General features: G+C 59.9%; 50 protein-coding genes (1 of these 50 only partly in view). 26 read left to right on the top strand and 24 right to left on the bottom strand.

Annotation, left to right across the window (positions count from 1 at the left end):
- Positions 1 to 65 precede the first annotated feature (65 nt).
- From mexE to AC0IXS_RS26575, 5 genes are all read left to right on the top strand, one after another.
- A complete protein-coding gene (gene mexE / locus AC0IXS_RS26595; protein WP_057408949.1) occupies positions 66 to 1,307 on the top strand; it encodes a multidrug efflux RND transporter periplasmic adaptor subunit MexE in 1,242 nt (413 codons plus the stop codon).
- A 12-nt stretch (positions 1,308 to 1,319) separates the two neighbouring features.
- Positions 1,320 to 4,511 (top strand): efflux RND transporter permease subunit, encoded by a 3,192-nt coding sequence (locus AC0IXS_RS26590; protein ID WP_137203117.1) that lies wholly within the window; start codon positions 1,320 to 1,322, stop codon positions 4,509 to 4,511.
- Positions 4,511 to 5,908 carry an efflux transporter outer membrane subunit gene (locus AC0IXS_RS26585; protein WP_137203115.1) on the top strand — a complete coding sequence of 466 codons (1,398 nt, stop codon included), beginning with the start codon at positions 4,511 to 4,513 and terminating at the stop codon, positions 5,906 to 5,908. The genes AC0IXS_RS26590 and AC0IXS_RS26585 overlap by 1 nt, the downstream gene beginning before the upstream one ends.
- A 134-nt stretch (positions 5,909 to 6,042) precedes the next feature.
- Entirely contained in the window at positions 6,043 to 7,128 is a 1,086-nt protein-coding gene (locus AC0IXS_RS26580; RefSeq protein ID WP_057408951.1) for a tetratricopeptide repeat protein, read from the top strand.
- 483 nt (positions 7,129 to 7,611) lie between these two features.
- The gene (locus AC0IXS_RS26575) at positions 7,612 to 7,974 is read left to right on the top strand and encodes a histone-like nucleoid-structuring protein, MvaT/MvaU family (RefSeq protein ID WP_029244583.1); all 363 of its coding nucleotides are present in this window, start codon (positions 7,612 to 7,614) and stop codon (positions 7,972 to 7,974) included.
- Between the two features lie 486 nt (positions 7,975 to 8,460).
- Here AC0IXS_RS26575 and AC0IXS_RS26570 read toward each other — a convergent pair whose 3' ends face one another.
- Complete coding sequence (locus AC0IXS_RS26570; RefSeq protein ID WP_057408983.1) at positions 8,461 to 9,012, bottom strand: DUF4946 domain-containing protein; 552 nt, start codon at positions 9,010 to 9,012, stop codon at positions 8,461 to 8,463.
- Positions 9,013 to 9,166: 154 nt separating this feature from the next.
- Here AC0IXS_RS26570 and gloA point away from each other — a divergent pair, with 154 nt between their 5' ends.
- The gene (gene gloA, locus AC0IXS_RS26565) at positions 9,167 to 9,688 is read left to right on the top strand and encodes a lactoylglutathione lyase (RefSeq protein ID WP_057408952.1); all 522 of its coding nucleotides are present in this window, start codon (positions 9,167 to 9,169) and stop codon (positions 9,686 to 9,688) included.
- 64 nt (positions 9,689 to 9,752) lie between these two features.
- Here gloA and ahpF read toward each other — a convergent pair whose 3' ends face one another.
- The 3 genes from ahpF to AC0IXS_RS26550 form a co-directional block, all read right to left on the bottom strand.
- Entirely contained in the window at positions 9,753 to 11,315 is a 1,563-nt protein-coding gene (gene ahpF, locus AC0IXS_RS26560) for an alkyl hydroperoxide reductase subunit F (RefSeq protein WP_057408953.1), read from the bottom strand.
- 132 nt (positions 11,316 to 11,447) lie between these two features.
- Positions 11,448 to 12,011 (bottom strand): alkyl hydroperoxide reductase subunit C, encoded by a 564-nt coding sequence (gene ahpC, locus AC0IXS_RS26555; RefSeq protein WP_004879663.1) that lies wholly within the window; start codon positions 12,009 to 12,011, stop codon positions 11,448 to 11,450.
- A 101-nt stretch (positions 12,012 to 12,112) separates the two neighbouring features.
- Positions 12,113 to 13,072: a site-specific integrase gene (locus tag AC0IXS_RS26550; protein ID WP_471826116.1), complete on the bottom strand. Its 960-nt coding sequence runs from the start codon at positions 13,070 to 13,072 to the stop codon at positions 12,113 to 12,115.
- Positions 13,073 to 13,248: 176 nt separating this feature from the next.
- Between AC0IXS_RS26550 and AC0IXS_RS26545 the strand changes: the two genes are divergently transcribed.
- Positions 13,249 to 14,256, top strand: a complete 1,008-nt coding sequence (locus AC0IXS_RS26545; protein WP_471826115.1) for a DNA-binding protein — start codon at positions 13,249 to 13,251, stop codon at positions 14,254 to 14,256.
- Between the two features lie 15 nt (positions 14,257 to 14,271).
- Here the strand turns inward: AC0IXS_RS26545 and AC0IXS_RS26540 are convergent, their stop codons facing one another.
- The 3 genes from AC0IXS_RS26540 to galU form a co-directional block, all read right to left on the bottom strand.
- On the bottom strand, positions 14,272 to 15,573 hold the full coding sequence (locus AC0IXS_RS26540; RefSeq protein WP_471826113.1) for a hybrid sensor histidine kinase/response regulator: 1,302 nt from the start codon (positions 15,571 to 15,573) through the stop codon (positions 14,272 to 14,274).
- A 66-nt stretch (positions 15,574 to 15,639) separates the two neighbouring features.
- Positions 15,640 to 16,998: a glutathione-disulfide reductase gene (gene gorA, locus AC0IXS_RS26535; RefSeq protein ID WP_057408957.1), complete on the bottom strand. Its 1,359-nt coding sequence runs from the start codon at positions 16,996 to 16,998 to the stop codon at positions 15,640 to 15,642.
- A 105-nt stretch (positions 16,999 to 17,103) separates the two neighbouring features.
- Positions 17,104 to 17,943, bottom strand: coding sequence for a UTP--glucose-1-phosphate uridylyltransferase GalU (galU, locus tag AC0IXS_RS26530; protein ID WP_004879673.1), 840 nt, complete (start codon positions 17,941 to 17,943; stop codon positions 17,104 to 17,106).
- Positions 17,944 to 18,398: 455 nt separating this feature from the next.
- Between galU and AC0IXS_RS26525 the strand changes: the two genes are divergently transcribed.
- A complete protein-coding gene (locus tag AC0IXS_RS26525; RefSeq protein WP_004879674.1) occupies positions 18,399 to 18,680 on the top strand; it encodes a hypothetical protein in 282 nt (93 codons plus the stop codon).
- Positions 18,681 to 18,728: 48 nt separating this feature from the next.
- On the opposite strand, the gene AC0IXS_RS26520 is transcribed toward AC0IXS_RS26525, so the two are convergent.
- Positions 18,729 to 19,079, bottom strand: coding sequence for a hypothetical protein (locus AC0IXS_RS26520; protein ID WP_025993688.1), 351 nt, complete (start codon positions 19,077 to 19,079; stop codon positions 18,729 to 18,731).
- Positions 19,080 to 19,248: 169 nt separating this feature from the next.
- Between AC0IXS_RS26520 and AC0IXS_RS26515 the strand changes: the two genes are divergently transcribed.
- Genes AC0IXS_RS26515 through alkB form a run of 3 tightly spaced genes read left to right on the top strand, consistent with a single transcriptional unit; the run spans position 19,249 to position 20,459 of the window.
- Entirely contained in the window at positions 19,249 to 19,554 is a 306-nt protein-coding gene (locus AC0IXS_RS26515; protein WP_449117189.1) for a DUF1883 domain-containing protein, read from the top strand.
- A gap of 22 nt (positions 19,555 to 19,576) precedes the next feature.
- Positions 19,577 to 19,756, top strand: coding sequence for a hypothetical protein (locus AC0IXS_RS26510; RefSeq protein WP_025993687.1), 180 nt, complete (start codon positions 19,577 to 19,579; stop codon positions 19,754 to 19,756).
- A gap of 25 nt (positions 19,757 to 19,781) precedes the next feature.
- Positions 19,782 to 20,459, top strand: coding sequence for a DNA oxidative demethylase AlkB (gene alkB / locus AC0IXS_RS26505; protein ID WP_057408959.1), 678 nt, complete (start codon positions 19,782 to 19,784; stop codon positions 20,457 to 20,459).
- 17 nt (positions 20,460 to 20,476) lie between these two features.
- Here alkB and AC0IXS_RS26500 read toward each other — a convergent pair whose 3' ends face one another.
- The 4 genes from AC0IXS_RS26500 to gnd all read right to left on the bottom strand — a co-directional run bounded on the left by AC0IXS_RS26500 (position 20,477) and on the right by gnd (position 25,774).
- Positions 20,477 to 22,297: a glycoside hydrolase family 15 protein gene (locus AC0IXS_RS26500; RefSeq protein ID WP_122689980.1), complete on the bottom strand. Its 1,821-nt coding sequence runs from the start codon at positions 22,295 to 22,297 to the stop codon at positions 20,477 to 20,479.
- A 147-nt stretch (positions 22,298 to 22,444) separates the two neighbouring features.
- Positions 22,445 to 23,275, bottom strand: a complete 831-nt coding sequence (locus AC0IXS_RS26495) for an HAD family hydrolase (protein WP_163014836.1) — start codon at positions 23,273 to 23,275, stop codon at positions 22,445 to 22,447.
- Positions 23,268 to 24,800, bottom strand: a complete 1,533-nt coding sequence (gene zwf, locus AC0IXS_RS26490) for a glucose-6-phosphate dehydrogenase (protein ID WP_449123987.1) — start codon at positions 24,798 to 24,800, stop codon at positions 23,268 to 23,270. Before zwf ends, AC0IXS_RS26495 begins: the two co-directional genes overlap by 8 nt.
- Positions 24,800 to 25,774: a phosphogluconate dehydrogenase (NAD(+)-dependent, decarboxylating) gene (gnd, locus tag AC0IXS_RS26485; protein ID WP_029244568.1), complete on the bottom strand. Its 975-nt coding sequence runs from the start codon at positions 25,772 to 25,774 to the stop codon at positions 24,800 to 24,802. The genes zwf and gnd overlap by 1 nt, the downstream gene beginning before the upstream one ends.
- A gap of 311 nt (positions 25,775 to 26,085) precedes the next feature.
- Here gnd and AC0IXS_RS26480 point away from each other — a divergent pair, with 311 nt between their 5' ends.
- Positions 26,086 to 26,259, top strand: a complete 174-nt coding sequence (locus AC0IXS_RS26480; RefSeq protein ID WP_004879692.1) for a DUF6026 family protein — start codon at positions 26,086 to 26,088, stop codon at positions 26,257 to 26,259.
- Between the two features lie 259 nt (positions 26,260 to 26,518).
- Here AC0IXS_RS26480 and AC0IXS_RS26475 read toward each other — a convergent pair whose 3' ends face one another.
- The gene (locus AC0IXS_RS26475) at positions 26,519 to 27,010 is read right to left on the bottom strand and encodes a GNAT family N-acetyltransferase (RefSeq protein WP_057408963.1); all 492 of its coding nucleotides are present in this window, start codon (positions 27,008 to 27,010) and stop codon (positions 26,519 to 26,521) included.
- Positions 27,011 to 27,604: 594 nt separating this feature from the next.
- On the opposite strand from AC0IXS_RS26475, the gene glgA reads away from it, so the two are divergent.
- The 10 genes from glgA (at position 27,605) to AC0IXS_RS26425 (ending at position 41,677) form a co-directional block, all read left to right on the top strand.
- Positions 27,605 to 29,197 carry a glycogen synthase GlgA gene (glgA, locus tag AC0IXS_RS26470; RefSeq protein WP_004879695.1) on the top strand — a complete coding sequence of 531 codons (1,593 nt, stop codon included), beginning with the start codon at positions 27,605 to 27,607 and terminating at the stop codon, positions 29,195 to 29,197.
- Positions 29,198 to 29,215: 18 nt separating this feature from the next.
- Positions 29,216 to 31,033 carry a malto-oligosyltrehalose trehalohydrolase gene (gene treZ / locus AC0IXS_RS26465; RefSeq protein WP_471826108.1) on the top strand — a complete coding sequence of 606 codons (1,818 nt, stop codon included), beginning with the start codon at positions 29,216 to 29,218 and terminating at the stop codon, positions 31,031 to 31,033.
- On the top strand, positions 31,023 to 33,101 hold the full coding sequence (malQ, locus tag AC0IXS_RS26460) for a 4-alpha-glucanotransferase (RefSeq protein ID WP_057408965.1): 2,079 nt from the start codon (positions 31,023 to 31,025) through the stop codon (positions 33,099 to 33,101). The genes treZ and malQ overlap by 11 nt, the downstream gene beginning before the upstream one ends.
- The gene (locus AC0IXS_RS26455; protein WP_137203104.1) at positions 33,098 to 35,881 is read left to right on the top strand and encodes a malto-oligosyltrehalose synthase; all 2,784 of its coding nucleotides are present in this window, start codon (positions 33,098 to 33,100) and stop codon (positions 35,879 to 35,881) included. Before malQ ends, AC0IXS_RS26455 begins: the two co-directional genes overlap by 4 nt.
- 17 nt (positions 35,882 to 35,898) lie before the next feature.
- The gene (locus AC0IXS_RS26450; protein ID WP_004879703.1) at positions 35,899 to 36,291 is read left to right on the top strand and encodes a DUF2934 domain-containing protein; all 393 of its coding nucleotides are present in this window, start codon (positions 35,899 to 35,901) and stop codon (positions 36,289 to 36,291) included.
- 157 nt (positions 36,292 to 36,448) lie between these two features.
- Positions 36,449 to 38,632, top strand: coding sequence for a glycogen debranching protein GlgX (gene glgX / locus AC0IXS_RS26445; RefSeq protein ID WP_191954417.1), 2,184 nt, complete (start codon positions 36,449 to 36,451; stop codon positions 38,630 to 38,632).
- Complete coding sequence (locus AC0IXS_RS26440) at positions 38,629 to 39,666, top strand: acyl-CoA dehydrogenase (protein WP_471826105.1); 1,038 nt, start codon at positions 38,629 to 38,631, stop codon at positions 39,664 to 39,666. The genes glgX and AC0IXS_RS26440 overlap by 4 nt, the downstream gene beginning before the upstream one ends.
- A complete protein-coding gene (locus AC0IXS_RS26435) occupies positions 39,659 to 40,432 on the top strand; it encodes a PIG-L deacetylase family protein (RefSeq protein WP_057408969.1) in 774 nt (257 codons plus the stop codon). The genes AC0IXS_RS26440 and AC0IXS_RS26435 overlap by 8 nt, the downstream gene beginning before the upstream one ends.
- Positions 40,429 to 41,052, top strand: a complete 624-nt coding sequence (locus tag AC0IXS_RS26430) for an SAM-dependent methyltransferase (protein WP_057408970.1) — start codon at positions 40,429 to 40,431, stop codon at positions 41,050 to 41,052. The genes AC0IXS_RS26435 and AC0IXS_RS26430 overlap by 4 nt, the downstream gene beginning before the upstream one ends.
- A complete protein-coding gene (locus AC0IXS_RS26425; protein WP_471826103.1) occupies positions 41,024 to 41,677 on the top strand; it encodes a glycosyltransferase family 2 protein in 654 nt (217 codons plus the stop codon). Before AC0IXS_RS26430 ends, AC0IXS_RS26425 begins: the two co-directional genes overlap by 29 nt.
- Positions 41,678 to 41,716: 39 nt before the next feature.
- On the opposite strand, the gene AC0IXS_RS26420 is transcribed toward AC0IXS_RS26425, so the two are convergent.
- The 4 genes from AC0IXS_RS26420 to pcaD all read right to left on the bottom strand — a co-directional run bounded on the left by AC0IXS_RS26420 (position 41,717) and on the right by pcaD (position 45,600).
- On the bottom strand, positions 41,717 to 42,787 hold the full coding sequence (locus tag AC0IXS_RS26420) for an alpha/beta hydrolase family protein (RefSeq protein WP_471826101.1): 1,071 nt from the start codon (positions 42,785 to 42,787) through the stop codon (positions 41,717 to 41,719).
- A gap of 338 nt (positions 42,788 to 43,125) precedes the next feature.
- On the bottom strand, positions 43,126 to 43,734 hold the full coding sequence (locus AC0IXS_RS26415; RefSeq protein WP_057408972.1) for an FMN-dependent NADH-azoreductase: 609 nt from the start codon (positions 43,732 to 43,734) through the stop codon (positions 43,126 to 43,128).
- Between the two features lie 72 nt (positions 43,735 to 43,806).
- Positions 43,807 to 44,766, bottom strand: a complete 960-nt coding sequence (locus AC0IXS_RS26410; RefSeq protein ID WP_122689973.1) for a LysR substrate-binding domain-containing protein — start codon at positions 44,764 to 44,766, stop codon at positions 43,807 to 43,809.
- A gap of 39 nt (positions 44,767 to 44,805) precedes the next feature.
- The gene (gene pcaD / locus AC0IXS_RS26405) at positions 44,806 to 45,600 is read right to left on the bottom strand and encodes a 3-oxoadipate enol-lactonase (protein ID WP_191957451.1); all 795 of its coding nucleotides are present in this window, start codon (positions 45,598 to 45,600) and stop codon (positions 44,806 to 44,808) included.
- A gap of 126 nt (positions 45,601 to 45,726) precedes the next feature.
- Here pcaD and AC0IXS_RS26400 point away from each other — a divergent pair, with 126 nt between their 5' ends.
- Positions 45,727 to 46,071, top strand: a complete 345-nt coding sequence (locus AC0IXS_RS26400) for an MmcQ/YjbR family DNA-binding protein (RefSeq protein WP_057408975.1) — start codon at positions 45,727 to 45,729, stop codon at positions 46,069 to 46,071.
- Here AC0IXS_RS26400 and AC0IXS_RS26395 read toward each other — a convergent pair.
- On the bottom strand, positions 46,066 to 46,506 hold the full coding sequence (locus AC0IXS_RS26395) for a DUF1294 domain-containing protein (protein ID WP_057408976.1): 441 nt from the start codon (positions 46,504 to 46,506) through the stop codon (positions 46,066 to 46,068). The two genes, AC0IXS_RS26400 and AC0IXS_RS26395, sit on opposite strands and share 6 nt — an antisense overlap.
- On the bottom strand, positions 46,503 to 47,333 hold the full coding sequence (locus AC0IXS_RS26390) for an undecaprenyl-diphosphate phosphatase (protein WP_057408977.1): 831 nt from the start codon (positions 47,331 to 47,333) through the stop codon (positions 46,503 to 46,505). The genes AC0IXS_RS26395 and AC0IXS_RS26390 overlap by 4 nt, the downstream gene beginning before the upstream one ends.
- 241 nt (positions 47,334 to 47,574) lie before the next feature.
- On the opposite strand from AC0IXS_RS26390, the gene pnuC reads away from it, so the two are divergent.
- The gene (gene pnuC, locus AC0IXS_RS26385; protein ID WP_122668229.1) at positions 47,575 to 48,138 is read left to right on the top strand and encodes a nicotinamide riboside transporter PnuC; all 564 of its coding nucleotides are present in this window, start codon (positions 47,575 to 47,577) and stop codon (positions 48,136 to 48,138) included.
- Positions 48,135 to 48,713, top strand: coding sequence for an AAA family ATPase (locus AC0IXS_RS26380; protein WP_122668228.1), 579 nt, complete (start codon positions 48,135 to 48,137; stop codon positions 48,711 to 48,713). The genes pnuC and AC0IXS_RS26380 overlap by 4 nt, the downstream gene beginning before the upstream one ends.
- On the opposite strand, the gene AC0IXS_RS26375 is transcribed toward AC0IXS_RS26380, so the two are convergent.
- Entirely contained in the window at positions 48,657 to 49,982 is a 1,326-nt protein-coding gene (locus tag AC0IXS_RS26375) for a sigma-54 dependent transcriptional regulator (protein WP_025993662.1), read from the bottom strand. The genes AC0IXS_RS26380 and AC0IXS_RS26375 overlap by 57 nt on opposite strands.
- Before the next feature lie 309 nt (positions 49,983 to 50,291).
- Here AC0IXS_RS26375 and AC0IXS_RS26370 point away from each other — a divergent pair, with 309 nt between their 5' ends.
- On the top strand, positions 50,292 to 50,558 hold the full coding sequence (locus tag AC0IXS_RS26370) for a hypothetical protein (protein WP_004879734.1): 267 nt from the start codon (positions 50,292 to 50,294) through the stop codon (positions 50,556 to 50,558).
- Between the two features lie 592 nt (positions 50,559 to 51,150).
- Here AC0IXS_RS26370 and AC0IXS_RS26365 read toward each other — a convergent pair.
- The 4 genes from AC0IXS_RS26365 to cobW all read right to left on the bottom strand — a co-directional run.
- A complete protein-coding gene (locus AC0IXS_RS26365; protein WP_235806215.1) occupies positions 51,151 to 51,696 on the bottom strand; it encodes a vWA domain-containing protein in 546 nt (181 codons plus the stop codon).
- Positions 51,697 to 51,818: 122 nt separating this feature from the next.
- On the bottom strand, positions 51,819 to 52,853 hold the full coding sequence (locus AC0IXS_RS26360; RefSeq protein ID WP_057407995.1) for a magnesium chelatase ATPase subunit I: 1,035 nt from the start codon (positions 52,851 to 52,853) through the stop codon (positions 51,819 to 51,821).
- The gene (gene cobN, locus AC0IXS_RS26355) at positions 52,853 to 56,617 is read right to left on the bottom strand and encodes a cobaltochelatase subunit CobN (protein ID WP_122668227.1); all 3,765 of its coding nucleotides are present in this window, start codon (positions 56,615 to 56,617) and stop codon (positions 52,853 to 52,855) included. Before cobN ends, AC0IXS_RS26360 begins: the two co-directional genes overlap by 1 nt.
- 3 nt (positions 56,618 to 56,620) lie before the next feature.
- Positions 56,621 to 57,200 carry the 3' portion of a cobalamin biosynthesis protein CobW gene (gene cobW / locus AC0IXS_RS26350; protein ID WP_057409016.1) on the bottom strand. Its footprint extends 482 nt past the window's final position, so only the last 580 of its 1,062 coding nucleotides appear in the window; its start codon lies beyond the right edge, outside the window; the stop codon is at positions 56,621 to 56,623.

Here is a 57,200-nt window from a genome sequence, read left to right as displayed (position 1 = left end):
GATTCGTTAATAACACCCTGCGCGCAACAGAATCCGCCCATCCTTTACTTTCGGCGGAACTTCCCATGCCCCAGACACTCGCTCATCTGCGCTATCCCCTCACTGCCCTCGCACTGGTCGTGATCAGCGCCTGTGGTCGCGCACCTGAGGCCACTCAGGCCCCCGCAGCCGCCAAGGTCAGCGTCGCCAAGGTCCTGGAACAACCCGTCAACGAGTGGGACGAGTTCACCGGCCGCCTCGAAGCACCGGAAACCGTCGAAGTTCGTCCGCGCGTCTCCGGCCAGATTGATCAGGTGGCGTTCACCGATGGTTCGCTGGTCAAGAAAGGCGACCTGCTGTTCCAGATCGACCCGCGCCCGTTCCAGTCTGAAGTACGCCGCCTCGAAGCCCAGCTGCAGCAAGCGCGGGCCGTGGCCGTACGCAGCGACAACGAAGCCCAGCGCGGCGAGCGTTTGCGCACCAACAATGCCATTTCCGCCGAACTGGCAGACTCGCGCACCACCTCCGCGCAGGAAGCCAAGGCCGGCGTCGCCGCGATTCAGGCGCAACTGGACCTGGCTCGCCTGAACCTCAGCTTCACCCGTGTGACCGCACCTATTACCGGCCGCGTCAGCCGTGCCGAGATCACCGCCGGCAACATCGTGACGGCCGATGTCACACCGCTGACCAGCGTGGTGTCCACCGACAAGGTCTACGCCTACTTCGACGCCGATGAGCGCGTATTCCTCAAGTACACCGAACTCGCCCGCAAGGGTCAGCGCGGCCAGACCACCCCGGTTTACCTGGGCCTGTCCAACGAGAACGGCAACCCGCACCTGGGTCAGATGAACTTCGTCGACAACCAGGTCAACCCACGCACCGGCACCATTCGTGGCCGCGCGGTGTTCGACAATAGCGATGGCAGCTTCACCCCAGGCCTGTATGCACGTCTCAAACTGGTCGGCAGTGGCACCTACTCTGCCGTGCTGATCAACGATGAAGCCGTCGGCACCGACCTGGGCAAGAAGTTCGTGCTGGTGATGGACAAGGACAACAAGCCGGCCTATCGCCCGGTCGAACTGGGTCCGAAAATCGAAGGCCTGCGCATCGTGCGCAACGGTCTGGGCAAGGACGACACCATCGTCGTCAAAGGCTTGCAGCGTGTACGTCCCGGCCAGCCTGTGGACCCTGAAGTTACGCCGATGGCCAGTGCCGACACCCTCGCCCTGCTCCTCAAGCAACGTCAGGCCCTTGAAGCCAGCAACCCGCAACAGTCGGCGCCCAATGCGACCGCCAAACTCGCCAGCGCCACTGCGCCTCGCGGCTAAGGGACTCGTTCGATGAACTTCTCAAAATTCTTTATCTCGCGGCCGATCTTCGCCGCCGTGTTGTCACTGCTGATCCTGATCGCCGGTGCCATCTCGCTGTTCCAGTTGCCGATCAGTGAATACCCGGAAGTCGTGCCACCTACCGTCGTGGTACGGGCCAACTTCCCGGGCGCCAACCCCAAGGTGATCGGCGAAACCGTGGCCTCGCCACTGGAGCAGGCCATCACCGGCGTCGAGAACATGCTGTACATGTCGTCGCAGGCCACTGCCGACGGCAAGCTGACCCTGACCATCACCTTCGCGCTGGGCACCGACCTGGACAACGCCCAGGTGCAGGTGCAGAACCGTGTGACGCGTACCGAGCCCAAGCTGCCTGAAGAGGTGACGCGGATCGGTATCACGGTGGACAAGGCCTCGCCCGACCTGACCATGGTCGTGCACTTGACCTCGCCGGATAAACGCTACGACATGCTGTACCTGTCCAACTATGCCGTCCTGAACATCAAGGATGAGCTGGCGCGACTGGGCGGCGTGGGCGACGTGCAGCTGTTCGGCATGGGCGATTACTCGCTGCGGGTCTGGCTCGATCCGAACAAGACCGCTTCACGCAACCTGACCGCAACCGACGTGGTCAACGCGATCCGCGAACAGAACCGTCAGGTAGCTGCCGGCCAGCTGGGCGCGCCGCCCTCACCCAATGCCACCAGTTTCCAGATGTCGATCAACACCCAGGGCCGCCTGGTCACCGAGGAAGAGTTCGAGAACGTGGTGATCCGCGCCGGTGCCGATGGTGAAATCACGCGCCTGAAGGACGTTGCCCGTATCGAACTGGGTTCAAACCAATACGCCCTGCGCTCGCTGCTGAATAACCAGCCTGCCGTGGCATTGCCGATCTTCCAGCGTCCGGGCTCCAACGCAATCGACATCTCCAACGATGTGCGGGCCAAGATGGCCGAGCTGAAAAAAGGCTTCCCCGAGGGGATGGACTACAGCATCGTCTATGACCCGACCATCTTCGTGCGCGGCTCCATCGAGGCGGTGATCCACACCCTGTTCGAAGCACTGATTCTGGTGGTGCTGGTGGTGATCCTGTTCCTGCAGACCTGGCGCGCCTCGATCATTCCGCTGGTCGCGGTGCCGGTCTCGCTGATCGGTACATTCGCCGTGATGCACCTGTTCGGCTTCTCGCTCAACGCGCTGTCATTGTTCGGGCTGGTACTGGCGATCGGTATCGTGGTGGACGACGCCATCGTGGTGGTGGAGAACGTCGAACGTAACATCGAGCTGGGGCTCGAACCGGTCGCAGCAACGCACAAAGCCATGGCCGAAGTAACCGGGCCGATCATCGCCACGGCACTGGTGCTCTGTGCGGTGTTCGTACCTGCCGCGTTCATTTCCGGGCTGACCGGGCAGTTTTATAAACAGTTCGCGCTGACCATCGCCATCTCGACCGTGATCTCGGCGTTCAACTCGCTGACCCTGTCGCCAGCGCTGGCTGCGGTGCTGCTCAAGGCTCACGATGCGCCGAAGGACCGCTTCTCGCGCTTCCTCGACAGGATGCTGGGTGGCTGGCTGTTCCGTCCGTTCAACCGCTTCTTCGAGAAAGCCAGCCATGGCTATGTCGGCACGGTTGCACGTGTGATTCGCAGCAGCGGCATCGCCCTGCTGGTGTACGCAGGCCTGATGGTGCTGACCTGGATGGGTTTCTCCAGCACACCCACCGGTTTCGTGCCCAGCCAGGACAAGCAATACCTGGTCGCCTTCGCCCAGTTGCCGGATGCGGCCAGCCTGGACCGGACCGAAGAAGTCATCAAGCGCATGTCTGACCTGGCCCTGAAACAGCCGGGCGTGGAAAACGCGATTGCTTTCCCGGGCCTGTCGATCAACGGCTTCACCAACAGCCCGAACAACGGTGTGGTGTTCGTCGCACTCAAGCCTTTTGAAGAGCGTACAGACCCGAGCCAGTCGGCCAATGCCATCGCCGGTGCCTTGAACGGCCAGTTCGCGTCGATTCAGGAAGCCTACATGGCGATCTTCCCGCCACCTCCGGTGCAGGGTCTGGGTACCATCGGCGGCTTCCGCCTGCAGATCGAAGACCGGGGCAATCTGGGCTACGACGAGCTGTACAAGGAAACCCAGAACATCATCGCCAAGAGCCGCAGCGTGCCTGAGCTGGCCGGTCTGTTCACCAGCTACACCGTGAACGTACCGCAGGTCGATGCGTCCATCGACCGCGAAAAGGCCAAGACCCACGGCGTGGCGATCAGCGACATCTTCGACACCCTGCAGGTCTACCTGGGCTCGCTGTATGCCAACGACTTCAACCGCTTCGGTCGCACCTATCAGGTCAACGTTCAGGCTGAACAACAGTTCCGTCAGGATGCCGACCAGATCGGTCAGCTCAAGGTGCGCAACAACCTGGGTGAAATGATCCCGCTGGCGACCTTCGTCAAGGTCACCGACACCGCAGGTCCCGACCGCGTGATGCACTACAACGGCTTCATCACGGCCGAGATCAACGGCGCTGCCGGACCGGGCTACAGCTCCGGCCAGGCCCAAGCAGCTGTCGAAAAGCTGCTGAAGGAAGAGCTTCCCAATGGCATGGTCTACGAATGGACCGACCTGACCTATCAGCAGATTCTGTCGGGCAATACCGCGCTGTTCGTCTTCCCGCTCTGCGTACTGCTGGCGTTCCTGGTACTGGCCGCCCAATACGAAAGCTGGAGCCTGCCGCTGGCGGTGATCCTGATCGTGCCAATGACGCTGCTGTCGGCAATTGCCGGGGTAATGATTGCCGGTAGCGACAACAACATCTTCACCCAGATCGGCCTGATCGTACTGGTGGGACTTGCTTGCAAGAACGCGATCCTGATCGTCGAGTTCGCCAAGGACAAACAGGAAGAAGGCATGAGCCCGCTGGATGCGGTGCTGGAAGCCTGCCGCCTGCGTCTGCGCCCGATCCTGATGACCTCGTTCGCCTTCATCATGGGTGTCGTACCGCTGGTGCTGTCCAGTGGCGCCGGTGCCGAAATGCGTCATGCCATGGGTGTAGCGGTGTTCTCCGGGATGCTCGGCGTCACCTTCTTCGGCCTGCTGCTGACCCCCGTGTTCTATGTGCTGATCCGTAACTTCGTCGAGCGCCGGGAGGCCCGCAAGGCCGCACGGGCGCAGAAACTGCAAACATTGCCTGCGGAGATGCATTGATGAGCGCGCTTAAACTCTTCGTTCCGAGCCTGCTGGTTCTGGCGCTGGCGGCCTGTGCCGTCGGCCCGGACTACAAGGCGCCTGAGACCGCACCGGCGAAACTCGCCGCTGCCGCCCAGGGCAACTACGACCGTACCAAGGCCGATGCCTTGTGGTGGAAGCAGTTCGACGATCCGACCCTCGACAAACTGGTGACTCAATCACTCAATGGCAACCGGGATCTGCGCGTCGCGTTTGCCCGCCTGAAAGCGGCACGCGCCATTCGTGACGACGTGGCCAACGATGCCATGCCGGTGGTGACCAGCCGTGCCAGCAGCGATCTGGGCAAGGGTCAGCAGCCTGGCGTGACTGACCGACGGGTCAACACCGAGCGTTATGACCTGGGTCTGGACATGGCCTGGGAGCTGGACCTGTTCGGACGTATTCAGCGCCAACTGGAAGCCAGCGACGCCGACGAAGCGGCCGCACAGGCCAACCTCTATCAACTGCAAGTCACGCTGATCGCCGAGGTGGTCGACGCTTACGGGCAGTTGCGTGGCGCACAGTTACGCGAAGCCATTGCACGGGACAACCTGAAAAACCAGCAGGATTCTCAGGGTGTCACCACGCAGTTGCGTGACGCTGGTGTCGGCAATGAACTGGATGTGGTGCGCGCCGATGCACGACTCGCTGCCGTTGAAGCGACAGTGCCGCAACTGCAGGCCGAACAGAATCGTCAGCGCAACCGCATCGCCACCCTGCTGGGTGAGCGACCGGATACCCTGAGCGTGGACCTGAGCCCGACCAAATTGCCAGCCATCGCCAAGGCGCTGCCGATTGGCGATCCGACCCAGGTACTGCGCAATCGTCCGGATGTGCTGGCTGCGGAACGCCAACTGGCGGCCTCGACCGCACGCATCGGCGTGGCAACCGCTGACCTGTTCCCTCGGGTCAGCCTGAGCGGATTCCTCGGTTTTACCGCAGGACGCGGCTCGCAAATCGGCTCGTCAGCGGCCAAAGCCTGGACGCTCGGTCCAAGCATCACCTGGGCAGCCTTTGATCTGGGCAGTGTTCGGGCGCAGATCCGCAGCGCCAATGCCGATGCCGAAGGAGCGCTGGCCAACTACGAGCAGCAGGTTCTACTTGCACTGGAAGAGTCGGAAAATGCGTTCAGCGATTACGACAAGCGCCAGCAGCGACTGCTGTCCTTGATCCGCCAGAGCGAATCCAGCCGTGCCGCAGCCCGTCTGGCCAACGTTCAGTACCGTGAAGGAACGGCTGATTTCCTCGTTCTGCTGGACGCCGAGCGCGAACGTCTGGCTGCTGAAGATTCCCAGGCTCAGGCCGAGATCGAGCTGTATCGCGGGATCGTCGCCATCTACAAGGCATTGGGTGGTGGATGGCAGCCTCAGGCCTGACCGCCAAATCCGGGCCTGCCATGCCCCGCCTCTTTCAGAGGCGGGGCATTTTTTTGCACGTTCGAGTACCCTCGCCGTTTGACACTGACCAGCGACTCCACGAAGCTGCAAGCCGCCAAGCAATGGATATCGGTATGCCCGGCTCATCTCCCCAATCCGTCAATCGCCGTCGCTGGATCAGCGGCGTGATCGCTGTACTCGCCGCATTGCTGGTCGCCGCGCTGTTCTGGGGATGGCGCAATGTGCCCACGCAAAGCACGCCTGCCAATCTGGCCCACACCTACACACAGGCACTGAAGCAGGCACATGAGGGTAAGCCTGGCGCGGCGCGGGTGCTGTATCAGCAACTGGCGCGTACAGACCTTTCCGATGCGCACCGGGTCAGCCTCCTCACCGAACTGAGTAATTACCCTAGTCCGCAAGCCCTGAAGCTGATTGACGCCAGCCTCAAGGACGAGTCGGTCGAGGTACGCCAGGCGGCCATCGCCACCAGCGTCAAGCTGGTATCCAGCAGCCAGCGCAGTCTGTTGCTGGGTCCGATGCTGGACGACAAGGAGCAATCGGTCAGATTCAGCGCGACCAGCGCGCTGCTGGGCCTGTCACCCGACGACCTGGGGCTGTATTTCGCCGTGCTGCAGCAGAGCGCCGAGGCATTCCAGGAAGCCCTCGAAAGCCAGCCCGCAACCGTGGACAACCAGTTACAACTCGCCAGGCTCTACCTGCAGACCGGCGATCTCGAACCTGCACTCAAAGCCTTGCAACGTGCCACTGCTCTGGATCCCCAGAACATCGAGGCTGCGCTGGCCCACATCGAGCTGCTGGACAAGAAAGGCCAGGCCGAGAAAGCGCGCAGCCTGTTCGCCGGACTGCTGGAGCACCATCCCGACTCGGCGCTGCTGCAACATGCGCTGGGCATGTGGCTGGTAGACCATGGGCAAAGTGAGTTCGCGTTGCTCAGCCTGGCCAAGGCGTCGGAGCTTGCACCACAGAACAACGACTACCGCTACGACCTGGCTGTCGCTCTGCACGACCTGGATCAGCTTGAAGCGGCGCAGAAACAACTGGTGCAGATCGTCCAGAACGATCCGGCGAACCGTCGGGCACGCGTTCTGTTGATCCAGTACTGGAAGGAAAATGGCCAGTTGCAGAACGTACAGATCCTGCTGGCGGAGCTGGAACAGCTGAACCCTGACGACCCCGCCCTGCAGCAGGGGCTGTAAGCAAACGGGCTGAGCAGCGTCCGGCAAATAGCCATGCCGTTCGTCGCTCCAGCCCTTTTGCAGCGGTGCTTTCAGACAATTCCCCCGAATGTATGGATAACTCCTATTTGTCCGTCAGACATTTCGCTTGTCGTGCCACACAAGCGATTCGTCCGCCAGTTTCAGACGACGCCTATTATCAGAAATAACTTACACATCGCCTGCCCGGATAACACACGGCCCGCCCGCGACAAACAACTGCCGCGCACAGTTGGTTCTTGTCATTTTCAACAAGACTATTTTCTAACTCAAAAAAAAGGTGCATTATTTGCCCGCTACACAGTTGTAACTACCCTCTATCTGCGTAACGGCAAGCCAGGACGGCTTATTTTTTGCGGATAACGCGGGTATGGGGCAGTGACCGTACGAGCGGATCAGCCAAACAGTTTTGTCTTATCGCTTTATTGGGCTGGCAACAGCCATGACATTGTCGGAGTGTGTTATTTGTCCAGACTTGCCGAGTTTCGAGCAGCAGAAAAAGCCCTTCAGGAGCAGCTGGCACAGCTGGAAGCCCTGAAGAATGACGCCGGCCTGAAGAAGGAGATTGAATTCGAGCAAAAGCTCCAGGAACTGATGGGTAGCTACGGCAAAAGCCTGCGTGACATCATTGCCATCCTGGACCCGGGCAGCTCTACCTCACTGGTTGCACCCGCCGGCCCCAAGCGCCGCCGTGCACGCGTCGTAAAGGTTTATCAGAACCCGCACACCGGTGAACTGATCGAAACCAAGGGCGGCAACCACCGGGGCCTTAAAGCCTGGAAAGAGCAATACGGTGTCGATACTGTTGATTCATGGCTTCGCGCCTGATCACAACTATGCACCCGGAAGCCCTGCACTCGCAGGGCTTTTTATTAGCGGCAACGGCGGCACCGACTTATTGTCAGCGTCTGTATCAGTATCGCGCTGACGTGCAGCAGACTTGTCACCCCACCGAAGCGTATCCTCCAAACAACACTGACTGAACTGACCCGTACATATATGAACGGCCGGCATCCCCGCAAACAAAATAATGACGCCAATATTTCAGCTGACGCTCATACGATTCAGCTCACAGTTATAACTTGAAAGTTTCGAGTCATTGTTCAGCCAACAGTCAGCTTTGTAGCAGCACAGTAGTTAGTTAATGCCAAACGTTTGCGGCACTCGCAAAGCAGCGCGTGTGCATCAGGCGACGAACGCGCAAGAGGTTCACAGATTTTTCACATGCCCTGTTCCATGATGAAGACCGCTAAAGGAATAGCGCCCCATGCCCGCCTCGGCGGGCTTCTTTTTGCCTGCATAAAAGTCCTTCCCTCAAGGCTCCCCGTCCAGACGCAGGCTTTCCCGAATCTGCAATGCCTCATCCTTGTTGGCTGCGTAACCCTCTGCCGACCCGGCATACGACAACGACCATGCCTTTTCCTTGTTGGCTGCCGCTACCAGCGTCTGTGTGAGCACGTGGACGCCGTTCTGGGTGACCGTGCAGGTGGTTTCCAGCGCAGGCACGACGCTGAGCTTTGCATCGCGTACGTGAGTACAGACGCTCTGAAAACCACTTTTGGCGAAATTGACCTGAACCGCCTTGCGCATTTCCAGCAAAACGCCCTGCACATTGACTTCATGCCCAGGCGTCAGACGGGTCTGGGTCAGCTCCATGACCATCAGCGGATTACCCGACTGATCGTTTTTGACGGCACGCTGTCTGACCTGCACGGAAGGTTGAGAGGGAGCGTCCGCCGCTGCAGGCAAAGACTCCACCTCCCAGCCTGCGGGCCAGATGATCATCACGTCGGCGGCTTGCACAGGTGCACTGCATGCCAGCAGGCACAGGCTCAAGAGCGAAAATCGGCATTGCGGGAAAATCATGGTGGTCATGGCCATCGAAATGATTGACCGGAAAGTCTGAGCCTGTCGCCAGCGACTCGCAAGGGGCCAGGGCCTTTTATCCCGGCAGGCGTTTGGCACAGGCCGCCCCGCTCCGTATCATCTGGCACCATTAATACCCATGTTGGAGACACTCATGAGCCTGCAAGACCTCAATTCCACGCCAGGCGTGACCGCCGAACCCGAAGCTGCTACACAGCAATTCGTGTTCAACCACACCATGCTGCGTGTCAAAGACATCACTGCGTCGCTGGATTTCTACACCCGCGTACTGGGCTTCAGCCTGGTCGAGAAGCGCGACTTCCCGGAAGCCGAGTTCAGCCTTTACTTCCTCGCACTGACCGACAAAAAGCTGATTCCGACCGATGATGCCGCTCGTAACGAGTGGATGAAGTCGATTCCTGGCATCCTGGAACTGACCCATAACCACGGCACCGAGAATGACTCCTCGGCCGTTTATCACGACGGCAACAGCGACCCGCGCGGCTTTGGCCACATCTGCGTGTCGGTTCCGGACGTAGTCGCTGCCTGCGAACGCTTCGAGAAGCTGAACGTGAAATTTCAAAAGCGTCTGTCCGATGGCCGCATGAACAGCCTGGCGTTCATCAAGGACCCAGATGGCTACTGGGTCGAGATCATTCAGCCAACGCCGCTGTAACCCCGCGCCAGAAACGAAAAAACCCCATGATCGCTCATGGGGTTTTTTGTTAAGTAACAGCCTGTCAGGCTGGCGCGGACGTACGGATCAGGTGGTCAAAGGCACTCAGCGAAGCCTTGGCACCCTCGCCCAGAGCAATGATGATCTGCTTGTACGGCGCCACAGTCACGTCACCGGCAGCGAAAACGCCGGGGATCGAAGTCTCGCCGCGCGAATCGACCACGATCTCGCCACGAGGCGACAGCTCGATGGAGCCCTTGAGCCATTCGCTGTTAGGCAGCAGGCCGATCTGCACGAAGATACCTTCCAGCGGCACGGTGATCTCTTCACCGGTCACGCGGTTCTTGTAACGCAGGCCATTGACCTTCTGCTCGTCACCGGTCACTTCAGTGGTTTGCGCACTGGTGATGACGGTCACGTTCGGCAGACTGTGCAGCTTGCGCTGCAGAACCGCGTCAGCACGCAACTGCACGTCGAACTCCAGCAGGGTCACGTGGGACACGATGCCCGCCAGGTCGATGGCCGCTTCAACGCCGGAGTTGCCGCCGCCGATCACTGCAACGCGCTTGCCCTTGAACAGCGGACCGTCACAGTGCGGGCAGTACGCCACGCCCTTGTTGCGGTATTGCTGCTCGCCCGGAACATTCATCTCCCTCCAGCGTGCGCCGGTGGCGAGAATCACGGTCTTGGCCTTCAGGCTCGCGCCGCTGGCGAACTTCACTTCGTGCAACTCACCGGCTGCGCCCGGAATCAGCTTGTCGGCGCGCTGCAGGTTCATGATATCGACTTCGTACTGCTTGACGTGCTCTTCGAGCGCTACAGCCAGCTTCGGGCCTTCGGTGTGCTGGACCGAGATGAAGTTCTCGATGGCCATGGTGTCGAGCACCTGACCACCAAAACGCTCAGCGGCAACACCGGTACGAATGCCTTTACGTGCAGCATAAACAGCAGCTGCCGAACCGGCAGGGCCACCGCCAACCACGAGAACGTCGAACGCCTCTTTGGCATTGAGTTTCTCGGCCTGACGAGCCCCTGCACCGGTGTCGATTTTGGCCAGAATTTCTTCCAGGCCCATGCGGCCCTGACCAAACAGCTCGCCGTTCAGGTAGATGCTTGGCACCGACATGATCTTGCGATCGGTGACTTCATCCTGGAACAGCGCGCCGTCGATTGCGACGTGCTTGATGTTCGGGTTCAGCACTGCCATCAGGTTCAGCGCCTGGACAACGTCCGGGCAGTTCTGGCAGGACTGCGAGAAATAGGTTTCGAACTTGAATTCGCCTTGAAGATTGCGAACCTGCTCGATGGTTTCCGCACTGACCTTGGGTGGGTAGCCGCCGACTTGCAGCAGCGCCAGGACCAGCGAGGTGAATTCGTGGCCCATTGGAATACCAGCGAAACGCAGGCTGATATTATGGCCAGGGCTGTTCAGCGAGAACGATGGCGTGCGCGCATCGGTGCCGCTGTCATTCAAGGTGACGTCTTTGGAAACACTGATCACATCGTTGAGCAGTGCAAGCATTTCCTGAGACTTCGCGCCGTCATCAAGGGACGCGACGATCTCGATGGGGCGAGTGACCCGCTCCAGGTAAGATTTCAACTGGGCTTTAAGATTGGCGTCCAACATGTTGCGGCTTCCTTTGACAAAATGTTCAGAGAGTAGAAATAACAACGCCCAGGCGATGACCGCCCGGGCGTTTTTTGGGGCGATGCGGTTTACTTGCTCAAGAGCTCAACGCCCCTAGCCGATTCATACGACTCAGATCTTGCCGACCAGGTCCAGAGACGGAGCCAGAGTGGCCTCGCCTTCTTTCCACTTGGCTGGGCAGACTTCACCCGGGTGAGCAGCAACGTACTGAGCAGCCTTGATCTTGCGCAGCAGCTCGGAAGCGTCACGGCCTACGCCGCCATCGTTCAGCTCGACGATCTTGATCTGACCTTCAGGGTTGATCACGAAGGTACCGCGGTCAGCCAGACCGGCTTCTTCGATCAGCACGTCGAAGTTGCGCGAAATGGTCAGGGTCGGGTCGCCGATCATGGTGTACTGGATCTTGCCGATTGCAGGCGAGGTGTTGTGCCATGCAGCATGGGCGAAGTGGGTGTCAGTCGAAACGCTGTAGATTTCAACGTTCAGCTTCTGGAACTCAGCGTAGTTGTCAGCGAGGTCTTCCAGTTCGGTCGGGCAAACGAAGGTGAAGTCGGCCGGGTAGAAGAATACGACAGACCACTTGCCTTTGAAGTCGGCATCCGAAACGTCAACGAAAGAGCCGTTCTTGTAAGCAGTTGCCTTGAACGGTTTTACCTGGCTGTTGATGATAGGCATCGGTATATCTCCTGATGGGTTGTGATTTCGATGAAGTGAAGCTTACGCATGATCGATGACAAAGGCTCATTGGCAAACCTGATGTCACTGATTGCTTTTCGCTATGGAAGCGGCTTATCAATAGAAGAAACCTTCAGGCCGCTCTGGCTCTCGGGAGAGCTCAAAAATGGTGCGGCCTCAATGTAACGCATCGCGGACTTCATGTCCCTCCAGCCCACATAGGCCATCAGTGACTTGAGGTCCCAGCCGCTACGGTGCGCCCAGCTCGCGAAACCACGACGCAGCGAGTGGCTGGTGTACTGTTGCGCGGCAATCCCGGCGCGGCTCAGCGCCTGGCGCAACACAGGAATGATGCTGTTGGCGTGCAGCCCCTCCTCGCCCAGATTGCCCCAGCGATCCACGGCCCGGAATACCGGGCCACGCACCAGTGCCGAACAGTTGATCCAGTCTATATAAGCCTGAACCGGACACAGTCGCTGCAAGGCCGGCGTCTGATAGGTCCTGCCTGCGTTTTCCCGATCACCCTTGCTACGGGGCAGATAAAGGCTGATGCCCGCGCCGGAAATCGCCTTGACATCCTGAACCTGCAGACGACACAGCTCGTCGCTGCGAAATCCCCGCCAGAAGCCCAGCAGGATCAACGCCGTGTCCCGTCGACAGCGCAACAGTGCAGGCTGATCGTTACGGGCCTGCGCCTGAAGCGCTTCGACCTCAAGGCAAGTGACAACCCGCTCCAGATCATGCAACTGCAAGGGCTCGGCCTGCTTTTCCTGCGCCGGATGCAGGGCGCGAATGCCTTTGAGCACCTTGCGCACGACAGGTGAGCGCGTCGGATCGACGAACCCCTGACTGGAATGCCACTGAGACAACGCCGACAGGCGCGACTTCAAGGTATTGACCGACAGCTCACCCGCGTACTGCGCCAGATACCGCGCCACGCTCTCGCTGGTCGCCGGCAGAAATCCGCCCCACGTCACCTCGAAGTGTTCGATGGCAGCCCGATAGCTGCGGCGCGTGTTGTCTCGAGTGGCCGCTTCCAGATAACGATCGACATCATTCATGAGCAAAACCTGCATAGGTGTACCGGCCGGGAGCGTAAATCAGCGTCCACAGCTTATGACACGGGATAATACGCCAATATCCCGCGTCACTGAATTCTCATAATGACGTTATTTTTTAATCGATATAGTATGTAAATACAGGGTACATACCACAGTACGAAATCGTAGGAGCAGACATGGCACGGGGCGGCGTAAACAAGGCATTGGTGCTCAAGGCAAGGTCCGCCTTGCTCGCCCGCGGTGAAAACCCCAGCATTGATGCAGTACGTATCGAAATGGGCAATACCGGGTCGAAAACCACCATCCATCGGTATTTGAAGGAGCTTGAAGCCGCTCATTCACCTGCGCCCGATATCAATGAAGAACTGACGGAGCTGGTGGCCAACCTTGCCGACCGGTTGCAGGGACAGGCGCAGGAACGCATTGACCAGCTATGCGTGGACCACGCCGCCAAGTGCGAAACATTGCAGGAAGCGCTCTCGGCGGCGCAGAAGAAAACGGAAGATCTGAGTGAGCAGATCCAGCAGAAGGATCAGACGCTGGAGCGACAAGCCACTGCCCTGCTCGACTTGCAGGAAACTCTACTCACCGTGCGAAGTGAAAACACCCGACTGACTCAAGCCAACTCGGACCTGGATTCCCGCCTGCTGGACAAGAATGAGCAGATCCGCTCCCTTGAAGAAAAGCATCAGCATGCGCGCGATGCGCTGGAGCACTATCGCAATTCGATCCGAGAGCAGCGCGAGCACGAGCAGCAACGCCATGAAGGCCAGGTCCAGCAGTTGCAGATGGAGCTGAGACAGGCACAGCAGAGCCTGAGCATTCGCCAGGAAGACATCACCCGCCTGAACCGCGACAACGAACGATTGCTGGCAGAAGCCCGCAGCACACAGCGCGACCTGAATATTCAGAAGGACCTGACGGACAAGGCCGGCGCTCAAGCCGCAGCATCCATGAGGGAACACCAGCAAGGTCAGACCCAATGCGCCCTGCTGGAGGAAAAGGTACGAAACCTTCAGGAAGACACTGTCGACCTCAAGCAAGGCTTGAAGGATGCTCAGCAGCAGAACCGGGTGCTGGAGCTGCTGCTGATCAAAAAGGAAGTGGCGCTGGAAGCTCTGAAAGCTGCTGGCGAGCCATCTCCCAAGGTCAGTTCGACCCGGAAGAAACCGACAGCACCCTGAGGAATGAAAGGACGCTCAGTTCAGTGAGTCCGTTTCACAGGGCAGATACAAATCCACTCGCGTACCCTGTCCTTCGACGCTTTCGATCTGCACATGCCCGCCGGTCTGCTTGATGAAGCCGTAGACCATCGACAATCCCAACCCCGTCCCCTGGCCGACAGGCTTGGTGGTGAAGAACGGATCGAACACCTTATCGATCACCTCCTGACTGATACCGCAGCCATCATCCGCGACACTGAGGACAACGTACTCGCCCGGCGGCAGCGCACCCTGCGGCTTACTGATGCTTATGGCCCGAGTCAGCACCTGCAACCGACCGCCGCCCGGCATCGCATCGCGCGCATTGATGACCAGATTCAACAGGGCGTTTTCCAACTGATGCTCATCGGTGCGAATCAACCGCAAAGCCTCATCGAATTCGAAATGCAGTAAGATTCGGTCGGATAACGTGCCCTGCAGCAGTTCCTGCATGGAGCGAACCATCCGATTGACATCAACCGCACAGGTATTGAGCGCCTGACGTCTGGCGAACGTCAGCAACCGCTGGGTCAGCGCTCCGGCGCGGTTGGCGGACACAATCGCAGCATTGACGTAGCGCTCGACATCATCGAGACGACCCACTGCAACCCGGCGCCTGATGAAATCCAGCGCACCCAGCACGCCCGTCAGCATATTGTTGAAGTCGTGAGCAATGCCGCCAGTCAATTGGCCGACGGCATCCATCTTCTGCGCGTGACGCAACACCTCTTCGGCCTGCGCCCGTTCGCTGATCTCGATCTGCAGCAGCTCATTGGCACGCGCCAGTTCCTGGGTACGCTCGGCAACCCGCTGCTCCAGATTTTCGTTCAGCTCGCGCAGCGCTTCTTCGGCCCGCACCTGAGCCGTGATATCGGTGTGAGTGCCCAGCCAGTAAGTTATGTGACCCTGCTCGTCGCGCATTGGCGATGCCCGCGAGAGGAACCAGCTGAAAGCGCCGTCCCTGGAACGCAATGCAAAGGTGTCTTCCCAGATGGAGCCTGTCGCAAAGCAGTATTGCAGACGGGCCATGACGCGCTCGCGGTGCTCGGGATGAAGAACGGAACGCCAGCCCAGCGCTCGCATTGCCTCAAGCGAAGACCCGGTATACAGATACCAGCGTTCGTTGTACCACTGAACATGGCCCCGGGGATCAGCCGTCCAGGCCAGCTGGCTCATGTTGTCGGCGAGTAATCTGAATTGACGCTCGCTCTCGCGCAGCACATCGATCTGCTGCATGGAGCCCTGTTCGTGACCGGTCGAATGCAAGGGCATCACGGACGTCGGTTTTTGCCTGTTCATCGGCGGGATCCCTCCGTTGGTCTCTATCACTCCGGGACTCATCCTGAGTCCCGGACATTGCCTGATCTAGCGTTTGACCGGTGTACGCATGGTGACAAACTCTTCTGCAGCGGTCGGATGCACACCAATGGTGTCGTCGAACACCTGCTTGGTCGCGCCCGCCTTGATCGCGATCGCCAGACTCTGCACGATTTCGCCCGCATCCGGCCCCACCATATGGCAACCCAGCACGCGGTCGGTTTTGGCATCGACCACCAGCTTCATCAGGGTGCGCTCCTGATCGTCGGTCAGCGTGAGCTTCATCGGCCGGAAACGGCTTTCGAAGATCTGCACCTCATGACCTTCCTCCATCGCCGCCTCTTCGGTGAGACCCACCGTACCGATGTTGGGCAGGCTGAACACCGCCGTCGGGATATGGTTGTAATCCACAGGACGATATTGCTCCGGCTTGAACAGGCGCCGGGCCAGCGCCATGCCTTCGGCCAGCGCGACCGGGGTCAATTGCACACCACCAATGACATCGCCGATCGCCAGAATGGATGGCTCGCTGCTCTGGTAGTTTTCGTCGACTTCAATATAGCCGTGCTTGTCGAGTTTGACATTGACGCTGTCCAGCCCGAGGTTATCGAGCATCGGACGACGGCCCGTGGCGTAGAACACACAGTCGGTTTCCAGCGTGCCGCCGTCTTTCATGCTCAATTTCAGCGTGCCATCAGCCTGCTTGTCGATACGCTCGATGTCGCTGTTGAAACGGATATCCATGTGACGCTTGAGCAACTCTTCATGCAGGTGTGTGCGTACGCTGCCGTCGAACCCACGCAGGAACATCTCGCCCCGGTACACCAGCGTCGTGTCCGCGCCCAGACCGTTGAAGATGGAGGCGAACTCGACCGCAATGTAACCGCCCCCCACCACCACGATGCGCTTCGGCAATTCCTTGAGGAAGAAAGCTTCGTTCGAGGAAATGGCATGCTCGCGACCCGGCACATCAGGAATCAGAGGCCAGCCGCCAGTTGCAATCAGAATACGCTCGGCGCTGTAGATCTGGCCGTTGATCTCGACCTTTTGCGCACCCACGATCTTTGCGTGACCTTCATGCAGCGTGACGCCGCTGTCGACCAGCAACTTGCGATAGATGCCGTTGAGGCGGTTGATCTCGCGATCCTTGTTGGCGATCAGGGTCGGCCAGTCGAAACTCGCTTTGCCCAGTGACCAGCCAAAGCCTTTGGCGTGCTCGAAATCTTCGGAGAAATGCGAGCTGTAGACCATCAGCTTTTTGGGCACGCACCCGACGTTGACACAGGTCCCGCCCAGATAACGGCTTTCGGCAACCGCCACCTTCGCACCAAAACCGGCAGCAAAACGTGCCGCCCTGACGCCACCTGAACCCGCGCCAATTACAAACAGATCGAAATCGTAAGCCATCAATGTCTCCTTAGCAGGGGCACAGCATAACCGCTTGGCGGCCAGTCAGAAATGACAAAGCCACCCGAAGGTGGCCTTGACTTGAAACACGGGCAGGCAGATGAATCAATAAGCCTTGCCAGTCTTGTAGAAGTGCTCGAAGCAGAAGTTGGTTGCTTCGATGTAACCTTCGGCGCCGCCGCAGTCGAAACGCTGGCCCTTGAATTTGTAGGCCAGAACGTTGCCTTCTGCAGCCTGCTTCATCAGTGCGTCAGTGATCTGGATCTCGCCACCTTTGCCTGGCTCGGTTTGTTCGATCTTCTCGAAAATGTCCGGCGTCAGGATGTAACGACCGATGATGGCCATGTTGGAAGGCGCATCTTCAGGCTTCGGCTTCTCGACCATGTCGGTGACGCGGAACAGGCCTGGCTTGATCTCGTCGCCAGCGATAACGCCGTACTTGTTGGTCTCGTTAGGATCAACTTCCTGAATCGCGATGATCGAGCAGCCATAATGGTTGTGCAGCTTGACCATCTGAGCCAGAACACCGTCGCCGTCCAGATTTACACACAAGTCGTCAGCCAGAACCACGGCAAATGCTTCATTGCCGATCAGTGGACGACCACTGAGGATCGCGTGACCCAGGCCTTTCATTTCGGTCTGACGGGTGTAGGAGAAGCTGCACTCGTCGATCAGCTTACGGATGCCGACCAGGTATTTTTCCTTGTCGGTGCCCTTGATCTGGTGCTCGAGCTCGTAGCTGATATCGAAATGGTCTTCCAAGGCGCGCTTGCCGCGACCGGTTACGATGGAAATCTGGTTCAGGCCTGCAGCAAGGGCCTCTTCTACACCGTATTGGATCAGTGGCTTGTTGACCACCGGCAGCATTTCCTTGGGCATGGCCTTTGTCGCTGGCAAAAAGCGAGTGCCGTAACCGGCTGCTGGGAACAAGCATTTCTTGATCATAAAAGTCCTTGATAAGGGCTGTTGGTGTTAACGGCGCAGTCTAATCAGGCGGCGGTCACCTTACAATGCCCGCCACAGGCCGTAGGATGTCATGGTAGAGGCACATGAGCGCAGATAGTTCCGCAAAAACGCTTATATAGCGACCATCGAACACAACCTGCCGAACCCCTGCACAGGCATGGCGTTTGCATTGAACTGCCTGCCCACACCATACACCGCCAGTTTACCGACGATGCACGCAGACCATGATCTGCCCAAGCGTAGCCGAGATATGTGTGCCCGATAAATGAATCCATCGATCACTCATCAGTTCCTAAAGAACCGGCTTCCAGCGGGATGGCAGAAAAGTGACGCGCTGTATTTATCCTTGAAACATGGCGGAACGATGGCACCGCTCGCCAGTCCAAACACCGCATCCGCCAGTCCGCTGGCCTTATTCTTCTGAAGCGAAAAACATGATCAGACTTTTGTCCATTATTGCCGTACTGGGCCTCACCGGCTGTGCCACCGCATCCAACACCTATCTGAAAAACGGCAAGCAGGGGCTGAGTATCGACTGCTCGGGCGAAGCCATGTCCTGGGCGAGCTGTTATGAGAAAGCCGACGCCTCGTGCGCAGGCACCGGCTACGAGATCGTCGGCACCGACGGCACACCACAGCCGGCAGAAAGCGAGAAAACCCTGGGCGTTGATGTCGGCAATTACAAAAGCCGCAGCGTCCTGGTCGTCTGCAAGTAAGCCGTTGATTCAGCCCGCCTCGGCATCAGGCTCGGCGGGCGGCCTCTATCAACCCGATATGCAGGCCTCTGCAGCATGCTGGACGTCGCGAAAGCGGATCGGCACATTGGCCAGACGCTCATAGACCTTGATCGAACTGCCTCCCGAGCGGGTTTCAACGTCAATCACTGCGGTCGGTGATTTGCTCATTTTCTGCGCGACAATCAGGCGCAGTCCTTCACGATGAGGCTCTACAGAAGGCTTCGAGCGACTGCTGCTGATCTTCTCGATGAAACAGTCTGCATACTCCTGGGGGTTCTTGCCCGAGATCACGCTCATGGTGGCAGGCGTATGCTCGATGTCATTCACCGTCGCGCAGCCAGTCATTGCCAGTGCCAGGATTACAACTGCCAGTTTCATACAATCCTCCAAATAAAGGTGGTACGACCTGCAACGGCCCGATTAAATTCCCGAGAAGCGTTTTTTTGTCCATAAAGGACACAATTAACCGCTTACCAGCGTCAACTGGCCTACGCCGCATGCTATCGTTTTGATTTTTCAGAAAAAGCCATTTTCCCCGGAGTTTTACATGAAATTCGTACACCAGCGTGAGCACCTGAACGAGGACGATCTGGTCGTCATCCAGTGCTCACAGCTCTGTAACATTCGCCTGATGAACGACGCCAATTTCCGCGCCTTCAAGAACGGCGGTCGTCACACTTATCACGGCGGTGCGTTCGATACGTTTCCGGCCAAGATCGCGGCGCCCAGCACCGGCTTCTGGAACATCACCATCGACACCACCGGACGCAAGCCCGATGCCAACCCGAGTCGTAAACCGGCCTTCACTCATTCCATCAAGATCGTACGTCGCTCGACCTCCAGCCTGCGCTGATACGCCGATACAAGGAATCGCCATGAACAGTCCCGCTCGCACCACCAAATACGCCGTCAGTTACAAACTCAACGGCGAGCGCCGCTTTGAATTCGCCCAGTTGCAATCTGCATCCGTTGAAGAAGCACGCGCTGCGCTGGAGAAGATGCATGGCCAGGGCGACGACCAGATCAGCGACGTGAAAGTCAGCAAGGCTCTGTAGACCGTAGCAGGTATTGAATCCGATCATGCAGCGCAAGACCGACCTTTCCGCTACCTTCGATCTGTTTGCCGGTGAAGAGCCCCAGCCCGCGTCCACCCTGCAGATAGGTCCCCAGTCATGGCTGTTTCGCGGCCTTGCCCTGCCTCTCATCGAACGGTTATTGCCCGCACTGAATGAAACGCTGTCCGATGCGCCGTTCAGACACATGGTCACGCCTGGCGGCCACACCATGTCAGCGGCGCTGAGCAGTTGCGGCTCGCTGGGCTGGGTTACCGATCCTCATGGCTATCGCTACAGCCACACAAACCCGCAAACCGGCCGGCCCTGGCCCCCAATGCCTGACATCTTTCTGGAACTGGCTCAAGACGCCGCGCAGAAAGCCGGCTTCGCCGACTTTGTGCCCGATGCCTGCCTGATCAATCGCTACACTCCCGGTGCGAAGATGTCCCTGCATCAGGACAAGGACGAACACGACCACCGCTGGCCGGTCGTGTCCGTATCACTGGGCATTCCCGCCGTATTCCAGTTCGGCGGCCTGCAGCGCAGCGACAAACCTGAGCGCATTTCGCTGTTTCATGGCGATGTGGTGGTCTGGGGCGGCGAAGACCGACTGCGCTTTCACGGGATACTGCCCGTCAAGCCAGCCGTGCATCCCCAGCTTGGCGAGCAGCGCATCAACCTGACCTTTCGCAAGGCTGGCTGACGCTTCTGCCGTGATAATCAGACGCAGCCGTCAATCCCGCCGGAAGTACGCGCCCTGGCAGGACACACCGTCCTGTGAAGGTTCAACGCGGTATTGATGATGCCGATGTGACTGAACGCCTGCGGGAAATTCCCGAGCATACGCCCAGCCTTCGGGTCGTATTGCTCGGCCAGCAGGCCGACGTCATTGCACAGGTCGCAAAGCCTGCCAAACAAGGCCGCCGCTTCGTCGGCCCTGCCCAGTAACACATAGGCATCGGCCAGCCAGAACGAACAGACCAGAAACGTGCCCTCGCTGCCCGACACGCCATCGACACTTCGCTCGCCGTCGTAGCGCAGCAACAGACCATCCTGCATCAACGTGCGCTCGATCTCGGCCACTGTGCCGATCACACGTGGATCATCGGCAGGCAGAAAACCGGTCAGCACAATCTGCAGCAGACTGGCATCGACCTCTTTGGCACCGTAGGTCTGCACGAAACTGTTCAATTGCGCATCGAAGCCGTTATTGCAGACGTCGGCGTGAATCTCGTCAGCCACGTGCCGGTAATGCCTGGCCAGCGCGCGGTCCTCGTCGCTCTCGGCCGCCTGAGCGATCTGCGTGGCGTTACGGTCGAACGCGACCCAGGCCATGACCTTGGAGTGCGTGAAGTGTCGAGGCTCGGAGCGGATCTCCCAGATCCCGGCGTCCGGCTGATGCCAGACCTTTTCCAGAAACGGCATGACCACTTTGGAGATCGCGACGCTGCGCGGATGACGTGGCATGCCGCCCTTGAGTGCCTGAATCATGGCATCGGCCACTTCGCCGTACACGTCCAGTTGAACCTGCGTGGCAGCACCGTTGCCGATACGCACAGGTTGCGAGCCTTCATAGCCGCTCAGCCAGGGCAGTTCGTATTCAGCCAGGCGTCGCTCACCGCCTACGCCATACATGATCTGAATCTGCTCCGGATTCCCCGCCACCGAGCGCAACAGCCAGTTACGCCATGCCGTCGCCTCCTCGAAGTAGCCCAGGTTCATGAAGGCCAGCAGGGTCATGGTCGCATCCCGCAGCCAGCAATAACGGTAATCCCAATTGCGCTCACCACCCAGTTGTTCGGGCAGCGAGGTCGTGACGGCAGCCACGATTCCGCCAGTCGGGGCGAAGGTCATCGCCTTGAGCGTGATCAGCGAGCGCTTGACCTGATCGGTCCAAGGGCCGACGTCGGGGCAGCGATCCGAAAACTCGCGCCAGTAGCGCTCGGTTTCTTCCTGCGCGTGCAGCGTATCGATGCTCGCCTGAACCGGCAGATAAGATGCCTGGTACGCCAGGGTGAATACCTTGCTCTCGCCCTCGACGACCTTGAAGTGGCTGGCAGTGTGATGATCCTGAGGGAGCAGCGGCGCCGGACTGCGCAACACGAGCATTTCCGGCCCTGCGACAGCAGTCAGCGTGTGCGGATCCTTCTTCTCGACCCAAGGCACGCTACTGCCGTAATCAAAGCGAATGGCCAGATCCATGTCGAACGCGACCTCTCCGGACAGACCTACCACTTTGCGCACGACATGCCCCGACGTGTTCATGGGCATAAAATCGACCAGCATCGCCCGACCCTCGCGGGTCTCGAACACGGTTTCCAGAATCAGCGTGCCGTCGCGGTAGCGCCGCTCTACGGATACGATCTCTGCATGTGGCGCGATCTTCCAGCGGCCATGGTCGCTGTCGCCCAGCAAGGCCGAGAAGCAGGAAGGAGAATCGAAACGCGGGAAGCACAGCCAGTCCAGCGACCCATCGCGTGAAACCAGCGCGGCAGTCTGACAATTTCCCAGCAGTGCGTAGTCTTCAATCAATGCGGCCATTCGTAATGCTCTGATTTATGAACAGTTGCCGTCATGAATACCCGCTCTTGTGAAGCCCACGCAAGTTAAATACAGACAAGGGAGATACAGACAAGAAATACAGACAGGTGAGATACAGCATCGCCGCCCCATCGGGCAGCGACGTTGTCAGCCTAGAATGTAACGCCTGATCGCGGTTGCGACACCATCCTCGACATTGCTGCCGGTGACATGATCAGCCTGACTCAGCACACCGGCCTCGCCCTGCCCCATCGCAATCGAAACACCGGCCTTGTGAAACATCGCCACGTCGTTGCCGCCGTCGCCGATGGCTGCCGTGTGCGCGAGGTCGACACCCAGGTAGTCGGCCAGAGCAACCAGCGCTGATCCCTTGTTGGCTTCCAGCGCCGTGACATCCAGGTAATAACGCTGCGAACGCGCCGCCAGCGCCAGTCCGTCGATGAGCGGATTCAGACGTGTTTCAAGCGTCTTCAGCAGTTCGAAGTCCTTGCTCGCGGCGACAATCTTGTCGACACGATCCAGATAGGGCTCGAAGCTACTCACCCGAACCGGCTCATAGCCCAGCGCATCGCGCTCATGATCGACGTAGTCACCTTCGGGATCGAGCAGCAGCCAGTCGTCATCGGCGAACACCCAGATCGAGACCTTCTGGGTCGCAAAGAGATCAAGACAGGTGCGTACTGCCGACGGGTCGATGCGGTGCGCCGCCAGCAGGCGGCCATCAGCGTGGGTAATGGTCCCGCCGTTGAACGCAACCGTTGGCAGCTCGATGCCCAGCGCCTCGATCACTTCACGCATCGCACGCGGCGGTCGACTGCTGGCCAGGGTGAAATGGACACCCGCCAGTTGCAGATCACGCACGGCGTCGATGTTGGCCTGACTCAGGCTGTGATCGGGGCGCAGCAACGTACCATCGATATCGGAAAGCAGAAAACGCACAGACCGTTCGGACACAGACACATCAGTGTGTTCAGACATTGAGTTCCCGCCATTCACGACCATCGCGGCTCAACAACTCGTCACCGACTTCAGGACCATCCTTGCCGGCTTCGTACAGCGTGACCTCGGGCTTTTTGGCCCAGGCATCGAGAAACGGCTGCACGGCACGCCAGCCGTTTTCGATATTGTCAGCACGCTGGAACAGCGTCTGATCCCCGGTCAGGCAGTCGTAGATCAGCGTTTCATAGCCGGTCGACGGCTGCATCTCGAAGAAGTCCTTGTAGGCAAAACCAAGCTCGATGTCTTCCATCTCCAGCGTCGGGCCAGGGCGCTTGGCGAACAGATCGAACCACATGCCTTCGTTGGGCTGAATCTGGATGCGCAGATAGTTCGGCTTGAGCCGATCCACCTCGGTATCGCGGAACTGCGCATAGGGCGCGGGCTTGAAGCAGATGGCGATCTCGGTACTGCGCGCGCTCATGCGCTTACCGGTGCGCAGGTAGAACGGCACGCCCACCCAGCGCCAGTTGTCGACCATGACCTTGAGCGCCACGAAGGTTTCCGTGGTGCTGTCGGCTGCCACGCGATCTTCCTGACGATAACCGGGCACCTTGCGGCCGGACATCTCGCCTTCCGCATACTGACCGCGTACCGAATTGGCCAATGCCTCTTCTTCGCTCCAGGGACGAATCGCCCCTACCACCTTGGCCTTTTCGCCGCGCACGGCATCAGCGCCAAAGGCAGCCGGTGGCTCCATGGCAACCATCGCCAGCAGCTGAAACAGATGATTGGGCACCATGTCGCGCAGAGCACCGGTGTTTTCGTAGAAACTGCCACGGGTTTCAACCCCGACCGTTTCCGCAGCAGTGATCTGCACATGGTCAATGTAATGATTGTTCCAGAACGACTCGAACAGGCCGTTGGAGAAACGGCTGACCAGAATGTTCTGCACCGTTTCCTTGCCCAGGTAATGATCGATGCGATAAATCTGCTTTTCGCTCATTACCTTGAGCAGGCAATTGTTCAGCTCCACCGCACTGGCCAGATCGGAGCCGAAAGGCTTCTCGATCACCACGCGACGAAATCCGCCTTCGGTTTCCTTCAACAGACCGGACGAGCCCAGACGCGTCGCCACTTCACTGAAGAAGCGCGGTGCCGTCGCGAGGTAGAACACCGCGTTGGCAGAGCCGGTGCTCTTTATCTTGCTTTCGATGTCCCGGTAAGTGGAGTCATCCAGAAAGTCGCCCTGCACATAACTGATTCGCTCGGCAAGCTTGCCCCACAATTCGGGGTCCAGAGGATCCTTGCCCGACTCGGAGACCTTCGCGGCAGATTCGTCACGAATGAAGTTTTCAAGCTTCTTCGCAAAATCGGCGTCGCTGATCGCGTTGTGATCGACACCGACAATGTGCAGGCCTGAGTCAACCAGACCGTCACGCGCCAGATTGTAGAGCGCCGGCATCAGCAGGCGTTTGACAAGGTCCCCGTGCGCACCGAACAGAAACAGCGTTGTTGGCGGTGCGACGTCGGCTTTTTGCTCGGATGTGCCGCGTGACAGGCCCATTACTTGGGTTCCTTGTGACCACCGAAACCAAAGCGCATGGCCGACAGCATCTTGTCAGCGTAGGAGCTGGTCTGGCGGGAGCGGAATCGCGCGAACAGCGCGCTGGACAATACAGGAACCGGAACAGCCTGCTCGATGGCGGCCTCGATGGTCCAGCGGCCTTCACCGCTGTCGGCAACCGAACCGGAGAACGCATCCAGCTGTGGATCGGTGGCCAGTGCGTCGGCGGTCAGGTCCAGCAACCAGGACGAGACGACGCTGCCACGACGCCACACTTCAGCGATGTCCGCAGTGTTCAGGTCAAAGCGCTGTTCGGCTGGCAGATGTTCGGAGTTCTTCTGCTTGAGCAGATCGAAGCCTTCCGCGAAGGCCTGCATCATTCCGTACTCGATGCCGTTGTGGATCATCTTCACGAAGTGACCGGAACCGGCGGGGCCGGCATGAATATAGCCATGCTCGGCACGGTGATCGGTAGAATTGCGATCCCTGGTGCGCGGAATATCGCCCATGCCCGGCGCCAGCGTGGCGAACAGCGGGTCGAGACGATCAACGATCGCTTTCTCGCCGCCGATCATCATGCAGTAACCGCGCTCCAGCCCCCAGACACCACCGGACGTACCAACGTCCACGTAGTGCAGGCCCTTGTCGGTGAGCTCCTGCGCACGACGGATGTCGTCTTTATAGAACGTGTTGCCGCCGTCGATGATCACGTCATCGGGCTCAAGCAACTGGCTCAGGATCTGAATCGTGTCCTCGGTCGGTGCGCCCGCTGGCAGCATGACCCAGATTGCACGCGGAGCCTGCAGGGCACCCACCAGTTCGGCCAGATCGGCTGCTGGCGTCGAGCCTTCATTGGCCAGGGCGCTGCGTGACGCTTCGTCACGGTCATACACCACGGTGGTGTGACCATCGAGCATCAAACGCCGTGCGATATTGCCGCCCATGCGGCCCAGTCCAATAATCCCAAGTTGCATGAAGTTGCTCCTAAACTCGTAAAAGGGGCCTCACTTGTCGTCCAGCGCTTCAACAGTCAGTGAGCATGCTGGTTAGTCAAGCGAGACAGAACGTCGGTTCCCCTGAGGGAAGTGACAACAGCGGTGCTGCCAGTGAGTGCATTTTGTCGCGATCGATAAACGTTCGCGACCATGAAAAATAAAAAAGTTCCAATTTAACGCAAAAGAAATCAGAATCTGTGCCGATAGAGAGGTTAGCAGCGGCCACTCAGGGATTGATAGTCATTGCCACGGACCTTTCCAGGTTGAATCCACCATTTGCGAGGTGAGCAATGGGCACTGTACTACCAGCACTGGCACCACAAACCCTGTATGTGACAATCCGCCGCGACGAACTGCGTGCGTTGAAAGAAGAACGTGAGCAACTGCAGAAGAAGGTCGCTCATCTGAGCATGATGCTTCAGCAAACCCAGCTGACTTCTTCCGGTACAGCTCTACAGCTCTGAAGATTCACCCCCTGCGCCATGACCGCCCCGAGGCAAGCCCGATCCGCTGGCTTGCCCGCCTGATCTCCTCCCCGCCTTTCCTCTTCGACTACGCCAGCAAGCAGCCTTAATCAACGGTCCCGCAAGCTTTTCCGGATCAGACAGTGCGCGCATTTTGCGCCAGTTCGGTTTCGCGGGCCAGACACATTTCGCAACGCCAGAAACACTGCCACCGCCTCAGAACGCTGTACGAAGCCCTGATCTGACAGCGCCGCCACGATTACAGCGTCTTTTGCCAGAACATGGCGCGGCCCATTTCCGGGTTCAGCTGATAGCTGTCGAAACCGACCTTGCGATACGCTGCCTGCGCGACATCGTTGCCTTCCAGCACCTCGAGCGTCAGCTTGCAGCACCCGCGCTGACGCGCAATCTCTTCGACCTTGGCGAGCATTTTCTGGCTGATACCTTTACCGCGGTGTGCGGCAATGACCGCGACATCGTGGATATTGACCAGGGGACGACAGGCAAAGGTGGAAAAGCCTTCGAAGCAATTCACCAGCCCCACAGGCTCACCGGCGATGAATGCCAGAACGCTGAATGCATGAGGCCGCTTGGCCAGTTCGATCGCCAGTTGCTGGCGCGTATCGCTCGACAACGGCTTGCCCGTACCCATGGCATCCAGCGCATATTCGTTCAAGACGAACCCGATCGCAGCTGCGTGTACCGGATTGGTGTAACTCGCCTGCAGTACCAACACCTCTGGGCCTTCCATTTCCATCCCCGTCAACCAATGAGTCTTCATACAGCGTTTACGATGAGGCCTGCGCAATCAATGGCAGGCCAAAGGACCGTGATTCTATCCCGCCCTGCTCCAAAATGTTCCAGCACAGATGTAGGAAGTTTCTTCTGGTGCTCGTGAATTGACCATTGCCTGCACCTGGAAAAGGCAGCGCGCACCCATTCAGCCGAAAAAAGCAGAAAAGGCCTGGGTATTTTTCGCAAAATGAATGGGATCCCGTTGATTGTCGAACAATCCGACGGCCGGTCATCACCCGATAAGTTCGTCGAACGCCGCCCTGAAAAAGCGCAGGCATTGCACCGGCGATGCCCGCAAACAGGCCGCCAAGCCTTGCTCCAGACGACCGCCGGTAAAATACTCGAAACTTCTCCAAAAGCGCCGGGTCAGGTGAATAGAGCGCCTATGCTGTTGGCTTATTGCCCGCAATGCCTCCATCACGTTGCATCGCTGCTATGTATAGTCCAAGTCGGTACTGTTTTTGCGTAGTGCAGGTGCACGTACCCGGCCATAGGAAATGGCCAATAAAAATCATGTGATGCACCAACACTGTTTTAACGGGAGAAAACGATGATTAGCGCCGCTGTCAAAACCCAGAAGGGAGAGAGTTTTAATCAGCCGGCCAGCGAGCTGACTCATCTGCCGGTTTTCGCTACGACGAGCGTTCCACTGCTACAACTGCCGACTTCGACTTCACAGCCCACACTTTCCCAGGTCAACAAACGCAAAGTCCTGTTTGTGACTTCAGAACTGGCTGACCTGGTGAAAACCGGGGGGTTGGGCGATGTGTCTGCTGCCTTGCCGCGAGCCATGCGTCACCTGCACGATGTCCGTGTGCTGATACCCGGCTACCCGCAAGTGATCAATAGCGGCAACCCTATTCATATCATCAGCCAGCTGGGCGGATATGCCGGGCTGCCTGCGTGCAAGGTCGGGCGTATGGACATGAAGGACGGTCTGGTCATTTATGTCCTGATCTGCCCTGAACTGTATGAGCGTGAAGGCACGCCTTACGCCGACCGCCACGGCCGTGACTGGTCCGACAACCACATCCGTTTTGCGCGCCTGGGTCTTGCCGCTGCAGATTTCGCAGCAGGCGCAGTGAAAACCCAATGGTGCCCCGAGCTGGTTCACGCCCACGACTGGCCTGCCGGTCTGGCCCCTGCCTACATGAAATGGCGCGGCCAGACCACGCCCAGCATCTTCACCATTCACAACCTGGCCTACCAGGGCACTGTAAGCACCGGTTCAAGCCGCGAGCTCGGTATCCCTGACGAAGCCCTTCAGGCCGAAGGCATGGAATTCTACGGCAAGCTGTCGTTCATCAAGGCGGGCATGGCGTACGCGAACCACATCACGACGGTCAGCGCGACCTATGCCAGGGAAATCACCACCCCCGAATTCGGCTGCGGCCTGGAAGGTTTCCTGCAGAGCAAGGCCGAGAAGGGTCAGCTGAGCGGTATTCCCAATGGCATCGACGCCAGCTGGGACGCCTCCACCGACGAACACCTGATCTGCCACTTTGCGCCCAATGAATGGCTGCGCAAAGAGATCAACGCCGACTACGTCCGTGAACTGTTCGACCTCGACGCCTCCACCGGCCCGCTGTTCGCAGTCGTCTCGCGCCTCGTGTACCAGAAAGGCCTGGACCTGACGATCGGCGTGGCAGAGCACATCGTCAACAATGGCGGCCAGATTGCAATCATTGGTCGCGGCGAGCCTGAAGAAGAAGACGCCATGCGCGCGCTCGCAACGCGCTTCCCGGGTCGCATCGGTGTGCGTATCGGCTTCAACGAAACCGATGCCCGACGCATGTTCGCAGGCAGTGACTTTCTGCTCATGCCTTCCCGTTACGAGCCTTGCGGCCTGAGCCAGATGTACGCCCAGCGCTTCGGTTCGCTGCCGGTGGCCCGCAACACAGGCGGGCTGGCAGACACCATCGAAGACGGCGTGACAGGTTTCCTGTTCAATGAATCGACCGTGGAAAGCTACACCGAAGCCCTGAACCGCGCGTTCCAGGTATTCGCTCACCCAGAGTTACTCAATGCCATGCGCTGCCGCGCCATGGCCGCCCCGTTCAACTGGCACCAAGCGGTAGAGCCCTACGCAGAACTGTATCGCGATCTGTTGAAGAAAAATGCGGGTGCTTCAATTCACTACTAAGGAAAAAGGGGTCAATGGATGCCTCTGCGCACAGAAAACAGCTGGCGCCACGGCGCCGTTTTGGTAAATCCCGAACTCACCCGGTTTGCCCTCTGGGCACCGGATGCCCACGAGGTCACGCTTGAACTGGAGGATGGTCAGTCACTGGCCATGACCTCTGAGCCTGAAGGCTGGTTTGCTCTGGAGGCCCGCTGCAAGGCGGGCACCCGGTACCAGTTCAACATCAACGGGGAGCTCAAGGTCCCCGACCCCGCTTCCCGCGCTCAGGCTGACGACGTTCACTCACACAGTGTTGTCGTCGACCCGCTTGCTTACCAGTGGAAGAACACCGACTGGAATGGCCGTCCCTGGCACGAAGCAGTCATTTATGAACTGCACGTTGGAGCATTGGGAGGCTACGCAGGTGTTGAAAAACATTTGCAGCATCTGGCCGATCTTGGTGTAACTGCCATAGAACTGATGCCTTTGGCGCAATTTCCCGGCGACCGCAACTGGGGCTACGACGGCGTGCTGCCCTACGCGCCGCAGTCCTCCTACGGCACGCCCGAGCAGCTCAAGCATCTGATCGACACGGCGCACGGGCACGGTCTGGCGGTCATTCTGGACGTCGTCTACAACCACTTCGGGCCGGATGGCAATTATCTGGGCAGTTACGCCAAGGAATTTTTCCGCAGCGACCTGCACACGCCGTGGGGCGACGCCATCGACTTCCGACGTCCGCAAGTACGTGACTACTTCGTCGACAACGCACTGATGTGGCTGCTCGAATACCGTTTTGACGGCCTGCGCATGGACGCCGTGCACGCGATCCGCGACGAAACGTTCCTGCCCGAATTCGCCGAACGCGTACGTGAGCAGATCGAACCAGGTCGACACGTGTGGCTGAATCTGGAAAACGAATTCAACCAGGCCAGCCTGCTCGCCGACAAGGGTTTTGACGCCCAGTGGGATGACGATGGGCATAACACGCTGCATGTGCTGCTGACCGGCGAAACCGACGCCTACTACTCGGATTTTGCACAGGAGCCGACACAGAAGCTGGCACGCCTGCTGAGCGAGGGCTTCGTGTATCAGGGCGAACAGACCCGACACGGCCACACACGCGGTGAGCCCAGCGGCCATCTGCCGCCCAGCGCTTTCGTGCTGTTTCTGCAGAACCATGACCAGATCGGTAACCGCGCGCTCGGCGAGCGCCTGCCGCAACTCTGCCCCGCTCCTGCACTCAGGGCGGCCACCGCTCTGTTGCTGCTGTCGCCAATGATTCCGCTGATGTTCATGGGTGATGAATGGGCGGCCAGCGAGCCGTTTCTGTTCTTCACCAGTCATCATGGTGAACTGGCGGATCTGGTGCGCGAAGGTCGACGCAATGAATTTGCCGATTTTGCCGCATTCGCCGATCCAGAGCGTCGCGAACACATTCCCGATCCTAATGATCCGAAAACCTTCGAAGCCTCGCGCCCAGCTTTTGCAGCGCTGGACCTGGAAACGGACGCAGGACTGGATCATCGCAGCTGGCTGGCGCTCTATAAACAATTGCTGGCCTTGCGTAAGGAAGAAATCATTCCACGCCTGCCCGGTGCCAGAGCGACAGGCACCAGGATTCTGGCGGATCATGCCGTCAGGGCGTCATGGCGCATGGGCGACGGCAGTGTGCTGCGCATCGACCTGAACCTGAGCGGGGAAGCTGTCAACGCTTCGCAACAGAAAGGTGCGAGAGTGATTTTCTCCACGCAGCCAAAATCGTCCGAACTTTCACATCAAGGCATCCTCAATCCATACACGGCGATTGTCAGCCTGACAGACCGTGATGTTCTGGAGAAACAGGATGAGCAATGAGCAATTGGAAAGGCTTGCCACCGAAGCAGGCCTGTCGGTGCACTGGGTCGATGCCAACGCTCGTCCACAGACGGTCAGCCACGATGTGTTGCGCAAGGTTCTAGAGGCGCTGGGCTATCCGGCCGATGGCAGCGAAGCCATCGATGCCAGCCTGCAGCGCTTGCAGGCCGCCCGCGAGGGCGCAGGCGCACCGCCGCTGTTGACTGTCGATCAAGACTGCAAGCTGGACCTGTCCGCCTGGTTCAAGCCCGAGACGCCCTTTACTCTGCATCTGGAAGACGGCTCATCACTGGACGCCAGACTGACTGCCAACGCCGAGCTGCCCGCCCTCGCGCCGCCGGGCTATCAGCAACTGGACATCGAGGGGCAACACCTGACCATCGCCGTCGCACCCAAGGCCTGTTTCAGCATGTCCATGGCCACCGACACACGCAAGCCTCGTGCATGGGGCCTCACGGCCCAGCTGTACGGATTGCGGCGCGAAGGTGATGGCGGTTTCGGTGATACACAGGCACTGGAATCGCTGGTCCGCTCAGCGGGCGAACGAGGCGCCGATGCGCTGGCGATCAGTCCGATTCATGCCATGTTCGCCAGCGACCCGCATCGCTACAGCCCTTACTCGCCTTCCAGCCGACTGTTTCTCAACAGCCTTTACGCCTCGCCGGGTGCCATTCTGGGCGAACGGGCCTGGCGTCAGGCAATCGAAGACGCCGGCGTTGCCGATGAACTGAAACGCCTGGAGGCCCTGCCGCTGATCGACTGGCCCGCTGCTGCTGCCGCCAAGTGGAAAGCGTTGCACGCGTTGTACGAAGCATTCAGTGCCGGTTCGCACCCTCTGCACGAAGACTTCAACAGCTTCCGCCACAGTGGTGGTGAAGCGCTGGAAAACCATTGCCGATTCGAAGCCTTGCGCGCTGAATGTCAGGGCATGGGCATCAGCGAAAACTGGCACGAGTGGCCCGATGAGCTGAAAGATCCCCGCAACCCGGCAGTGTCGGCATTCGCGGCTGAACATGGCCCGCAGATCAGTTTTCATGCCTTTACCCAGTGGCTTATTGCTCGCGGCCTTGAGCGTGCACAGGTCGCTGCACGCAGCAGTGGCATGCGCGTCGGCCTGATCGCCGACCTGGCCGTCGGTGCCGATGGCGGCGGCAGCCAGGCCTGGAGCCGTCAGGACGAATTGTTGTCGGCCCTCACGGTTGGCGCGCCGCCTGACATCCTGAATCGCGCCGGGCAAAGCTGGGGCATCTCGGCGTTTTCTCCCGACGGCCTGAAGCGCAACGGTTTCCGCGCTTTCATTGAGATGCTGCGCGCCAATTTTGCCCATGCAGGCGGTCTGCGCATCGACCATGTGATGGGCCTGCAACGCCTCTGGGTGATACCGCTGGGCTCGCCACCCAGCGAAGGCGCTTACCTGAACTTTCCGCTGGACGACATGCTGCGTCTGCTGAGCCTGGAGTCGCTGCGTCATGAGGCGATCGTGCTCGGCGAAGACCTCGGCACGGTGCCTGAGGGCCTTAGCGAAAAACTCAGCGCCCGCGAGATGCTGGGCATGCGCGTGCTGTTGTTCGAACAGAACAACGGCTCTTTCAAACCGATTCTGGACTGGTCCGACGAGGCACTGGCTACCACCAGTACCCACGACCTGCCGACGCTGGCCGGCTGGCTCAGCGAACTGGACATCGAATGGAATGCGCGACTGGGTCATGTGGACGCGCAAAGCGAGCAGCACTGGCGCGAAGAGCGTGCGCGTGAGTACAACGCGCTGCGTCGGGCCTTGAGCCAGAGCAATGACGGCTTCGATGAAAACACTGAAGACCCGGTGCAGATCATCGATGCCAGCATCCGCTACCTGGGCCACACCCGTGCGCCGCTGGTGCTGCTGCCCATCGAAGACGCGCTGGGCGTTCAGGAGCAGGCCAACCTGCCCGGCACCATCGACAGCCACCCTAACTGGCGCAGACGCCTACCCGGCGATGCCGCCTCACTCCTTGATAATGAAGATGCTGCTCGACGACTGGAATTGCTGTCCCAATCCCGGCTGCAAGCTGCGGAGCGTGACCAATGAATCGCCCTTTACAACCGTTGAGAGCCACACAACGTCTGCAGTTTCACAAAGACTTCACCCTGGATGATGCGGTGCCACTGGTGCCGTACTTTGCCAGTCTGGGCATCAGCCACCTGTACGCGTCGCCGATTCTCAAGGCGCGCGCTGGCTCCATGCACGGCTATGACGTGGTGGATCCGACCATCATCAACCCCGAGCTGGGCGGCGAGCCCGCCCTGCTCCGTCTGGTGGCGGTGCTGCGTGAGCATGGCATGGGCATGATTCTGGACATCGTTTCCAACCACATGGCAGTGGGCGGTGCAGACAACCCGTGGTGGCTCGATCTGCTTGAGTGGGGACGTCGCAGTCCGTACGCCGACTTCTTCGACATCCAGTGGAATTCACCGGATCCGTTGCTCGCCGGTCAGTTGCTGCTGCCTTTTCTGAGCAGCGATTACGGCACGGTACTGCAAGCAGGCGAAATTCCGCTGCGCTTCGATGCACAGCGCGGTGCCTTTCATATCGAGCATTATCAGCACCACTTCCCGATCTGCCCGACAACCTATGACTCGCTGTTACAGCACACTGACCACCCGAAACTGAAAGAACTGGGTGAGCGTTTCGCAGCACTGAACCAGTATCCACAAGCGTACGAACGAGCACGTCAGGCCAAGGCAGAGCTCGCCGAACTGGCGAACGATCCGCAGGTACTCAAGGCCATCGAACAGGTCATTGCCCGATTCGATTCCAGTCAGTCTGAAGGTTTTGATCGTCTTCACCAGCTGCTGGAGCGTCAGTACTATCGTCTGGCGAGCTGGCGCACCGCAGGTGACGACATCAACTGGCGGCGTTTCTTCGACATCAACGAGCTGGGCGGCTTGCGTGTCGAGCGTCCGAATGTCTTCGAAGCCACCCACGGCAAGATATTCCAACTGATCGCCGACGGCCTCATCGACGGCCTGCGTATCGACCACATCGACGGCCTGGCCAACCCGCGCGGTTACGGGCGCAAGCTGCATCGTCGCGTCCAGGGACTGTTGAAGCAGCGACCGGCCGAAGCCAGACTGAATCATCTGCCGATTTTTGTAGAAAAGATTCTTGGCCCTGACGAACCCCTGCGCGAAGACTGGAGCGTGGACGGCACGACCGGCTACGAATTCATGAACCAGGTGTCGCTGCTGCAACACGACCCCAAGGGTGAAGCCCCATTGGGCGCGCTGTGGAGCCGTCTGAGTGAACGTACCGCCAACTTCGATGAGGAAGTGCTGGTGGCGCGTGATCTGGTGCTGCATGGCACGCTGGCGGGCGATTTCGAAAACGTTGCGCAGTCGCTGCTGCAGGTAGCGCGCAGCGACCTGATGAGCCGTGACCTGACGCTGGGGGCGATTCGCCGCGCACTGCTGGCTCTGATCGTGAACTTCCCGGTGTACCGCACCTACATCACCGTCTGCGGGCGTTCGGCAGAAGACGAGCGATTCTTCCAGCAGGCCATGGAAGGTGCACGCTCAAGCCTCAACGAAGGTGACTGGCCTGTGCTGGATTATCTCGCGCGCTGGCTGGGTGGCGAGCCTTGGAGAAAGCTGCCGCGTGGCCACCTGCGCAAGCTGTACAAGAACGCGTGCGTGCGCTTCCAGCAGTTGACCTCCCCTGTGGCGGCAAAATCGGTGGAAGACACCTCGTTCTATCGTTCTGCCGTGCTGCTGTCGCGCAACGATGTGGGCTTCCACCCGCAACATTTCAGTGCGCCGGTTGAAGAGTTTCACAAGGCATGCATCCAGCGCATCGAGACATTCCCGGACAATCTGCTGGCCACTGCGACCCATGATCACAAGCGCGGCGAAGACACCCGTACGCGCCTGGCGGTACTCAGCGAATGTGCCGACTGGTACGCCGAGCAGGTCGAGCGCTGGCGCCAGCTGGCAATGCCGCTCAAAGGTGAAGAGCCTGTGATCAGCGCGGGTGATGAGCTGATGCTCTATCAGGCGTTGCTGGGCAGTTGGCCGCTGGATCTGGAAGGCGAGCAAGCTCACGAAGACTATGCAAAGCGCATGGTGCAATGGCAGGAAAAGGCCCTGCGCGAAGCCAAGCTGCAAAGCAGCTGGAGCGCGCCGAACCAGCCTTATGAAACGGCGTGCCGAGAGTTTCTGCAACGCATCCTGCTGGCCCCTGAAGCCCTCGCGCTGCGCCAGTCCCTGAGTGCCACCGCCAATCGCATTGCCACTGCCGGTGCGCTCAATAGTCTGGCGCAAACCTTGCTACGCTTGACGGTGCCCGGTGTGCCTGATCTGTATCAGGGCACCGAGTTCTGGGATTTCAGTCTGGTCGACCCGGACAACCGCAGGCCTGTGGACTACGCTGCTCGGCAACAGGCTCTGACAGAGAATGTCAGCGCACCCGAGCTGTTGACTCACTGGCATGACGGCCGGATCAAACAGGCGCTGATTGCAGCGGCGCTCAACGTGCGTTCCGGGCATCCGACGCTGTTCAGCGAGGGGGAATACCTTCCTCTGGAAGTGAAAGGCAGTCATGCCGAAAGGGTACTGGCGTTCGCGCGGGTAACGGCGAACGAGCGTGCAATCGTGGTGGTGCCGCGCATAAGCAGTGAACTATTGGGCACTGCGCAGGCTCCATTCATTAATCCTGCTCAATGGGGCGACACACGTATCAGCGTGCCGTTTGCAGATTCAGATCAGCAGTGGAAAGGCCTCTTTTCCGACGTCGTCGTGATGAGTGATGGGGAAATACCGCTCAGCGCAGCGCTAGAAGAATTTTCCGTCAATTTGCTTATTCAAACTATGTAATACCTGGGAGTGTCGAGATGAGTGCCGACGAAAAAAGAATCCGTGAATTTGCCTATCAGATCTGGGAGTCCGAAGGTAAGCCTTCCGGCCACGATGCACGTCATTGGGAAATGGCGCGCAAGCTGGCGGAAGCAGAGGCCCTGGCTCCGGACAAGAGCACTGCGCGCAAATCCAACAAGCCCAAACTGCCGGAAGTCGACAGCGCCAAGGCACCCGCCAAAGGCCCGGCCAAGCCGGTAGCCAAGGCAGTACCCGATGCCAAACCTGCTGCCAAACCCGCAGCGTCCAAGCCGGCAGCGGCTCCCAAGCCAAAAGCCCCGGCCAAGCCTAAACCGGCTCCTGTGGCCGCTTCGGGTGATGCGCCAGCCAAGCCTGCACCGAAGAAACCACGCAAGCCATCGAATACTTGAAACTCTTCTGTCTTCACACAAGTCCATTGTCGCAGGCCTCATCCGGTTCCCGGTGAGGCCTGCGGTAACTCCAAACTTTAACTTCAGTGTTGAAGCCCGCTCGGCTTCGATAACGGTTTCGGCCGCTTAGAAAATCATTCGACGTCAGGAAGGCACCATGAATACGAAGTCCACAACAGCGGCAGATGAAAGTTCGGCCACACCAGAAAACCCTGCCAGTACCCCGTCACGTATCCGTGAAGGACTTCCCTTCCCGCTCGGTGCCAGCTGGGATGGCCTGGGCGTCAACTTCGCGATCTTCTCGGCCAACGCCACCAAGGTTGAGCTGTGCCTGTTCGACGCCTCGGGCGAAGTGGAACTGGAACGCATCGAGCTTCCGGAATACACCGACGAGATCTACCACGGCTACCTGCCGGATGCTCACCCGGGCCTGATCTACGGTTACCGTGTATACGGACCGTACGACCCGCAGAATGGCCACCGCTTCAACCACAACAAGCTGCTGATCGACCCGTACGCCAAGCAACTGGTCGGCGAGCTGAAATGGTCGGAGGCCCTGTTCGGCTACACCATCGGCCACCCCGACGGCGACCTGAGCTTCGACGAGCGTGACAGCGCGCCTTTCGTACCCAAGAGCAAAGTCATCGACCCGGCATACACCTGGGGCCGTGACCAGCGCGTCGGCATCCCGTGGGACAAGACCATCGTCTACGAGACCCACGTGCGCGGTTTCACCATGCGTCACCCATCGGTCCCGGAAGAGCTGCGCGGCACGTTCGCGGGCCTGGGATCAGCCGACGTGGTCGATCACATCCGCAAACTGGGCGTGACGTCGGTCGAGCTGCTGCCGATCCATGCGTTCGTCAATGACCAGCACTTGCTGCAAAAGGGCATGACCAACTACTGGGGCTATAACAGCATCGCGTTCTTCGCCCCTGATCCACGTTACCTGGCACACGGCAAGATCGCCGAGTTCAAGGAAATGGTTGCGCACATGCACCATGCCGGGCTCGAAGTGATTCTGGATGTGGTCTACAACCACACCGCCGAAGGCAACGAGCTGGGCCCTACCCTGTCCATGCGCGGTATCGACAACGCGTCGTACTATCGCCTGATGCCGGATGACAAGCGCTACTACATCAACGATTCCGGCACCGGCAACACGCTGGACCTGAGCCACCCGTGCGTTCTGCAGATGGTCACCGATTCCCTGCGCTACTGGGCTTCGGAAATGCATGTCGACGGCTTCCGCTTCGACCTGGCAACCATTCTGGGTCGCTACCACGATGGCTTCGACGAGCGTCACAGCTTCCTGGTTGCCTGCCGTCAGGATCCGGTCCTGCGTCAGGTCAAGCTGATTGCCGAGCCATGGGACTGTGGCCCCGGCGGTTATCAGGTCGGCGGCTTCCCGCCGGGCTGGATGGAATGGAACGACAAGTTCCGCGACACCGTTCGCGCCTTCTGGAAAGGCGATGAAGGTCAATTGGCCGACTTCGCTGCACGCATGACAGCCTCCGGGAACATGTTCAACCAGCGCGGTCGTCGTCCTCAGGCGTCGGTGAACTTCATCACCGCGCATGACGGCTTCACGCTGCACGACCTGGTGTCGTACAACGACAAGCACAACGAGGCCAACGACGAAAACAACCAGGACGGCAGCAACAACAACGTGTCCTGGAACCATGGCGTCGAAGGTCCGACCGAAGATCCGGAAATCAACGCGCTGCGTCTGCGTCAGATGCGCAACTTCTTCGCCACCCTGCTGCTTGCTCAGGGCACGCCGATGATTGTCGCCGGTGACGAGTTTGCCCGTACCCAGCATGGCAACAACAACGCCTACTGCCAGGACAGCGAAATTGGCTGGGTGAACTGGGATCTGGATGGCGACGGCGAAGCACTGCTCAAGTTCGTCACCCGCGTGATCAAACTGCGTCAGAGCTATCCGATCCTGCGTCGTAGCCGCTTCCTGGTGGGCGATTACAACGAGGAAATCGGCGTCAAGGACGTGACCTGGCTTTCGCCGGACGGCAACGAAATGACCGTCGATCAATGGCATGACGGCAATGGCCGTTGCCTGGGCATGCTGATGGATGGCCGCGCGCAGGAAACCGGTATTCGTCGTCCGGGCGCAGATGCCACGCTGTTGCTGGTGGTCAACGCGCACCATGATGGCGTCAACTTCACCCTGCCGGAAGTACCGGAAGGCACGCATTACACCTGCCTGATCGATACCAATCAGGACGATGCGCGCAGCAAGGAAACCTTCGGTTTCGGCAGCGAATACACCGTCACTCCACGCTCGCTGCTGCTGTTCGAACTCAAGCGTGAAGATCAGCAATGACCCAAGCCTTGAGTGAGTTTCTCGACTGGCGCAGGCACGGCTATGCCGATATGCGTGCGCTGGGCGAGTGCTTGCAGGCATTGGTCAACGAAGGGCTCGACCGGATCCCCCTGCCTGCCAGCGGCCAGACGCTTGAGCGCTGGCAGGCACTGGCCTGCGTTGCAGGCCATGATCTGGGGTTATGCAAGTTGTACGAGGGGCACACGGACGCCATGGCAATCATGGCGGAAGTGGGTGCCCCGCCCCCTGAACAATTCAGTACCTGGGGAATGTGGGCGGCCGAGCCGCCCCAGGCCCGGGTACTTCTCAGCGGCGAAGACGATTCGCTGAGACTCAATGGACGCAAGGCGTGGTGCTCGGGCGCTTCGGCGCTCAGCCATGCCCTGATCACCGTATGGGACGACCATCAGCGTCAACAACTGGTGGCAGTGCCGCTGGGCCAGCCGGGCGTGACAATCGGCACCGATGGTTGGCGCGCCGTCGGCATGGGCGCGACCGGCAGTGTCGACGTGCTGTTCGAACAGGCCACCGGGTACCTGGTCGGCACTCCCGGCGACTACCTGAACAGAGCAGGCTTCTGGCAAGGCGGCATTGGTATCGCGGCCTGCTGGTATGGCGCCTCTCGGTCCATCGCACAACGATTGCTGCAACAGCCAGGCAAGCGCGACGATCCCCATGCGCTGGCGCACTTGGGCGCAGTGGATACAGCGCTTCATGGTGCATCCAGCGTATTACAGGCAGCGGCTGTCGAGATCGATCACACGCCGCTTGGCGACGCTCAGTTACTTGCCAGACGCTGTCGCGCAGTCGTCGAACAGTGCGCCGAGCAGGTCATTCAGCACGCAGGTCGCGCATTGGGTGCAGGCCCTTACTGCAAGGATGCGCACTTTGCTCGCCTGAGCGCTGATCTTCCGGTGTTCCTGCGCCAGAGCCATGCCGAACGGGACCTCGCCGCGCTTGGCGAACAGGTCCGTACTCATCTCCCGGCTGCCAGTACCTGGTCGCTGCTCAAACAGGCTGTCGATCATGGGTGAAGGTTTCGTTGTCAGTGAGGACGATTCGGGGCGCGGCACGCCGCTGGAAGCCTGGAACGCATCGAAGAAACTGGGGGCGCTGGCGGCAATCACGGCTGACCTGCTGGTGCCGCCCAACTGCAGGGCGGTCATCATTGCGCCCCACCCTGACGATGAAGTGCTGGGCTGCGGCGGCCTGATGCGGCAACTGGCGCAACTGGAGCGCACGCTGCTGCTGATTTCGGTGACTGACGGCACCGCGAGCCACCCTGGCTCGCCGTTATGGCCTGTGCCGCGTCTGAGCGCGATCCGGCCACAGGAAAGCGCCGAAGCGCTCGAGCGTCTGGAGATTCCACAGGACCGACTGGAGTGGATTCGTGGCGGGTTTCAGGACGGCGACGTCGCCACCGATGAAGACCGTCTGGTCGCCCTGCTTGAACAGCACCTCTGCCCCACCGATGTGGTGTTCGCCACATGGTCGAAAGACGGTCACGGGGATCATGAGGCGGTTGGCCGCGCCGCCGCACGTGCCTGTGTGACCACTGGCGCGCAGCTGCATGAAATCCCGATCTGGGCCTGGCATTGGGCCGACCCGGAAGACGAACGTCTGCCGTGGGATCGGGCGCGCAAGGTGCTGCTGGACCCGCAAACCATCGCTCGCAAGCGTGACGCTGCCCATGCCTTTGCCAGCCAGTTGCAGGGCGACCCCGGCATCGGTTTGTCGCCGGTATTGCCGAACAGCGTATTGGAGCGTTTGCTGCAACCTTTTGAAGTGGTTTTCACATGAGCGTGGCCGATAGCTATTTCGACGAGCTTTTTCGCAACGACAGCGATCCGTGGGCGTTCAAGCAACGCTGGTACGAGCGACGCAAGCGGGCGCTGTGCCTGGCTGCGCTGCCCAACGAACACTACGCCGCTGTCTTTGAACCCGGTTGTGCCAATGGCGAACTCAGCGCCGGACTGGGCACACGCTGCGATGCACTGTTGTGCTGTGATACCTCGCAGCGCGCGGTCGAGCTGGCTCGCGAGCGACTGATCGACGTTCCCCACGCTCGCGTGGTGCAGGCGCGCCTGCCGCAGCAATGGCCGGAAGGCCGGTTCGACCTGATTGTGCTCAGCGAACTGGGGTATTACCTGGATCTGGACGATCTGCACCGCTGTATCGACTGCGCGCTGGAAGCGCTCACGCCCAACGGCCAGATCCTCGCCTGCCACTGGCGGCCTGACATCGAAGATTGTCCATTGAACGCACAGCGCGTCCACGACGTGTTGAACGAGCGGCTCTCCATGCACCGACTTTTCAGTCATCACGAACAGGATTTCCTGCTGGATCTCTGGAGTCGTGATGACACATCTGTAGCAACAAGGGAATTTGCGGATGATCGGCGTTCTGATTCCGGTACATAACGAAGAGCGGTTGCTGGACCAGTGCCTGGAAACGGTCCTGATGGCTGCAGCGCACCCGAGCCTGAACGGCGAACGGGTCGAGGTGTTGGTGGTGCTCGACAGCTGTACCGATCAATCGGCAGAAATCGCCCGTTTCTATGGCGTCATGACCCTCGAAATTCAGGCGCGCAACGTTGGCCAAGCCCGAGCGCTGGGTGCCGCCTTTCTGCTCGACAGAGGTGCCCGCTGGCTGGCTTGTACCGATGGCGACAGCAGCGTGGCCTGTGACTGGCTCGCCGAACAACTGGCGCTGGATGCCGACGCAGTCTGTGGCACCGTGACACCTGGCGCGTGGGATCACGGCGTTTCCAAGGCGGCACAGACCGCTTACAACGCGCACTACCAGCACCGCGACGGGCATCGCCACATCCACGGTGCCAACCTCGGCGTCAGTTCGATGGCCTACCTGCGTGCCGGTGGATTCCCCGCAATGGCGTGCCACGAAGACGTGCATCTGGTTCGCCAGCTGGAGCTCTGTGGTGCACGCATCGCCTGGAGTTGCCGCCCGAGAGTTACCACCAGCACCCGGCTGGACTCCAAGGCCCGGGGCGGATTTGGGGATTACCTGCGGTCGTTGAACCCCTGAGTCTGACGCATCGCTGTCTTGCGCCATCGAGCATGAAGCTTATTGATGATTCGCTGTTTGCATCCCGGAATTATCGGAACCTGACGCGCCCAGCGTACTAGTGAAAAATCTGACTGCTTCGGCACTTAGAGTGCGATGAATATCTGCCCGGTCTACACCTTCGCGATCGTTGCACACCATGGGCATAGTCGCCCGCTGGTCATCGGTGCAGGGTGCCATGAACACGAAGTGCCCTGCCCCAGCCAGCAGCTTGTAATCCGGCGCCTGCGGCAACTTGCGCGCCAGTGCTTCAGCGTTCTTGTCCAGCGCCAGCAACTGGTCATCGTCCCCTGCATACATCAGCACCGGAACATGCACATCACCCAGCGTCTGCCTGCCAAACATCAGACTGAGCGGCGCCATCAACATCAACGCACCGACCCTTCGGTCAGCCTGCGGGTGCAGGTCTTTACGGTCTGCCACCAGTTGGCCCTGAGTCTTGCAGGCGTCGCGGTCTGTAGGTCGTTCGGTGCAGTATTGTTGCAGGCGTTTCAGGTCCGGCTGCGCGCCTGCCAGGATGAGTGCGGTTTCACCACCAGCCGAATAACCGATCACACCCACCTGACGTGCGCTGAGATAAGGCGCAAGCATGGGGTCCGTCAGCGCGGCGCTGATGGCTTCTGAAATCTGCAGAGGTCTGCCGTAAAGATTGCTCAGGCTGCCGAGACGGCTGTGGTCTCGGTAGTTGTCGCCGGGATGGACAACCGCCACGACAACGAAGCCCTGACGAGCCAGCGAGGTCGCCAGATCGTGCAACGCCAGCGGCGTGCCGGTGTTGCCATGAGACAGCATGAGCAACGGGAACCGCCCCAAGGCAATGGCTGCGTCTTCACTGGCCTCCACTCGATAACCCTGCACGTTACTGACTTGCTCGGGATCGGTGGACGGATAGAAAGCAATGGCCTGCATCGGCTGGGAATCCAGGGGATCGACAAAACTCAGCTCGTGATAGCCCGCGCTCCATTCGCTGTCTGGCAGCACGTTATCGGTGACGAAGTCGTCAGCCTGAACGTGCACCGAAATCAGGCTATCCAGCAGACAAACCAGCATCACTGCACAAAGACGTACCATGGCAAGGCCCAACCTTTGTAAGTCCCGGCAGATGCCGGACAGTCCATTCATGCGCTTGTGTCGAGCTTCATGCTCCAGCGCCCCGCTCTCACAGAAAATGAGAGTGCCTATTGCAGAAATAGTGCATAAGCCGGGCCATCTATCTTCGCTGTTTTTTGCAACTGCCAACCACTGCGCAAAAACCGGCCCGTTGCAGCGTTCAGGCGTGCAGTGTACTGCCGCGTACGTCGCGTTACCTGTAAGAAAGCTGTCAATTGTTCACTGAACGACGGGCATTAAAAAACTCCAGAGCCCTGCGCAATGCGCGGGCTGTGGAGTTTGACTGGAACAGCGCGCTATCAGGCAGCGAACAGCTTCTGCTCGATGTGCTGCTGCGCTGCGGTCAGTGCGTTGGCGCGGGGCTCTTCACCGTACGCAAGGCCTTCAGCGCGAACGAATTGCAGGTCGGTCACGCCGATGAACGCGAACATCAGCTTGAGGTAATCCTCGTGACCCACGCTGCTCGGTTGCCCGGCGTGTATGCCGCCGGAAGTCGAAACAATGATGACCTTCTTGTCGCCGCACAGGCCTTCAGGACCGGCTTCGGTGTAACGGAAGGTTCTGCCTGCCACCGCGATGCGATCGATCCAGGCCTTCAACTGGGTTGGAATGGTGAAGTTGTACATCGGTGCGCCGATGACAACCACGTCCGAATCCAGAAACTGCTGCAGGGTGGCTTCGTTGGTTGCCACTTCCTGCTGTTGGGCTGCGTCACGGCCTTCGACCGGTGTAGCTGCGGCGGCGAGGGTCGCTGGCGAGAAGTGGCCCAGCGCTTCGCTGGCCAGGTCGCGATAGGTGACGGCGCTGTCAGTGTGCGCGGCCTTGTAAGCCTCGACCACGCTGCGGCTGAGCTGGCGCGAAGCGGAGTGGTCACCAAGAATGCTGGAATCAATGTGCAGAATGTTCATAAGGGCTTCCCGAGTCATATCGTCATTGGGCGATCAAGTGGGGAGCATCCTATCGCTGTTCCTAATGCGTGATTAGTCGCCCTGAATGTGATTGTTCGTTCTACTGATAGAACTATAGAGGGACTCGGGGTTATGGGTCAGTTCCCTGAACGAGGTTTCGAACGCATCCAGCATCGCCCGGATGGCCGGGAGCAGCCCGCGCCGGGACGCAAACGCCGCATGGATCACGCCACACTTGGGCCGATGGGCGTCGAACAGCTCAATGAGGCGTCCCTGTTGAAGGGCGCTTCGAACCAGAATCTCCGGCAGTTGCGCCACGCCGACACCCTGCAGGGCACCTTGCAGAATGGCATCGAGGTCCGAACAGATCAGCCGTGGCGAATGGCGCACTTCCACATACTGCCCCGCTCCGTTTTCCAGCAACCAGCGATGGTTCGGGGTGGCCGAGGTCAGGTCCAGCGTGGGCAGGCTTGCCAGGTCCTCGAACGAGGCATCAACGCCAATCTGCGCTGCCAGATCCGGGTGAGCCACCAGCCGCTGGGCGCTGTAGCCCAGCGTCTTGACCACCAGCCCTTCGTCTTCCAGTGGCGGGAAGCGCACACGCAGGGCGATGTCGATGTTCTCGGACAGAGGATCGACCCGGCGATTGGTGCTCTCGATATACACCTGCACCTTGGGATGCGCAGCCATGAATCGGGCTACGGTTTCATTGATGCCCATCGCACCCATGGCAGGCGGACAACTGAGGGAGATTCGGCCCTGGGGTTCGGATCTGGAACGCTGAATGGCTTCTTCTGCCGCCTCGGCCTCGACCAGCATCGCGACGCAGTGCCCATAGTAGTCTCGCCCGCTTTCGGTCACGGCGAACTTGCGCGTGGAGCGCTGGATCAGCCTGACGCCCAGTCGTTCTTCAAGCCCTGCAATGCGGCGGCTGAGCTTGGACTTGGGAATACCCAGCTTGCGCCCCGCAGGCGCAAATCCCCGGCACTCGACTACCTGGACGAAATAAAACAGATCATTGAGATCGAACACCGGCCACCTCGCACGCTCAGAGGGCGCGAGTATCAGTGCTTACCGATCCGCAGTCAAAAACGCCAGCACCGGCCCGGTAAACGCTTCACCAGCCTCAACACTGGACAGGTGAGCGGCCGGAAGCTCGATCATCTGTGCCCCCGCGATACGCTCAAGCATGAAGCGCCCGTCTGCCGGCGTGGTGACAGCATCTTCGGTGCCGCAGACCACCAGCACCGGCAGTTTGATCGACGCGATCTGTTCGCGATAATCCGCATCACGCACCGCCGCGCAGTTGGCTGCATATCCCTGAGGAGAGGTCTGCGCCAGCATGCCGACAATGGCATCGACCGTCGCAGGTTCCGCGTTCGCAAAAGATGGCGTGAACCAGCGGGCAATCGATGCGTCACGCAACGCAACCATCGCCGACTGGCCGTCGCGCAGCACCGTTTCGATACGCGGATTCCAGACATCGGGGTTGCCGATTTTCGCTGCAGTGTTGCACAGCACCACGCGTTGCAAGCGCTCCGGAGCATTGATTGCCAACCATTGACCAATCAGACCGCCCATGGAAAGCCCGCAGAAAAACACCTTGTCCAGGTTCAGCGCGTCCAGCAAGGCCAGCACATCCCGGCCATTCTGTTCGATGCTGTAAGTGCCTTCGCTGACCAGCGACTGCCCATGACCACGCGTGTCGTAACGCAACACACGGAAATGTTCGGTCAGTGCTGCAATCTGGTTGTCCCACATGTGCAGGTCGGTGCCCAGCGAGTTGGAGAGCACCAGCACAGGCGCGTCCTGCGTGCCTTCGAGCAGATAATTCAGCGGGCCATCGGCGAGTTGCACGGCAGACATTCGAAGCTCCAGAGAAAGCAAAACCTGAACACTAATGAGTGTCGGGACGTCATACAATCCGCTGATCAAATATCCGTGCGGCTATCGAACACCTTACCGGTCGCCACACATGGCAAGGAGCGCATCATGCGAACCGAAGACATCGCGACGTTCTGTCTGGACTTGCCAGGCGCGCGGGAAGACTACAAATGGGGCGGGATACGGGTGTTTTCCATCGCGGGCAACAAAATGTTCGCGGTCATGGACCTCGTAGGTCAGGGATTGTCGTTCAAGGTTCACCCTGATCTGTTTCTGGGCTACGTGGACCGCCCGGGCGTGCGCCCTGCCCCGTATCTGGCCCGTGCACACTGGATCAGCATTCCGGAACCTCACGCCTTGAGCGACGATGAGATCCGCGACCTGCTGACCCGTTCACATCAACTGGTGGTCGCCAAGCTGCCCAAGCGCCAGCAGATTGCGCTGAAGCTATAAGGGCAGCGGCACCCAGTGCCAAAGCCGACGCCCCAGAAACAGCCAGTCTATCCAGAAGGCCTGATGCACCAGCACGATCAGCCAGAACACCACCTGAAAGGACACCTTGCGGGTCTTGTGCCGAAACGCTTGTTGCGCCAGCAACGCACCCGGCCAGCCGCCCAACAGTTCGGTGGCGTGCAGCACATTTTCCGGGGTGCGCTGCCCGCCTTTGCCAGCCTGCAATTTGTCGTGCCGATACAGCACGAAAGACAGCAGGCTCATCACCGCGATCACGATCGCCGGGATCAGCAGACCTTGCCTGATCCACAGCATTGCCGCCCCATAAACCGGCAGTGCACACAACAACACCAGAATCAGCAATTTGAGGCGCAGCGCCTGAACCGGTGCCTTGCGCTGCCGGGCTGGCGGTCGGGCCTCGCGGGCTGACGTCATGCCTTGGCTGCCGCCCAGTCGATCCAGCCAAACTGCCAGGTCGCCAGAATCAACAGACCGAACGCAATGCGATACCAGGCAAACACGGCATAGCTATGAGTGGCGATGAACTTGAGCAGACCGCGCACCGCGATCATCGCGAAAATGAATGAAGTGATGAAACCGATGGCGAAAACCGCAACGTCGTCTGGACGAAACATGTCACGGTACTTGTAGCCCGAGTACACCGCAGCGCCCACCATGGTCGGCATGGCCAGAAAGAACGAAAATTCGGTGGCGGCCTTGCGCGACAGACCGAACAGCAGACCGCCAATGATGGTCGAGCCGGAGCGCGAAGTACCCGGAATCATCGCCAGACACTGCACCAGGCCGACTTTCAACGCATCGCTCCACTTCATGTCATCGACGGTCTCGGCGTGCACCACATGCTCGCGGCGCTCGGCCCACAACATGATCACGCCGCCGATGACCAGAGCGGTCGCCACCGTGATGGGGTTGAACAGGTAATGGTGGATCAGGTCAGCGAAGATCACGCCCAGAATCACCGCTGGCATGAACGCGATCAGCAGGTTGATCGTGAAACGCTGCGCCTGCTGCTCTTTGGGCAAGCCCACGACCACATCCAGAATCTTGCGCCGGAACTCCCAGACCACCGCCAGAATGGCGCCCAATTGAATGATGATATTGAACGCCGCCGCGCGGTCGCCGCCGAAGTCGATCAAGTCCGCAACAATGATCTGGTGACCCGTGCTCGAAATCGGCAAAAACTCCGTCAGTCCTTCTACAACACCCAATATCAACGCCTGAGCAGCGGTCCAAAGATCCATCATTCCCCCATACAGCGATACCCGAGGTTCGCTGGTTTGTATTGTCGTATGAAAAAAGCCTGCCACTATGCCGCTGCGCAGCTGAACGAAGCTTGAAGAAGCGCTGCAAAAACGCCGAATGCTAGCAGACCTTTGAGCACAACGCCTGCTGGTGGCGTGAGCTTGCCACCAGACCCTGCCCCTTGCGCCCGGAACCGCTTACAATCCCCGGCCCTGCACATTCCGCTATCAAGGAGCCGCCATGTCCGGGCTTGAACTTTTTGCTGCCGCCATCGGCGTGATCGCGGTCTGGCTGACGGTCAAGCAAAACCCATGGGGCTGGCCGATCGGCCTGGTCATGGTGGTGATCTACATCTGGCTTTTCTACGACGTAAAACTTTATTCAGACATGCTTTTGCAGGCGATCTACGCCGGACTGCAGGTCTACGGCTGGCTGCAATGGACACGTCATGGCAGCGGTCTGCCCGTACGTGCGGTCACGGTGTTGCGTAGCGGTTCGGTTGCAACCGGGCTGGCCATTGGCGGTGTCATCAGTCTTGCACTGGGCGCTGGCATGGCTCATTTCACCGATGCCGCGCAACCCTGGCTGGACGCAGCGCTGACAGGCTTCAGTCTGGTGGCGCAGGTCTGGATGGCGCAAAAGCGCGTGCAGTGCTGGCCGCTGTGGATCGTGCTCGATGTTATCTTTGTCGGTCTGTTCATCTACAAAGAGCTGAATCTGATGGCAGCGCTCTACGGACTGTTCACCCTGCTGGCCGTTCAGGGTTGGCGTGAATGGCGTAACGATCTGGCACTGGCCCGATGAAGGTTCTGGTCCTGACAGGCCCGGAGTCCAGCGGCAAAAGCTGGCTCTGTGCGGCTATACACAAGCGCTTTGGCGGTGTTCTGGTCGATGAGTACGTGCGTCACTTCATCGACGAACAGGGACGCGACACGGTCTATGCCGATATTTCCGCCATCGCACAGGGTCAGCTAGACCGGGAAGACGCCGCGCGGGCGGCAAGGCCCGCATTGCTGATTCTCGACACGCACTTGTTGAGCAATATGCTCTGGAGTCGCACATTGTTCGGCGATTGTCCGCAGTGGATCGAACAGCAATTGCTCGAAAGGCACTATGACCTGCACCTGCTGCTGTCTCCCGAGGGCGTCGAATGGATCGGCGACGGACAACGCTGTCAGCCTGAACTGACAGAGCGCCAGGCGTTTTTCAGCGCCAGTCGGCAATGGCTCGATCAGCATGCGCAACGCTACGAATTGATCGAAGGCGACTGGCAACAACGCCATGACCAGGCCATGGCTGCCGTCAGCCGACTGATCGCGACTTCACCGGATCTGATGCTTGTGCAGCAAGCGGTAGAAGGTCGGCCGCGAAATCCCTAAGACCTTGGCCGCCACGCTGAGGTTGTCGCTGTGGCGGGTCAGCACGTCGCACAAGGCCTGCCGTTCTGCACGGGACTTATAGTCATCCAGCGTTCCCATGCTGCTAACAATGTCTTCTTCCCCCAGCAACCCCAGATCCGCAGCCTCGATCTGCCGACCTTCGGCCAGGACCAGACCGCGTCGAACCCGGTTGGCCAGCTCGCGTACGTTGCCCGGCCAGTCATGCTTGCCCATGGCAATCAGCGCATCCTGACTGAAATTACGGGCGCGCCTGCCGGTTTCCTGGCTGTAGAAGTGAGCAAAATGATTGGCCAGCATCGCCAGATCGCCATGTCGTTCACGCAGCGGAGCCGTACCGACCTGCAGGACGTTGAGCCGGTAATACAGGTCCTCCCGAAAGCGCTTCTTGCGAATGGCCGCCTCAAGGTCCACATGGGTGGCGGCCAGCACCCGGACATCCACAGGAATCGGCTCACTGCTGCCGATACGCTCGATCTGCCGATCCTGTAAAAAGCGCAGCAGGTGCGCCTGGGTCTCGAGAGGCAGATCTCCGATTTCATCCAGAAACAGGGTGCCGCCGTCCGCTGCTTCAATCCGCCCGACCTTGCGTTCCTGAGCACCGTTGAACGCGCCTTTCTCATAGCCGAACAGCTCGGCGTGAATCAGGTGTTCGGCGATGGCACCGCAATTAACGGCCACGAAGGGCTTGTTACGTCGTTGAGATTGCGCGTGCAGCGTGCGTGCGACCAGTTCCTTGCCCGTGCCGCGCTCGCCACGAATCATGACAGGCGACTCCGTCGGTGCCAGCTTGCCAAGCAGCCGACGCAACTCCCGAATCGGTCTGCTCTCGCCCAGCATCTCGTGTTCGCTGCTGGACGTCTGGGCCGCACCCTGCGCCCGCAGCCGAGCCATGCCATAAGCACGACCCAGCGTGACCTGCATGCGGGCGACATCGAACGGCAGGGTATGGAAATCGAAAAACCACTCGCAGACGAAATCCCCGATCTTTTCCCGGCGCAGGTCATCCGGTGCAAGCACAGCGATCCATTGGGTATTGGTGCGAGTAATGAGTTCCTTGACCATCTCGGGATGCTCGAAATGGTCAGGCATCAGGCGGATCAAACCGACATCACAGCTGAGATTGAGCGCCGACTCGAGCGTACTGCTGTCCACCGCCCATCCGGCAGCGTGCAGAACAGGGATCAATTGATGACAATCATCACAGGGGTCAACAATTAACAGACGTCGCGTTGGGGCCGATTCATGCATAGAGGTTCCTTGGCGCCCGGCGTCGAATTAAGGTTATGAAAAACGTTTTATAAACAGTATGTTGGCGAGCCCGATCTTTACATTAGCAAATATTTGACACCGCCTTGTACCGTTTGCATCTAATGGCAATAACCAAACGTCATTAGTGCTGTAACGCGGCTTTTACGACTGTGGTCCGTAACGGAATTAGAAAATTTTCAAAAATGTGTGTGACTCATGTGCCCCTCCCGTTCATCAACACAAGTAACCAGCCGGACGGTAAGCCCGCCGACGTGACTGAATTGATATGGGCACTTTGAGGAATTGACCATGAACGCCCCACTGCGCTTCAACGATGCACTTCTGATCGCTGGACACGCTTTTGAACCCTTCCAGTGTGTTGCCTGGGCACCACAGGACGGGAACGGCGAACTGAGCCTGACCGTTATTGACCGCACCAGTACTCGCATTGGCCGCAAGCAGATTCCGAGCAGCACCTACTCGGACAAGCAGCAGTTGGCCAGCGCCCTGGAGCAGGCTCGCGCTGAAATCAGTAACGAAGGGTACGACCTCAAGCCCTGGACCATGCCAGCCTGAGTCGCTGCTTGAGCGGGCCTATCGAACTGCGCTCGACAATGACCGTGCCCACCGCTCTGCGCTCATCGCTATGCACAAGTCTGCCTCGACACTGATCGTGCCCATCGCTCCGCGTGGGCATGCCTCCCGTGACGCTCCGCGTCACAAATGGCACAGATTGCGGACTCAGTGAGCCGAGCGCATGGCTCAGGTCACCTTTGCGCCCTTACGGCGCGCTACTTTGAGGGACCAAAGTAGCCAAAGTCCTTCGCTCCGGTTCCGGCCCCGGCTTCGCCGGGGTTCCTTCGTCCTTACACTGATTCGGGGGTCGCTGCAAATGGGCCATCCATGGCACAGTGCAGCTCAATCGGCATCCATGCCGATTGCCCCCCGAATCAGCGCCAGGACTCAGCCTTCACCCACGTCGCAATCAGCGGTGTCCGCACTATCGCGCAAAAAAGCACGGCAGGGCCGCTCCGCTGTCTCACCGGATAGCCAGATGACTTGTGTATAACGATGAGTGCTCCTCATGGGTATACGCCCCATGACGCTCCGCGCCACAAATGACACTGACTCAGTGAGCAGAGCGCTTCACTTGAGTCAATTCTGAACGTCAGTCGACTGAGCCAAGCTCATCAATATGCCGATACTCCGCCCCCAGGCCGCGCGCCAGTTCCCGCGCTCTTCCCAGCCGGATCGGGCCTTTTTCCATATCGATCAACAGACTCGCGCACTCGAAGGCCAGCAGCGCAGGCAGTTGCTTGATCCTGCCATCGGTCAGTACAAGCACCCGCTGCTGTTCAGACGGATAGCGCTTGCTGCGTTTCGTCAGCCAGAGCCGGGCCTCTTCCAGAGCTTGCGGCAGTGGCGTTCCGCCCCCTGCCCCCAGCGCACTCAGCCACGGACTCAGCGCCGACGATGCTTTTAAACCATGATGCTGCCAGCTCGGCGCGTGGCCACTGGCCGTGAGCAAGGCCAGACGGGTGCGGCTGCGATAGGCATCGTCAAATACCTGTGACAACACGCCCTTGGCCTGGCTGAGCGCGTGATGCCGCTTCGTCGACGCAGACGCATCGACAATTACCAACAACAGCTCACTGGGGCGACTGCTACGCGGCTGGCGAACCAGATCGCCGGCCTTTTTCGGACGACCTTTCATCAGGGTCGGCAGCCATTGCACCGGCCCGTCCAAACCTGCTCGTAATGCGCCGGTTCTGCCCAAAGCAAGTCGACCCGGCCGGGGCACGGCATCCGCCCCCTTGGAGCGCTTGGGGCGGATGCCTAAGGCTTTTTTGGCCAGTTCGGCACTTCGCGGCGTGAGCCGGTGGGTACTGCCTGGGCCGGCAGCTCACCCCAACTGCCCTGCCCGCCCACGTCATCCTGCTTTTGTGATGAGCCGGAAGGCGGCGTTTCAGGCGACTGCGATTGTGGTGGAGGCGGCGACTGTTCGCGACGGCGGTGGCGCAGTGCAAACTCGGCAACGGCATCAATGTCCTGCTCTTCAATCTGCGCGACGCCGCGCCAGGCCGCATGTGCCCGTGCGGCGCGCAGCCAGACCAGATCGGCACGCATGCCGTCAACGCCTGCTGCGAAACAGCGTTCGGTGATCAATGCCAGCGACGCGTCATCCAGTTCGATGCCTGCCAGCCGCGAACGGGCCTGCTCGCAACGCTGTTTCAATGCATCCTGCTCGGGTTGCCACTGAGCGCCGAACGCATGCGGATCGGCATCGAAATCCAGACGTCTGCGGATGATCTGGCTGCGTTCGGCAGGCAGCGTCTGTCCGCTCAGAGCGACGTTGAGGCCGAAACGGTCCAGCAGTTGCGGACGCAGTTCGCCCTCTTCCGGATTCATGGTGCCGATCAACACGAAACGGGCGGCATGACGATGGGAAATGCCATCACGCTCCACCAGGTTGACGCCGCTGGCAGCGACATCCAGCAGCAGATCGACCAGATGATCGGCCAGCAGATTAACCTCATCGACATACAGCACGCCGCCGTCAGCCTTGGCCAGTACGCCGGGCGAGAAACGCGCACGGCTTTCGGACAGCGCGGCATCCAGGTCCAGCGTGCCGACCAGCCGTTCTTCGGTCGCGCCCAATGGCAGGGTCACGAACTGCCCGCTGGCGAGCATATCCGCCAGTCCGCGCGCCAGGGTCGATTTGGCCATGCCTCGCGGACCTTCGATCAAGACGCCACCGATGCGCGGATCAATCGCGGTCAGGCACAGCGCCAGCTTCAGGTCATCGGCGCCCACGACGGCGGCCAGTGGAAAATGTGGCGTATTGGCAAGGCTTGAGTCAGACAAGGTCATCACTTCTCTTCTATATCCAGCAGCAGGTCTTCCAGGGCTTGCTGATAATCGCCCGGCTCCTGCCAGAGGCCGCGCTGTTGCGCTTCGAGCATGCGCTCGGTCATGTCACGCAGGGCATCGGGGTTGTGCTGCTCGATGAATTCTCGGGTCGACGGATCAAGCAGATAGGCATCGGCCAACAGTGCGTACTGGTGATCATCGATCAGCTCGGTCGTCGCATCGAAGGCGAACAGGAAGTCCACCGTCGCAGCCATTTCGAACGCGCCTTTATAGCCGTGACGTTTGACGCCGTCGATCCACTTCGGATTGGCCGCCCGCGAGCGGATCACGCGGTTCAGTTCTTCCTTCAACGTACGAATTTTTGGAAGATCCGGCTGGCTGTGATCGCCGTGATAACTGGCCGTTTTCACGCCGCTGAGGGTTTCGGCGGCGGCCAGCATGCCACCCTGAAACTGGTAGTAATCGTTGGAATCGAGCAGATCGTGCTCGCGGTTGTCCTGATTCTGTACCACGGCCTGCACCTGAGACAGGCGCTGAGCGAAGCGCTGCCGGGCGGGCGTACCCTCGTCGGAGCCGCCATAGGCATAACCGCCCCAATTCAGATAAACCTCGGCCAGATCCTCGCGGCTTTGCCACAAGCGCCCATCGATGGCGCCCTGTACGCCCGCGCCATAAGCGCCGGGCTTGGCACCGAAGATCCGCCACCCAGCCTGACGTGCCGCTTCGTCCTCGCTCATACCTTCAACGATGAAACTCGCTCGTTCTTCACGTACCCGGGCGGCGATCGGGTTCAGATCATCCGGCTCGTCCAGCGCCGCAACAGCCTGCACGGCCGCGTCGAACAGACGAATCAGGTTGGCGAAGGCATCGCGGAAGAACCCCGATACCCTCAGCGTCACGTCCACACGCGGACGATCCAGCAGGCTGACCGGCAGAATCTCGAAATCATCGACGCGCTGGCTGCCCGTCGCCCAGACCGGACGCACGCCCATCAGCGCCATGGCTTGCGCAATGTCGTCGCCGCCAGTGCGCATGGTCGCCGTACCCCAGACCGAAAGGCCCAACTGCCGCAAGTGATCGCCGTGATCCTGAAGATGGCGCTCCAGCAGCAGGTTGGCCGACTGGAAACCGATCCGCCACGCGGTGGTGGTCGGCAGGTTACGCACGTCGACGCTGAAGAAATTGCGCCCGGTCGGCAATACATCCAGCCGCCCGCGACTGGGCGCGCCGCTGGGCCCGGCAGGCACGAAGCGGCCACTCAGCGCATCCAGCATGCCCTGCATTTCACCGGGGCCACAGGCGTCGAGGCGTGGGGCGACGACTTCCCGCAGGCTGTCGAGAATCAGAGCGAGATCGGCGTGCTCCGGCAAATCCGTCACATCCTGACCGTCGGTGATGCGCTCGATAAGGGCGGCCGCGTACAGCTCAAGACGCTCACGCGCGTCGCCAGCCGTGCGCCACGGGTCGGCACTCAGCGCCAACAATTCGGCTGGTCGCGGACCTTGCCAGGACTCGGCAAGCTCGCAATCCAGCGGATCGAAGCCCAGCTCAAAGGCCTTGCTCAGCGCCCGCAACAGGCTCGACTGGGCTCCGCGGCCATCGCCACGGGGAATACGCAACAAAGCCAGCAGCGTGTCGGTGCGCAAGCGGCCTTCAGGCGACTGACCAAAGATATGCAGCCCATCGCGGATCTGCGATTCCTTCAAATCACACAGATAGGTATCCAGACGCGGCAGCCAGATCGCCGCATCGGCATCGCTGTCGGTCGCTTCATCCAGCGCCAGTTCCCGGTCGATCCGGGTTTCGCGGACCAGATTCAGAATGTCGCGCTGCAGCTCGCGGGCGCGACGCGGGTCCAGCAACTGTGCTTCGTAATATTCGTCCGCCAGCAGTTCCAGATTGCGCAACGGGCCGTAGGTTTCGGCGCGAGTCAGCGGCGGCATCAAGTGGTCGATGATCACGGCCTGCGTGCGACGCTTGGCCTGTGCGCCCTCGCCCGGGTCGTTGACGATGAACGGATAGATGTTCGGCATCGGGCCCAGCACAGCGTCCGGCCAGCAGTTCTCGGACAGGCCTACGCCCTTGCCGGGCAGCCACTCCAGGTTACCGTGCTTGCCGACATGCACCACCGCGTGCGCGCCGTAGGCCTTGCGCAGCCAGAAGTAGAAGGCGAGGTAGCCGTGCGGAGGAACCAGATCCGGGTCGTGGTAGACCGCGCTTGGATCGACCTGATAGCCGCGTGCCGGCTGAATGCCGACGAAGGTCAAACCATAGCGTATGCCTGCGATCATCATCCGGCCGCTGCGGAACATTGGGTCGGCGTCCGGCGCGCCCCAACGGGCGTTCACCGCGTCACGATTGGCTTGCGGCAGCGCATTGAACGCGTCCAGGTATTCTTCCAGCGCCATGCTCTGCTGACACGGGCGCTGATCGACGCTGTCCAGATCATTGGTCACGCCGCCAAGCAATTGCTTGATCAGTTCAGTGCCGCTGTCGGGTAGCCCGGCCAGCGGATAACCCTCGGCCTGCATGGCGCGCAGGATATTCAGCGCGGCGGCGGGCGTGTCCAGCCCGACGCCGTTGCCGATTCGGCCATCGCGGGTCGGGTAGTTGGCGAGAATCAGCGCCACACGCTTGTCGGCATTGGGCAGGCGCGCCAGCAGAATCCAGCGTCGTGCCAGCTGGGCAACGAAGTCCATGCGCTCAGGATGCGCCCGATAGCAGACCACATCGGACTGACTGCGCTCGCTGCGCCATGCCAGATCCTTGAAGCTGATCGGCCTACTGATGATGCGTCCGTCCAGCTCCGGCAACGCGATGTGCATCGCCAGATCGCGCGCACCCAGGCCTTGCGCACTGGCACTCCAGGCAGGCTCGTTGTCTTGCGCACAGATGGCCTGGATCACCGGTACATCGCGCCGAAACGGTCGCAAATGCGGCGTTTCAGGGCTCGATTGAGCAAAGCCGGTGGTATTGAGGATCAGTTCGACTCCGGCCTCATCCAGCCAGTCTTCTACCTGCGTGAAGCAGCCAGCCTCCTTTAGGCTGGCGACGGCGATCGGCAAAGGGTTGAGGCCCTGCGCCTGCAGTCGCTCGCAAAACTCATCGATGAACCCGGTGTTGGCGGCCTGCAGGTGCGAACGATAGAACAGCAGCGCTGCAACAGGCTGATCGTTGCGCCAGTCAGCCCGCCAGTCCGCCAATCCGGCAGTTGCCCGCTTCGGATGATAAATAGCGGTGCGTGGCAGTGGCTGGGGTTCGGCCCATGAATAGTCGCGCGAAAGCCAGGTGCTGGCGATGCAGCTATAAAGGTCCAACGCATTCTGTAGACCGCCCTGACGCAGAAATTGCCACAGGCGGTTGCAGTCGGTCGCCGCAACGGTGCTCAGGTCGATCAATTCCGGATCGTGCCGGTCACACCCCGGCACCATAATCACCGTGACGCCCTGCGCAGCCAGCTCCATCAGCCGCTCGACGCCGTAACGCCAGTAGCCAATGCCGCCGTGCAGGGAAAGCAAAATCACTTTGGCGTGGCGCAGTACCTCATCGACATACAGATCGACCGAGGCGTGATTCTGCACCTGCATCGGGTTGGCCAGACGCAGACTGGGATAATCCTCCGGCAACTGCCGGGCGGCTTCGGCGAGCAGCGCCAGACTCGAATCGCCACTGCAGAGAATCACCAGATCGGCGGGGGTCTGCCCCAGATCAGCGATGCTGTCGTCGGGTACGAAACCGCCGGGCTGGGTTCTCAGCAGGTGCATGGGTCAGCCTGCGATCGCGGCGTTGAGTTGAGCTTCCAGCGCAGCAGCGTCCAGCTCCTGGCCGATCAGCACCAGATGGGTCATGCGCTCTTCGTGGGCGCGCCAGGCACGGTCGAAATGCTTGTCGAAACGCGTGCCCACGCCCTGAATCAGCAGGCGCATCGGCTTGCCGGGAATCGCAGCAAAACCCTTGACGCGCAGGATGCCGTGCTGCACAACCAGTTGGGTCAGCGCGTTGAGCAGCGCCGCTTCATCGGCCTGTGGCAGTTTGATGGAAATAGAATCGAAGGCGTCGTGATCGTGATCATCGTCTTCACCGTCGTGATGGTCATGGTGCGTCTTGCGACCGTCGATGTGGACTTCGGATTCGGCACCGACACCCAGCAAGACGCTGATCGGCAGGCGGCCACTGCTGGCCTCGATCACCTTGACGGCAGGCGGCAACTCTTCGGCGACTTCGGCGCGAACCTTGGCCAGACCGTCAACGTCGATCATGTCGGCCTTGTTGAGGATGACCAGATCGGCGCTGGCCAGTTGATCGGCGAACAGCTCGTGCAGCGGCGACTCGTGGTCCAGGTTCGGA

It is taken from the genome of Pseudomonas sp. AC016 (assembly GCF_979253365.1).
Note: the sequence above shows the minus strand (reverse complement) of the source record. Positions and strands in the feature narration are given on the sequence as shown.

Excerpts from the sequence above, each read along its gene's own strand:
- AC0IXS_RS26455 (WP_137203104.1), top strand. The coding sequence starts at position 33,098 with ATGAATCGCCCTTTACAACCGTTGAGAGCCACACAACGTCTGCAGTTT.
- AC0IXS_RS26590 (WP_137203117.1), top strand. The coding sequence starts at position 1,320 with ATGAACTTCTCAAAATTCTTTATCTCGCGGCCGATCTTCGCCGCCGTG.
- AC0IXS_RS26480 (WP_004879692.1), top strand. The coding sequence starts at position 26,086 with ATGGGCACTGTACTACCAGCACTGGCACCACAAACCCTGTATGTGACA.
- gorA (WP_057408957.1), bottom strand. The coding sequence starts at position 16,998 with ATGGCTTACGATTTCGATCTGTTTGTAATTGGCGCGGGTTCAGGTGGC.
- AC0IXS_RS26570 (WP_057408983.1), bottom strand. The coding sequence starts at position 9,012 with ATGATTTTCCCGCAATGCCGATTTTCGCTCTTGAGCCTGTGCCTGCTG.
- glgA (WP_004879695.1), top strand. The coding sequence starts at position 27,605 with ATGATTAGCGCCGCTGTCAAAACCCAGAAGGGAGAGAGTTTTAATCAG.
- AC0IXS_RS26395 (WP_057408976.1), bottom strand. The coding sequence starts at position 46,506 with ATGACGTCAGCCCGCGAGGCCCGACCGCCAGCCCGGCAGCGCAAGGCA.
- mexE (WP_057408949.1), top strand. The coding sequence starts at position 66 with ATGCCCCAGACACTCGCTCATCTGCGCTATCCCCTCACTGCCCTCGCA.
- AC0IXS_RS26370 (WP_004879734.1), top strand. The coding sequence starts at position 50,292 with ATGAACGCCCCACTGCGCTTCAACGATGCACTTCTGATCGCTGGACAC.
- AC0IXS_RS26510 (WP_025993687.1), top strand. The coding sequence starts at position 19,577 with ATGAACAGTCCCGCTCGCACCACCAAATACGCCGTCAGTTACAAACTC.
- gloA (WP_057408952.1), top strand. The coding sequence starts at position 9,167 with ATGAGCCTGCAAGACCTCAATTCCACGCCAGGCGTGACCGCCGAACCC.
- zwf (WP_449123987.1), bottom strand. The coding sequence starts at position 24,800 with ATGGGCCTGTCACGCGGCACATCCGAGCAAAAAGCCGACGTCGCACCG.
- AC0IXS_RS26585 (WP_137203115.1), top strand. The coding sequence starts at position 4,511 with ATGAGCGCGCTTAAACTCTTCGTTCCGAGCCTGCTGGTTCTGGCGCTG.
- glgX (WP_191954417.1), top strand. The coding sequence starts at position 36,449 with ATGAATACGAAGTCCACAACAGCGGCAGATGAAAGTTCGGCCACACCA.
- AC0IXS_RS26500 (WP_122689980.1), bottom strand. The coding sequence starts at position 22,297 with ATGGCCGCATTGATTGAAGACTACGCACTGCTGGGAAATTGTCAGACT.
- AC0IXS_RS26525 (WP_004879674.1), top strand. The coding sequence starts at position 18,399 with ATGATCAGACTTTTGTCCATTATTGCCGTACTGGGCCTCACCGGCTGT.
- AC0IXS_RS26415 (WP_057408972.1), bottom strand. The coding sequence starts at position 43,734 with ATGAACATTCTGCACATTGATTCCAGCATTCTTGGTGACCACTCCGCT.
- galU (WP_004879673.1), bottom strand. The coding sequence starts at position 17,943 with ATGATCAAGAAATGCTTGTTCCCAGCAGCCGGTTACGGCACTCGCTTT.
- AC0IXS_RS26550 (WP_471826116.1), bottom strand. The coding sequence starts at position 13,072 with ATGAATGATGTCGATCGTTATCTGGAAGCGGCCACTCGAGACAACACG.
- AC0IXS_RS26390 (WP_057408977.1), bottom strand. The coding sequence starts at position 47,333 with ATGGATCTTTGGACCGCTGCTCAGGCGTTGATATTGGGTGTTGTAGAA.
- AC0IXS_RS26365 (WP_235806215.1), bottom strand. The coding sequence starts at position 51,696 with ATGAAAGGTCGTCCGAAAAAGGCCGGCGATCTGGTTCGCCAGCCGCGT.
- AC0IXS_RS26435 (WP_057408969.1), top strand. The coding sequence starts at position 39,659 with ATGGGTGAAGGTTTCGTTGTCAGTGAGGACGATTCGGGGCGCGGCACG.
- pnuC (WP_122668229.1), top strand. The coding sequence starts at position 47,575 with ATGTCCGGGCTTGAACTTTTTGCTGCCGCCATCGGCGTGATCGCGGTC.
- ahpC (WP_004879663.1), bottom strand. The coding sequence starts at position 12,011 with ATGCCTATCATCAACAGCCAGGTAAAACCGTTCAAGGCAACTGCTTAC.
- treZ (WP_471826108.1), top strand. The coding sequence starts at position 29,216 with ATGCCTCTGCGCACAGAAAACAGCTGGCGCCACGGCGCCGTTTTGGTA.
- cobN (WP_122668227.1), bottom strand. The coding sequence starts at position 56,617 with ATGCACCTGCTGAGAACCCAGCCCGGCGGTTTCGTACCCGACGACAGC.
- AC0IXS_RS26475 (WP_057408963.1), bottom strand. The coding sequence starts at position 27,010 with ATGGAAGGCCCAGAGGTGTTGGTACTGCAGGCGAGTTACACCAATCCG.
- gnd (WP_029244568.1), bottom strand. The coding sequence starts at position 25,774 with ATGCAACTTGGGATTATTGGACTGGGCCGCATGGGCGGCAATATCGCA.
- AC0IXS_RS26450 (WP_004879703.1), top strand. The coding sequence starts at position 35,899 with ATGAGTGCCGACGAAAAAAGAATCCGTGAATTTGCCTATCAGATCTGG.
- AC0IXS_RS26515 (WP_449117189.1), top strand. The coding sequence starts at position 19,249 with ATGAAATTCGTACACCAGCGTGAGCACCTGAACGAGGACGATCTGGTC.
- AC0IXS_RS26580 (WP_057408951.1), top strand. The coding sequence starts at position 6,043 with ATGCCCGGCTCATCTCCCCAATCCGTCAATCGCCGTCGCTGGATCAGC.
- AC0IXS_RS26545 (WP_471826115.1), top strand. The coding sequence starts at position 13,249 with ATGGCACGGGGCGGCGTAAACAAGGCATTGGTGCTCAAGGCAAGGTCC.
- pcaD (WP_191957451.1), bottom strand. The coding sequence starts at position 45,600 with ATGTCTGCCGTGCAACTCGCCGATGGCCCGCTGAATTATCTGCTCGAA.
- AC0IXS_RS26360 (WP_057407995.1), bottom strand. The coding sequence starts at position 52,853 with ATGACCTTGTCTGACTCAAGCCTTGCCAATACGCCACATTTTCCACTG.
- AC0IXS_RS26430 (WP_057408970.1), top strand. The coding sequence starts at position 40,429 with ATGAGCGTGGCCGATAGCTATTTCGACGAGCTTTTTCGCAACGACAGC.
- AC0IXS_RS26540 (WP_471826113.1), bottom strand. The coding sequence starts at position 15,573 with ATGAACAGGCAAAAACCGACGTCCGTGATGCCCTTGCATTCGACCGGT.
- alkB (WP_057408959.1), top strand. The coding sequence starts at position 19,782 with ATGCAGCGCAAGACCGACCTTTCCGCTACCTTCGATCTGTTTGCCGGT.
- AC0IXS_RS26520 (WP_025993688.1), bottom strand. The coding sequence starts at position 19,079 with ATGAAACTGGCAGTTGTAATCCTGGCACTGGCAATGACTGGCTGCGCG.
- AC0IXS_RS26425 (WP_471826103.1), top strand. The coding sequence starts at position 41,024 with ATGATCGGCGTTCTGATTCCGGTACATAACGAAGAGCGGTTGCTGGAC.
- AC0IXS_RS26380 (WP_122668228.1), top strand. The coding sequence starts at position 48,135 with ATGAAGGTTCTGGTCCTGACAGGCCCGGAGTCCAGCGGCAAAAGCTGG.
- AC0IXS_RS26440 (WP_471826105.1), top strand. The coding sequence starts at position 38,629 with ATGACCCAAGCCTTGAGTGAGTTTCTCGACTGGCGCAGGCACGGCTAT.
- AC0IXS_RS26400 (WP_057408975.1), top strand. The coding sequence starts at position 45,727 with ATGCGAACCGAAGACATCGCGACGTTCTGTCTGGACTTGCCAGGCGCG.
- AC0IXS_RS26495 (WP_163014836.1), bottom strand. The coding sequence starts at position 23,275 with ATGTCTGAACACACTGATGTGTCTGTGTCCGAACGGTCTGTGCGTTTT.
- ahpF (WP_057408953.1), bottom strand. The coding sequence starts at position 11,315 with ATGTTGGACGCCAATCTTAAAGCCCAGTTGAAATCTTACCTGGAGCGG.
- malQ (WP_057408965.1), top strand. The coding sequence starts at position 31,023 with ATGAGCAATGAGCAATTGGAAAGGCTTGCCACCGAAGCAGGCCTGTCG.
- AC0IXS_RS26375 (WP_025993662.1), bottom strand. The coding sequence starts at position 49,982 with ATGCATGAATCGGCCCCAACGCGACGTCTGTTAATTGTTGACCCCTGT.
- AC0IXS_RS26420 (WP_471826101.1), bottom strand. The coding sequence starts at position 42,787 with ATGGTACGTCTTTGTGCAGTGATGCTGGTTTGTCTGCTGGATAGCCTG.